The organism is Rhodopirellula sp. J20-39 (genome assembly GCF_057365095.1).
This window is the reverse complement of record NZ_CP195123.1, coordinates 1-57,671: the sequence shown is the minus strand read 5'-3', so window position 1 is coordinate 57,671 and position 57,671 is coordinate 1. Positions and strand designations below refer to the sequence as shown.

Here is a 57,671-nt window from a genome sequence, read left to right as displayed (position 1 = left end):
GGGCTATTGGGTCTATCCTTGTTTTTGGATCCTGGGAGGACTGGCGATTGCGATCGATGATTGGATTTGGCGGACCAACCTTCGTCTCAGCATGCGGAAAGCCGCCTTTGTCCTGTTTGGGTTCGTGGGAATCGTTTGCATGTTACCGGGGGCGGGGTTGCGATCGGTTTGGCTGTACACCACGCACTGGGGCGATCCGCAGTACCACGGTGCTAAGTTCATTGATGGCGTGTTAGACGAGCTGCCTAGCGAGGGACTGTTTCTGGCGGATTTGTCTTATGTCTATGACGTTCATCTGAGTGGCCGGCGTGTGTTGTTGTGCCAAGAGCGCGAACAATATTGGGGTGACGAGCCGCTGAACTACGAAGCCTTGCTGTTGGCGTGGGAAGGGGAGGACGCCGGTTGGGCGGATCAGTATGAGGGGCGTTTGATCAAGCGGTACGGTAGCCGTGAAGTTCCTCAGAAGTGTTTCGTAGATCTCTATCGTCTCGATGCTAGCAATTGACGCTCATAGAGAACGCTAGCAAATCATGGCTTGCCCGAATGCACGGGCATGACTTGTTAAGCGTCTTTTAAAAGTAGCGGTGCTTCATTGCGTTATGCCAATTTCGCTGGGGATCTGTGGAGCGGAAGGAGCGGCGAGAATTTGAGATTTCTTGTCGATTTGTCTCAAGTTCGGTTTTGAGTGTCACGGCCTTAATCACGAGAAAATGCAGGAATCGCAGCGTTTTTACTTCAGTTTGCCCGCTTGATTTTCCGGGTATCGCTGGTCACGCCGATTTACCTAGACTGCCCGCTCGACGTGTCCGGTGAACGATTCACCGATCGCCGACCTAGAGCCTAAATGGAGTCGACCGGCATGGATGCCCTGATCACAGTTTGGCAGAAATTCACGTGCGCGATGCGTATCGCATGTGGAATGATGTTGTTGGTTTGTTGTGCACAGGGTGCCGACGCCGCCAATTTTCGAACTCAGAATTTCATTATCCAAGCGTCGACGCCCGCGTTGGCGAAGTCGGTTGGCGAATCCGCCGAGAAGTACCGAGACACGTTAGCTCGCTACTGGACCGGGAAAGCTTTGCCGCCTTGGCCTCAACCGTGTCCGGTTCGTGTGGTCTCGGGCCCGAACTTGGCTGCCCAGGGTGTAACGACTTACAACCCGGCTCCGGTTCGCGACTTCCAAATGGAAGTGATCGGAACCCCCGAGCGAATTCTTGATAGCGTGCTTCCTCACGAAGTCACCCACACAGTGTTGGCGACTTACTTCGGACGTCCGCTACCTCGTTGGGCCGATGAAGGAATTTGCACCACGGTCGAGCATGTTTCGGAACGTGCCAAGCATGAAGCCAAGTTGCGAGAGTTTTTGTCGACGCGGCGTGGCATTGCTATGAATCAATTGTTCTTGTTGACGGAATACCCGCCAGACGTTTTGCCGATGTACGCTCAAGGCTACTCGGTGTGCCGATTCTTGATCCAGCAACAAGGTCCGGAGACGTTCATCGGGTTCTTGAAGGACTACATGCAGCATCCGTCATGGACCGAGAACATTCAAAAACATTACGGCTACGATTCGCTGGCTGAGCTACAGCAGTATTGGTTGTCGTGGGTTGAAGCGGGCAGCGGCCCGGTTGAACGATTTGTGAAAGCCGACGTTCGCAGCCCCAGTGAGGCTGGTTCATCACAAGCGGGACGTGACGTTGCACCAGCGACAGCGTTGGCCGCCTTGGGACCTCAGTCGCCTTCCCGTCTATCACCACCATCGAATCAAGCTCTATCGAGTCGCAACCAGTCGAGTCGCCAAGATGACCTGACCAATAGCTTGGTTTCGGCGAACGATCGAGGACGTGCGAGTGACTCATCGACGTCCGACAGTTGGTATCACCGCCGAGCTAGTGGATTGGCGATGGATAACCTCGCACCGCGTTCAGCTCCATTGGAAGAGCTTCCGCCGGCTGACCGAATAGCTGCGGTTGATCCAACCGCGGGTGATGTCGCGGCCGCGTCAGCGACCCAATCAGCGACTTGGGCACCCCCGTCGGTACTTTCAAGCGGACGGTACTCCGCCGCAACACCGCAGGGTGAATCGTCGTCGTCGCTTCCCGCCAACGGAATCCGCCTGGACGCATCGAATTATTCTCGTGGTGGCACCGCGACTCAGGGCCGATCCAACGTTTGGCGGTAGCTCGAATTTCTTCCTCTTCTTGTGGATTGGTTGAGGCGTGACAGCGGCTCCGACCAGCGAACCGTTTCTCTTTTCACCGGGCGCTGATGCCGGCGGGGCTACCGGTACGCAATCGCCCAGAGTCGAGGCCGCACATCGGAATGCATCCGGTGGAGCCGCACCCGCCGAAGCGTTGGTCAATCAAGCTCGCCAAGAAATCGCACAGATTGTTCGGGAAGTCGCGTCGGCCCAACGGAGTGCTGGCGGGCGAGACCGGTATCTGCGATTCTTGGCGGACCGAGTCATGCGGGCGATGGCAGCCCATGGTGTAGTGATCTGGCGTTCGTCGGAGGACCGGCATCGGTTTGGATCGATCGGCCGGAACCAAGCCGATCGGCGATATCGCGACACGCATTTCTATCCCGAACATCGGCTTGGCACGGTCACGGATCAGCCTTTCGATGAAACCGCAGCGGCGGTTCATGATTGTTTGCTTGTCGAGATAGCAGCCCAACTTGAGCCGGTTGTGGTTCCACCGACGCCGGGTGCTTCGGAGCGTGAAGTGCCGGCAAACCCAACGACTCATCCCGCCGCGATCGTGCCAGTCCAGGTGGATCCGAACGCGGCGATTCCCAGTTGTTTGATTGAGGTGTTCCTTGAACCGGGCGGGAGTCCGAACAGCCAACGGGGCGCACTGCGTTTCTTGGCACAGATGGGCGATCTAGCCGGTGAGTTTTTGCGAGCGGATCAACTTCGTTCGCTGACACGCCGTTTGGATTCGATGGACGATTGCATTCGAGCTGTCGATCGAATGCAGTCATTGGCAACCACCAAGGAAGTTGAGAACGCTTGGGTTGATACTGCGGCATCGATCTTGGATGTGCCACGGGTCGCGTTGTGCCGCGTCGATCGAGGACGCCCAAAGATTGTGGCGGTCAGTCATGTGGACCGGATTGATCATCACAGCGGTGCTGCGGAGCAGATTCGAACTGCGGCTGAGTTAGCGATTCCCACACAAGGTTCCGTCGCCTTTGCGGCATTGGCCGACGACGGCAGTGTTTTGATCGGAAGTTCACCAAGCAATGCACCGGATTCGGGAGATTCGCCGGGGAATGAATCTTCGCCGCAACTGGAACGGCGTGCCGGTGGTGATCGACGCAAGACTGCCGAAGTTAGTGACAAGGACGAGACCAAACCGGTTCAACCGTGTGGTGTGGCGTCGCTTTGTGAAGCGTCACGCTGGCGGATGGTGTTGTTGGACCGTGTGTCCTCGACGGGAATGGAGCTCAAACCGGAAAAGGCTGCTTTGTTAGAGCGGTTGTTGATCGGTGCAGAGCAAGCTTGGATGGCGGCCTACCGTGTCGAGGCGATTCCGGGCGGTCGATGGTGGACACGTTTGACGACCGTCCCACAGTCCACGAATTTGCGTCCAGGCACGAACGAAAATCAACAGGATGCAGCGACCGTTCGTCAGTACGAGATGGGCGTGTCCGTTTTTCGTCGCCGGATGGTGCTAGCGGCGGCGATCGCTTTGACGACCGGGTTGTTGATGTGGGTGCCTATTCCGTTGACCGTACCGGCTACGGGAGTCATTCGACCACTCGATATTGACGGGTATCATTCCGGTTTCGATGCGACGGTGCAGTCCATCGAAGTCGAGCATGGCCAACGGGTCCAGGCGGGCGATATCTTAGCAAAGCTGCATTCGCGAACTTTGACTGAGCAGCAAACCACCTTGCTTGGTCGTCGTTCGGTGCTGGTGGAACGGCGGGGGCAGTTGAATCGAGATTTGATGTCGGCTTCGGATTCAGGGAAGTTGGCTGGCATGTCCAGCGGCGATGAAGTGAACGAAGAAATCGCCTCGATTGACCAGCAGCTTGCTATCATCGCGGAAGGATTAGAACAACTCGTCTTGCGTGCCCGATGCGATGGTCGGGTGGATGCATGGCGTGTTCGGGAGCGTTTGGCACACCGGCCTTTGCGGCGTGGGGATACGGTCTTAAATGTGATCGCGGATCAAACCGCGTGGGTGGTGGACGCGACCGTGGCGCAGCCTCGCGTACGACACATCGATCTTGCGATGCAGGCCGGGACGCTGCAGGCGGACATTGCAACGCGTTGGTCTCCGGACCAGGTTCAATCGGCGGTCACCGGCCAATTTGGACCCGTGGTGACGGATCCGGTTGATGGTACGCGAGGTGTGATCTTCCGAATGCCGTTAGATGAATCGCCGGAGCTGGGAGATCAGCCGTTGGCCGAAACGCCGGCTAGGGTTGCGATTCGGTGCGGGCGAACTTCGATTGGTCAATTCCTTTTTGAAGATGTACTGACTTGGGTTCGAACTCGAGCTGGGATGTACCTATGAAAATGCGATTGCTTTGCGCCTTAGCGACAACGTTGTGGTTCGGTTGGTTTGCCAATGATGCGTCGGCTGCGGATCAATTGGTTGCCGTCGAAGATGTTGTCGTGGACTTTGCCGCAACGGTAGACGTCCCGGCGCGACAAAGTGGTCCTGTGTCGGTGCTGTCGGTTCGTCAGAACCAGTGGATTCAAGCTGGGGAAGTCGTTGCGAGTTTGGACAATAGTGCGCTCGAGATTCGTCGGCGGGCCGCTTCACTGAAGTTGGAGGCGGCGCGGTTAGTATTAAGCGACGACGTGGAAGCACGTTATGCTGAAACAGCACTCGCCGAAGCCGAGGCCGAATTGGAAGATGGGCTGAAGGCAAGCGAACGAATGAGCGGTGCAGTCGCGCGCAACCAGGTTCGGCGAATGCGGTTGGCCGTTGAGCGTGCGGAGTTGGAATTGGCACGAGTGGATAAACAACGCCGCCAGGCGGAAATTGATCTTCAGCTTCGCGCCGTCGATGTGGCCAGTCTGGACAGTGAACTGCAGCGTTTGCAATGTGTGAGTCCGACCGACGGAGTGGTCTTGAACATCCATCGCGAATTGGGTGAATGGATTCATGAGGGTGAACCGCTTGTCACCATCGCGGACACCTCGGTGTTGCACTTGCATGCTTTGGTGGACGCCAATGCGTTGGATCCCGCTCGCTGTGTTGGCTTGCCGGTTTCGGTTTTATGGGACAAGGCGTCTGTCACGGGCGAAGCAAAAACGACTCATTCCCTACGTGGAAAAGTGCTCTCGGTCGATCCAACTCGGTTGCCCGGGAATCGATTCCGCTTGCACGCGGAAGTGACTAATCGACGTAATTCGCCAGTCGGAAATACCGGACTCGCCGATGCCGATGGCTGGCAATTGGTGCCGGGGATGGATGTCACGATGAACATCCATTGTTCCGATGCGGAATTGGCGTGGCGAGAACAGCGGGTTCGATCGGGTTCGTTGCGATGACTCGCGAATCAGCATCTGCTGCTATGCCGCTGCGGAATGATTTGCATGTCATGCCGCTGGCGGGAAGTCGCGATTGTGTGGTGGTGGATGACATCAGCGGTCGGTTTTCGCGAACCAAACGAGCGATTTGGGAGCAACTGCGGTTAGCGGATCTACCAACGTCCAGCTCCAGTTCATCAGCCGGGTTGTGGCAGCAAGCGACCTCGGCGGGATGGACTCGGACGCGAAGTTCCAGCAAACAAACGGGTGCTTGGTCGCCGTTGTCTATCAAGGTTCCAATCGCGTCGATTGATCCGATCGCGAAACGGTTGGTTGGTTACAGCGACTTCGTTTTCTCACCGAAGGCGATTGTGTTGTGGTCGGTTGCCGCCGTGGTTGGCGTGTTGATGGTGTTGATGCGTTGGGAACGTTGGTCCGGTAGCGTGCCGAGTCTGACGAACTACATCACATCGATGCACCCGTTCAGCGCAGCGGCGGTGTTTGTGTTGACCAAAACGGTTCATGAACTCGGGCACGCTGTCGCTTGTCGCAGGCTTGGTTCGCGACCTGGCGTGGCAGGGATATGGTTCCTATGCTTCATGCCGTGTCCGTTTGTGGACGTGACAGAAGTGTGGCGGCAAGCCAGTGCGATGCGCCGGGCCGCTGTGATGGCGGCGGGGATGATTGCCGAAGGCGTCGTTTGCGTGATCGCGATCTGGGTTTGGGTATTGGCGGAATCGGCCGGTGTGCGACTGGCGGCGATGAACGTGATCCTGATCTGCGGGGTCAGCACGGTGTTGTTTAACGCCAATCCCCTGATGCGATACGACGGATATTTTATCCTGAGTGATTTGATCGACAGCAGCAATTTGCGAGTGGAAGCCAGTCGAGAGTGGATGCGTTGCTTGAGCCTTCCGGTGCGGTCGTGGTTTCGGATGGGCCGAAGACCGACGTTTTTGGTTGGCTACCAGGCCGCCGCGGCGGTGTATCGAATCTTTATCTTTGTTGCGATCACGACGATGATTTTGGCCGTCGCTGATCGTTTTGGCTGCTGGCGAATCGCTGCGATTGCGGTGGTGTCGTTGGCCCTGATGACGGCATCGCGGAAGGTGCGGTCTCTATCGGCGGTTTGGTTGGGAAGTGGCAAGTGGTCGGTGGTGCCGAAATGGCGTCGCCGAGGACTGGCGTTTGGGTCGGTCGCGATGTTGTTGATGATTTTGTTGGTGCCCTTTCCGCGGTATCGACACGTGATTGGCCGATTGGAAGCGCAGGATGTTAAAGCGGTTTATCTGCCGGGCGATGGGATCGTCGAGTCGGTTGAGGTGCGAGTGGGTGATCATGTATTGCAGGATCAGCGGCTCGCGACTTTGAATGATCCGGAACTCGACATTCGACTTGTCAGCGTGAGTGGTCAGGCGAAGGTGTTGAACCATCGTTCGCGTGCAGCTCGATTGGCTACGCTTTCCACCGGAAGTGATGTCGCATCGGGCCGACCGCGGCCTGAGTCTCAGTGGGATGTTTTGGAGGCAGCGTCGCTGGCGGTGTCAGTCGACCGAGACGAACTCCTTCGACGCAAAGAACGATTGCGAGTGGAGTCGCCGGTAGACGGTTGGGTGTTGCCTGGCATGGTTCACGCGTCAGGCGGGAACGCAGGCGGTGAGCGTGAATCGCAGGCCGGATCTACTGCGAACGCAGGCTCCTATGGGCAGGCGGGTGATTCGGCGACGATCGATCCGTTGGAATTGACGCCGGGACCAGGACAACTAGCGAGTGACCGTGCGGCCTGGTGCCGGATTGCAACGAGCGAACGGTTGCAGGTGACTTTCCCGTTGGACGCTGATGACCACGACAAGGTCCTGGTGGGTTCAGCGGTGCGGATCTTGATTCCAGGGCAACTGGTTGGGCGGCCGGATGGATTCCAACTCGAAACGGATCGATCAGTTGGCGGTAGCGGTGATAGCAGTAACGGCACGGTTGGGCAGTCTATTGTTCAGCAGTCCATCGTTCGGGCTGTTTCACCGCTCCGGTCGGATTCGGCGACGGACGGACCGGTGGCTGAGCATCGATATCAAGCGATCGCCGATTTATCGACCGACGAACTCGTTACGATGGGCCATCTGGTTCGCTGGGACGGTGCCGAATGCCAAGTCGTGGTGCATCTGGCGAAACAGGCTTTGTGGGAAGATCTGGTCGAGATGACTCGTGATGTAATCGGGCGGTAGGCGATGGACAATGCAGCTCAGTTGCCTGATTTCGATCAGCGTTTGGATCTGATGCGCGTGGATGCTCCTCATCCGGCCGTGATTCCGGTTGATGATTTGTTGCCGCTTTGCGAGTTCCGGACCCAGTCACGCAGCGGTCCGGGAGGCCAGCATCGCAATCGGACCGCGTCGGGTGTGTTCATCACCTATCGACCTGCCGAAATCACCGCCGAGGCGACTGAGCAGCGAAACCAGCACCGAAACCGGTCCGTTGCGGTGCAGCGGTTGCGTTTCGTTTTGGCCGTTTCCCTTCGCACTGCATCGCCGCTGGAGGTGACTGATCAAGAGGAGGCGGCCGATCCGGACGGGCAGAAAACACTGACTCGACTAAAAACACCCGGCGGACAACCAAAGCGGGGCGGGCAACCAAACCAGAACGGCCCCGCCGGCGTGACTGGTGCCGCTGAAAAGCCGCATGCACTGGAGATCGCGGTCCGGCGAGAATTTCATAAATCGTCAATGAAGTTGGCGGACACCAACGAACGTAAGCCAGGATTGCTGGCGATGTTGTTGAACGACTTGCACGTTGCCGGTGGGCAGCCGAGTTTGGTGGCTCCGCTATGGGAGGTTTCGACTAGCCGAATTGTCACCTGTTTGAGGTCGCACGGCCCGGCGTGGGCGTTGGTCAACCGAATCCGCAGCCATCACGGGCGGTTGCCGCTACGGTGAAAAGCGGGTTTCGGAGTCATTGTTGGTCGCCAGGAGCGGTCGGAATTGGGGAATTGCTGGATTTGAGGCGGGCGAAGCGAAGTCTGGACTGCGAAAATGGACTCAATTTCGCTAAGTTGTGCCGACTTAGAACTGTCCTTGTATCTTTCCTAACCCTCGCACCTGACCCTCTGGCCGATGCTCGATCGAAAATTCATTCTGCAAAACGCGGATTTAGTTGCTAAAAACTCGGCTCGTCGCGGCGTCGACGTGGACGTGGCTGCTATCTGCACGCTCGAAGCGGAGCGGCTCGAAGCGTTGCAGCAGTCCCAGGAATTCAATCGCCTGGCCAACGAAGTCAGCAAGCAGATTCCCAAGGCGGCCGACAACGACGCACGCCAGGCCTTGATCGCCGAAGGCCGCGAGCTGCGTGCAAAGAAAGACGCCGCTGCGACTCAGCAAGACGAGCTGGAAGCGAAGATTCTGGCGCTGCAAGCTGTGTTGCCGAACCTCACCCACGAGGCGGTTCCCGATGGCGGCGAAGAGGATGCCAACGAACTCGGTTTCGGTAAGACGCCCAAGCCGAAAATGGATTTCAAGGTCTTGGACCATTTGGAGTTGGGTGAAAAGCACGACATGTTCGACTTCGAAGGCGGTGCTCGCGTGGCCGGTTCGGGGTTCTACTTCTTGCGGAATGCTGCCGTTCGTTTGGACTTGGCTTTGCAACAATTCGCGATCAGCTTCCTTAGCGATCGTGGTTTCACTCCGGTCGCAACGCCCGATGTGGCGTTGACCAGCGTATTGCAAGGAACGGGGTTCAACCCACGTGGTCCTGAAACCCAGATCTACAGCATCGAGAACACTGAACTGAACCTCGTCGCGACCGCCGAGATCACTTTGGGTGGGATGCTAAGTGGTCAGGTGCTCGCTAGCGAAGAGTTGCCGCTGAAGTTGTGTGGTTTGAGCCATTGTTTCCGAACCGAAGCCGGTGCCGCCGGGCGAGCATCCCGCGGCTTGTATCGCGTTCACCAATTCACCAAAGTGGAAATGTTCGCCTTCGCGTTGCCGGAACAAAGTGACGCGTTGCATGAAGAGATGCGGGGTCTGGAGTGCGAATTGTTCGACGCCTTGGAAGTGCCTTACCGAGTGGTGGATACCGCCGCGGGCGACTTGGGCGGACCGGCCTATCGCAAGTACGACCTGGAAGCCTGGATGCCCGGTCGCGGCGAATCTGGCGAGTGGGGCGAGGTGACCAGTACCAGTAACTGCACCGACTACCAGGCTCGTCGATTGGATGTGCGATACAAGACGCCAGGCCAAAAGGGAACCCAGTACGCTCACACTTTGAACGGTACCGCAGTAGCCACCGGACGCGCGATGATCGCTGTGCTGGAAAACCATCAGCGTGCCGACGGCAGCATCAATGTGCCGAAAATTTTGCGACCTTGGGTTGGCAAAGACGTGCTCGAACCCATTGCATGATCGCGACTTTTATCAAACCCGTACTATCAACCAATGCGCTGTCAAAGCAATTTGCTAACAGCTAATCGCTAAAAGCCTCCCGCTATGAAAACTGACGAACTACGCGAAAAGTATCTCGACTTCTTTGTTTCCAAAGGTTGCACTCGTCAACCCAGTGACGTGTTGGTGCCTGCATGGGATCCATCGGTTCTGTTCACGCCCGCTGGAATGAACCAGTTCAAGGACCACTTCCTGGGCAAGGTCAAGCTGGATTACACCCGCGCGACAACCTGCCAGAAATGCTTGCGGACTGGCGACATCGACAATGTCGGACGCACGGCGTTTCACCACACGTTCTTTGAAATGCTGGGTAACTTCTCCTTCGGCGATTACTTCAAAGAAGAAGCGATCCATTGGGCGTGGGAATTCTTGACGGACAAGAAGTGGCTAGGCATACCAGGCGAGCGACTGACCGTTACGGTTTACAAAGATGACGATGAAGCGTTTGGGATTTGGAACGGAAAGATCGGGCTGCCTACATCGCGAATCACGCGGATGGACGAAGACGAAAACTTTTGGCCTGCATCGGCACCAAGCGAAGGCCCGGACGGAGTATGTGGCCCATGCAGCGAGATTTACTACCAGCTCGAAGACGGTAGCGACGTTGAAATTTGGAACTTGGTGTTCACCCAGTTCAACCGAATCGGCACGCCGCCGGATAACTTGCACCCACTTCCCAGCAAGAACATCGATACGGGCATGGGACTCGAACGGACGGCCAGTGTCTTGCAGGGTGTGCCGACGAACTTCCACATCGATAGTTTGTTGCCGATCGTGCATGCTGCCGCCGATGTCGTCGGTGTGAAGTATGAATACGAAAGTGATAACGGCCGTCGATTACGCCGGATCACCGACCATGCACGGGCAAGTGTGTTTGCGATTCATGAAAATGTTTATCCGGGACCGAAGGACGCGCGTTCGGTGATTCGTCGTTTGATCCGCCGAGCGGTTTTGGACGGTTACCAAATGAATTTGCGCGAGCCGTTCCTGTTCAAAATGGTGGAAGCGGTGGCGGATGCGTCCAAGGCTGCGTACCCGGAACTGGGCCAAACCGCACAGCGTGTTGGGGAAGCGATCGAAGCGGAAGAGAAGGCGTTTTTCTCAACGATTGACGGCGGCATGAAACGCATTCATCGCCTGTTTGAAGAGATGCAGGATGAGTCGTCCGAAATGGTTCCCGGTGCGGAAGCAGCCGACTTGCTGACCACCTACGGCGTGCCGCCAGAATTGGTGCAAACGCTAGCCGCCGAACAGAACTTCACGTTCGATTGGGATGGTTTCAAGGACGCGATGGATAAACACGCCGACGAAAGTGACGGCGGTCAACGTGTTTTGTTCCAGACCGGTCCGTTGGAAACGCTCAAGGAATCCCTTCGCGAGACGCCGTTTGTGGGCTATGACGCGATTGAAGCGACGGCAATTGTAAAGGGCATCATCACCGGTGATGGCCAAGACAAAGGTGATGAAGGACAACTTCTTAGTCACCTGGATCGACCGGGCGATGCCGTGTTGCGTTTGGTGCTAGACCATTCACCGTTTTACGGCGAGTCGGGCGGACAGGTTGGCGATACGGGCGTGATTGAAAACGAGCACTTCCGTTTTGAAGTCATCGATACGCAGCGTCACGCGTCACTGATTGTTCATCACGGACGATTGGTCAAAGGCCGAATCATCGAAGGTGAATCTTGCACGGCGAAAGTCGATGTCGAGAACCGCACCGCGTTGGCTCGCGCCCACTCGGCGACACATATCTTGCATCATGCGTTGCATACCCATGTCGGCCGGCATGCCGAGCAACAAGGCAGCAAAGTGGAAGCGGATCGGTTGCGGTTTGACTTCACCAACCCGAAAGCAATCGATGACGACACGCTGGTTAAGATCGAAAAAGATGTTTTGAAATTGGTCGAAGCGTCGGAAGAAATTCGGTGGGACACGGTGTCACTGGCTGACGCTCGTGAAGCTGGCGCGATGATGTTGTTTGGCGAGAAGTACCCGGATCCATGCCGCATGGTTTCGATGGGAACGTTCAGTCGCGAGCTTTGCGGTGGTACCCACCTAACGAATACCGCCGAAGTCGGATCTTTCGAAGTCGTTGTCGAAGAAAGCGTTTCGACGGGTACGCGGCGCATTGAGGCACTAACAGGTGACCGCGCTAAACAGCACCGTGATCAAACTAAAAACCTGCTGAGTGCGGTTGCTGAAAAGCTGGGTTGTGACCCTTCGGTGGCTGCTAGTGCGACGGATGCGTTGATCCAAGAAGTTCGGCGTTTGAAGAAGGAACTATCCGCTGGAAAGGCCGGGGAGTATGCGGCCGATTTCAAGTTGGATGCTTCCAAAGCGACCAAAATCGATGTGAAAAACTACAATGCTGTGCGAACCGCCGTGCGTGGTTTGACCCGACGGTTGAACGTTGCGATCGATGACGTATTAGGCCGGTTGGATGCTCTGTTGGCGGATCGTCGTTCGTTGGTTGAACAACTCAAAGAGGTCGGTGCGGGTGGCACGGTTTCGGTTGACGATTTGATCGCTGGCGGTTCGACCGTGGGCGACACCTTGTTGGTGGTCGCTGAAATGCCGGGCGCGAATCCGAACATGATGCGGGGCTGGATTGACCAAATTCGTAAGAAAACGAAGGGGCCTTCGGCAGTGCTTTTTGGTGCCGCAGTGGGCGATAAAGTCGTTTTGGTTGGTGGCCTGAGCCGCGAATTGGTCGATCGTGGGCTGAAAGCGGGCGAGTGGGTCGGTGCGACCGCTCGGGTCGTTGGCGGCGGGGGCGGTGGACGTCCTGACATGGCCCAAGCGGGCGGGAAGGATCCGGCTAAATTGCCTGAAGCGATTAAACAGGCGCAATCGACGATGGCTGACCAGTTGGCGACTTGAGTCTTTTTGCGGGAGCAGGGATATCTTTTGCTTTCGTCGCGTCAGGTCGGTTTGATATCGATTAAACCGCCAATCGCTTTTTGTATGAACTCCTAGGGCCACCGGCGCGGGTAGGGTTGAAAAACAACCTGGAACCCAAGCCGGAGGTCATATGAAGTTTGCCATCATCCACCGCTTTAAGCGGCACCTCGCTTCACGCTGCCACACTTCCTATCGCGTCACTCCACACCGCGACAATCTCAGTGTGGTCGCCTGTTTGACCGCGAGCGTTTTGGTCCTGTGTTGTTCCAACGCTCAAGCGTTTGATCCGAACTACGACAGCAGCCTCGACAAGTCCGCGATTCGTTTCGAATCCGAAGACAAGAGCGTGTGCATCCGTAGCGATTTTCCTGGCGGGCGCGTTAGCCAGTGCGTTCAAATGGGGCCTTCGAAGTTCGACTTGATCATTCGGCCTGAACACAAGCCGATCAACGACAGTGCGTGGTATGCGTTCCAGGTTCGCGCGACGAAAGCTTGCGATCTAACACTTCGGCTGTCCTATGAAGGCGGTACTCATCGCTACACGCCGCGGGTCAGCCGTGACGGAAAGAAGTGGTATCCGGCCGATCGGATTGTCCACAGTGTGCATCCGCTTAAGAAGCAGGTCGTGTTGAAGATTCGAGCCGACACCCAACCGCTGTGGATCTCGGCTAGGCAGTTGTTGACGAATCAAACCGTAGACGATTGGATCGATCAGATCTCGCGACATTCTTACGTCAGCGAAGACGTGATTGGTTACTCGGTGGAAGACCGGCCGATTCGGCGGCTGAAGATTGGTGCGAGCAACTCTCCAGCAACGATTTTTCTAATGGCTCGGCAGCATCCCACAGAAGTGTCCGGGATGCTGGGGCTGATGAGGTTTGTCGAGGCGGTCAGTGCAGACACGCCCCGAGCGAATCAGTTCCGCGAATTGTTCACCACGGTCGTGATTCCGACGGCCAATCCGGACGGTGTTGCTCGTGGGCACTGGCGGTGCAACGCGGCGGGCGTCGACTTGAATCGCGATTGGAAGCATTTCACCCAACCGGAAACGCGGGCTTTGAAACGCGAGCTATTGTCGCACCGTCGGGCCGGTTCGAGATCGCTGTACTTGTTCCTCGATTTTCACTCGACTTATGAAGACGTGTTCTACACGGCCGCAGATGTTGACGAGGCGTTCCCGCCCAATTTCACTTCCAACTGGCTCAATGCGGTGGACGATCGGTTTGCGTGGTACGATGTCAACCTCGACATGGATCACAATTCCAATCGGACCACCTCCAAAGCCTGGGTTCGAGAAACCTTAAATGTGGCTGCGGTGACGTACGAGTTTGGAGACACTACCAAGCCCAGCGAAATCGATACGCTCGCGTCCGGTGGTGCGGACGAGATGATGCGTCTGCTGTCAAAACGCCGCGTGGCGCATTTGCAAGAACAGCAGCTCGTCAACACTCATGACTGAAATGACTAGGGAACGCGTGGCTGTCCAAGCAAGCGGGTGACTGTCTAAGCATGATTGTGAAGTTGAAATTGCAAACGGTAGTCGCCTTCCTTTCAAGATTTTGCAGATGCCCCAGTTCCGAACCATCGCCACCGTCACCGGTGTGATCCTCGCCGTGGCGATGTTTCTGTTGTGCTCGCTCGGTTTTGGGCTTCCGCAAAACGAGTCCATGACTGCCGCGGTGATCACGCTTTGCGGCGTTTGGTGGTGCACCGAGGCAATCCCGATACCGGTCACTTCGCTGGTGCCGTTTATGGTGTTCCCATTTGCCGGTGTGCTGGACCATCAACAATTGGCGACGGCGTATGGCGATAAGTTCGTCTTGTTGTTTCTTGCGGGGTTCATGATCTCTCGGGCAGCGGAGCACTCAGGGACTCATTTACGAGTATCGCATGCGATGATGAGTTGGCTGGGGACGAGTTCGCAGCGACGCATTGTGTTGGGTTTTTTGCTCGCACCTGCTTTTTGCAGTATGTGGATCTCCAACACCGCAACGGCGCTGATCATGCTGCCCGTGGCGATCGCGGTACTGGCCGAACAGAAGGACCCTAAGCTCACCGTTCCGCTGTTGTTGGCGGTCGCTTACGGTAGCAGCATTGGTGGGATGTCAACCATCATCGGGACACCGCCCAATGGGGTGTTCGTTTCCATCTACGAACAGCAAACATCGCACACCGTTGACTTCTTTTCGTGGATGAAGATTGGTGGGCCCGTTTCATTGTTGATGCTATTGGCCGCCGGGATCTTGCTCACGCGTGGGCTCGGCAAAGCGGGCAACTTCGAGCTCCAAGAGCTGGGGGATTGGACGAGCAGTCAACGCCGCGTCTTCGGGATCATCACAATCACGGCCCTGTTGTGGATGACCCGCAACGCGCCGCTGGGCGGATGGTCGGATTGGTTGAACATGCCGATGGCTCATGACGCCACGGTCGGTTTGGCTGCGGTGATCGTGCTGTTTTTGGTTCCCAGTGGTGAAAAATTTTCCGGGGGCGAGAAGTCTTTAAGTGCCGAGAACGCTTTCAGTACCGAGCCGGCTGTGCCACGCCGGTCCGGACGATTGCTGGATTGGGAAACCGCCAAAGACATTCCCTGGGGAGTGTTGGTGTTGTTTGGTGGTGGGATCGCGATCGCGAAAGCATCGGAGGTGTCGGGTTTATCACAGAGCATTGGGAACCAGCTCACCTTGCTTGAGGGATTTCATCCTCTGATCTTGATCGCTGTGATCTGCTTTACCGTCACGTTTCTTACCGAAGTGACTTCAAACGTTGCAACGACGACGCTCTTAATGCCAATCTTGGGGGCGGCTGCGGAAGGCGGCGGCTTTGATCCGGCCTTCTTCATGGTGCCTGCTGCCCTGTCGGCAAGTTGTGCTTTCATGTTGCCGGTCGCTACACCACCCAACGCGATTATCTTTGGATCCGAACAGGTCACGATTCGCGACATGGTCCGAGCCGGCTTTTGGCTGAACATGATCGGTGCAGTCGTGATCACCACGGTTTGCTATTTCTGGGCGGGATTTTGATAGACGATTCCGGGGTCTGCATGCGAACATTCGTTGAAGATCGTTAAGTGAACCACGGTTGCTATTTGAATTCCCAGGTGTCTTTGGGCTGCAAAGTCCCATCGCTACTGGGTTGGTTTGATTGCAGCCACTGCTTTGCTTTGGCGTCGTTGTTGAGATACGCCTTCCAGAATTCGGTGCTGACCTTTTCGATGGTCGGATGATGGGCGGGATTGGTTTTGCCTCTCATGCGTCCGCCTTCGTCACCAAACGCGTTGTGGGTGCCGCCGTCTAAGACGAGCTGGAACTTGTCACCCGCCGGCATGACGCGGTAGACCGATTGTCGATCGTCGGGTGTCAGTTTTGAGTTCAGTGCACTGGCGTCTTGGGTGCCGGTCATGCACAAAAACGGATTTTCAAGCGAGCCGAAAGCCTTTTCCAGGCTGACGTTTTGCGCTGGTTGGGGACTCATGGCCAGAAACGCTTTGAGTCGAGGTTCGGCGAACGATCGCCCGAGCGGATATTGCCGTCCGGCAACCGACAGTGTGGTAGCGGCACCGAAGCTATGCCCGCTCATCCCTATGTGATCGAGGTCCAGTTTTTGGTGTAGAGGGTGGTTGCCGTCATGGTTCCACTTTTCGAGTTGGTCGATGATGAAGGACACATCCGCGATCCGAGCCATGCTGTTTTGAAGATTGGCGGCTTTCTTAAGTCCACTTAATTTCTGACCCATACGAAGCGTGCGAATGACCTCGCGGTCGCTGCCAGCGTGTTGCATGAAAACACAGTGGAAACCAGCTTCGGACCAATGTTTGCCTAGGTACGCTTTGGTTTCACGCGAACCACCCAGCCCATGCGAAACCAGGACGACCGGTTGAGGCTGGCTGCCTCGGGCAAGGTAGACCCGAATCGGGACGACCCGGTCTCGTGCCGGATCGCTTGGCTCGAAGTCCAATGGCGCCGGTGCGGTCGGCTGGTCCGCCACGCATGAACGTGTGTTAAAGCAGGTGGCGAATACGGCGAAGGCCACGACACTGGTAACCAGAGTGCCGGTAAACCGGACATTGGCGAATAGGTTTTTGTTTTTCATGATCCGCTATTCGCAGGTGTGTTTGGTTTATTGGCAATCGAATACCAAAAAAAGCGACTTTCTTTGGCCACACCAATAACTGCGGGCGGCGGATGTCTCGCCGCCACAACGCGGCGAGTCGATGATACGGCTATTGTCCTTCCAGTGGCACTGCCGTTTCAGCAACGGCGTTGACCAGATAGGTCTTGGTGCCAGCGTCGTACTGCAGAATGCGAACGGTGGTGCCTTTCGGGATTGTTTCACCTCCAGTACGAATGTCGATCAAAAGTGGGGCTGCGTTGGTGGCGTAACGAGCACGACCGAATTGCTCATTCACTTCGCTGGTTTCCACAATCGCATGGCCACCCAGCAGTGTTTGGGTGTGGTACTGGACCGGTGGGACCAGTAATCGGTGTAGCGGAGTGGTAACAAAACGAGTGCATACGACGGCGATGACCGCGTTGCGAATCGTCAACGCGATGCTGTGCATCCAATTGGGAGAGTAGCGATCAACGTCGTATTCGAACCACAGTACGTAACTGATCACCCAGAACAGCAAGCTAAATGTCGCTAGCCAGATCATCAGTGGCACCCGGTCAAGGTTCACCGCTTTCAAAGTCGCTGCAGCGATGCCGCCGAACATGTCCGCATCGGCATTGTGTCCCCCGGCATCTACCGACGTATCGGCATCTAAACTTGGGTCGACGTCGATTCCGGGATCAAGGTCGACATCGGGTGCGAGGTCCAGTCCAGGGTCGAGGTCGACATCAGGACTGTCGACACCTAAATCGATGCTGAAGAACCCCAGCAACGATATCAGTACGAATGCCCAAACGAATAGAGCCAACATCGTCGCCGGCCACATCGGACCCACGAAAAGATGTTCGACGAAGCGATCGGACCAATGTGTTTGTGCGTGAAAAATGAAGGACAACGAATCGTCTCCCAAAAAAGGTTTTGAGTGAACGCTTCCGCAATCATCCACCATCGACAGTCGAGCGAAGGTAAGTGATGTTTTGACGTTCTACCCGGAGTATAACCCTTGGCCGAAAAGCCCGTTGCAGGGGTGCTCTGATCATGCTGGATGGTTGGAAAACCTGGGCCCGGGCGAGAAGCATGGGCGTGGTCAGGAAACCCTGTCTCTACCTTGAAACACAGTCTCTACCTGGAAACCCTGTCTCTACCTGGAAACTCATTGGTGGCCAGGAAATTCAGGCCTTGTCAGAAAACGGCGGTGCCGAACGCGGCGATTCTCGATGGTCGCGACATGGCATCGGTGCAGCCGAGTAAAATGTGGAATCTTGTGTTGCCGTGATCTATCCCTGAGTGCTTTCTAGTTGCCTGCTTATGCGACCTCTCATTGCTCGCTTTTCTAAGTTGCCGGCTCATCGCCGGAGTCTGGCTTCGATTTGGAGCCTGGTTTCGACTTGGAGCTTGGCGTGTTGCCTCGTTTTATGTTTTGGGATATCCGAGCGGGCTCAAGCGGGGCTGAGTGCAGAGAACGTGATTGTGGTGGTCAACGGTCATTCGGCGGACTCGCTGACCTTGGCAAATCACTATGTCGAGCTGCGTGGTATCCCTGAAAATCATGTGGTGATTTTGGACGATGTTCCATCGGGATTGACCGTTTCGCTCGATGACTTTCGCGAACGCATCTTGCGTCCGTTGTTGGAAGAAATTGATCGTCGTGGACTAAGTCGGCAAACCCGAGTGGTCGCGTACTCAGCCAGTTTTCCAACCAGTGTCGACATCAAGGCTCACACCAGTCGGTTGACCGATGCGATGCAGAAGCAGTATCAGAAACCGACGGCTTCGTTGAACTCGATGACCTTCTTTTTTCGTTGGGTCTTGGCTGATTCGCCAAACTACTTGGGGTGGGGATCGAACTTCTATTGCCGAGGTCCGTTTAAGCGAAACTTTGCCAATCCGTTTAGTGGTAAACCGGCGGAGGCCTTCGATGCAGCGACCCAGTTTGTGGCAGATGAAGACTTCGCCGAAGCCGCGCAGGCTTGGTGTGACTTGGCTCAACAGTATCCGGACATCGCGTCTCTTCGGATTCGTGCTGCCGAAGCCTATGCCAACGAAGGGAAGTCCAATGAAGCAACTGAACAGATTCGTTTAGCGATTCAAAGTGGATGGACCGATCGGCGGTACGTTGTCGAGACTGCGCCGCTAAGCAAGCTGTTCGCTGCACCGGAAGGCGAAGCGAAGCCGTTACCTCGATCTCGGGAGCGGTTGCTGGAATTGTTGTCCGACCGTCCCAATACGATGCAGAGTCCGGTTGGTTTCGTTTCGCATCTCGGCTGGACGATCAGTGGTGATCGGCAGCCTGCTGCTCAAGGGGCGATGACCTATTTGTTGTCATGCATGTTGGGCGTCGTTCATCGACGTGGCAGTACGTTGGACCAAGCCGTGGCCGTTTTAGAGCGTGCTAAGGACGCCGACGCAACGTATCCGGATGCTACCTTCGGATTCTCCAAAACGAGCGACGTGCGAAGTACCACCCGGCAAACCGGAATGGTTGACTCACTGGCATGGTTGTTGTCCCAAGATCGGAAGGTCGACATCTTTCCTTCGCGACTTCCTCAAGAAAAAGATCAGTATGTGGGAATGATGTTGGGTGCTGCTTCACTTGCACTGGATGACCCAGCTTGGTCGTTTGCACCTGGCGCGATCGCTGACAACCTGACTAGCTTGGGCGGTGCGTTTGGTACCAGTTCGCAAACCAAATTGACCGCGTTGTTGCACGCCGGTGCCGCAATGAGCAGCGGCGCGGTCGCGGAACCCTATTCGCTGCAGCCTAAGTTCCCGCATCCGATCATGTATGCCTATTACCAAGAGGGCGTGACGGCGATTGAAGCGTTCTATCTGGCGGTGGCATCGCCGTATCAGCTTTTGATTGTGGGCGATCCGCTGTGCCAACCATACGCGAAACCGCTAACGGATTTTGTGCGGATCGAAAGCTCGGCGAATAACGCGACGGGAACTGCAACCGGGAGTGATGGGTCGGGTGGGCACAAGTTGCGGTTCCTTTGGCAGGTCATGCCGCGCAGCCCGACGAGCACCTCGACCGAATCAATCGAGTTGTTTTTGCAGGGGAAGTTGATGGGGGCGGTGCGACCGGTCGAAAAGGTGGAAATCAATTTGCCGGCCAAGCTGCGAGGCGTGATTTCATGCCGAGCGACTTTAGTGGGTAAGCACGCGACTGAACCGAGAGTCGTGTTTACCGATACACTCACACTGGGGGATGAGGCCGAATTGCCGAAGTTGGAGCGAACGAATCATTCCGATTCAGAACGTTTCCATGTTTCGGTGGCATGTCCTGGAGCCGAACGGATCGAGGTTCGTCACATGGGGCGTGTTGTGGGAACGGTCAACGGCAATTCAGGCGAGATCGAGCTGACCGAAGAGGCGATTGGACGCGGTCCCGTGATTCTTTCCAGCATCGCCTGGTTTGGAAAAGAGGCCGTTAACGGGCACGTTTTGAAGTTGAATTGGTAGTAACAAGCGATTGGATTCGTTTTCGGCAGGCGGTGATTTTTAGAATTCCCAAACAATTGCAATTGATTCAACGCTCGCAACCGATCTACAAGCAATATTGAGTTGTCGGGCAAACCGTCGATGACAAGTGCTGCGCTGTTTTCTTTACAAAACACATTGTGCTTGATTCGATTTCGCCTCGATTCTTTTGAATCTCTCACTGCTTGGTCGAAAACAGGAAGACTGATGTTTACCGTTTCTCCTATTAATTGCTTGGTGCGAAATCGTGTCGCGATTGCAACCGTCTTGCTCGTCGGTTTGTCACACACCGCTCAAGCTCAAAATAACACCCAGCGGGGGGCCACTTTCGGAGGGATCACCGGAGCGATCGCCGGAGCATTGATTGGCGACAACAATGGCGAAGCCGGCGCGGGTGCCGCGATTGGTGGAGCGATCGGAGCCGTCGCGGGTGGTGTGTTAGGCAACGCCAAAGACAAAGACATCGCGTATTACCAATCTCGCCAACAATATGGCAGCCCCGTTCAGGCCGCACCGGTCTATTCGGTACCGCAGCCAACTGGTGCAGTTTCCTATGCCGACGTGATCGCAATGAGCCGCAGCGGAGTGGGAGATGGGGTTATTTTGAACCAAATTCACACTCGTGGTGTTCAGCGACAACCTGTCGTATCGGACATCATCACTCTTCACCAACAAGGTGTCAGCGAAGTGGTGATTTCGGCGATGCAGCAGGCCCGCACAGGAAGCCAGATTGTGGCAACACCGCCGACAACGATCGTGGAAACGACGCCAGTCTACGTTCAGCCACGAATTCACACATACAGCGTGCCCAGCTACCGTCCTCCATACCGACATGGTCATCGCGGTCGTCCAAGCTACGGCATTCACATCGGCCACTGATAAAAAGCTTTGGTTTTCCGGCCCGATCAGTCTTTACCTGATCGGTGGTCGGGCGATAACCTGTGGCGTGAAACCCGATTCGATCGCCTAACCTGAACCGAATTTCAGTGTTGAGTGTCGCAAGGGTGGTCGCTGCGGCGTTGCATCATGAGGCATGCTGCCCTCGGCGATCGGTATTGCAAGGATTGTCTTTGCGGTCCCAATCAAACCAAACGCAGCAAAGGATTGTGCCATGGGTGGCGCTGTGATGCTTTTGATCGCCGCCAGTGCTGGAATTACCAGCATGGGGATCTATACCGTAGGAATCACCTATGGGTGGACGCCGGATGGTGCAAATGGTGTGAAATACATCATTCAGATCCCACCGGAAAAGGTCGATCAAGTCGCTCGAAGCGGCGAAATCTCCAGCCAAATACCGGCTGAAATTCGCGGCCACGTTAGCGAGGTCGAGATTCGCATCGGTCAGGGAACGCTGCCCCGTGTCACACCGAATCATCTGACTCAAGCTGGCTATCAAACGCCTAGCGAGTCCGCTCGTGGGAACGCCTCTACCCGGCTTGCCGCGGAAGATCGCTTCCCGATGCCGATTCCCTCGATGGGCGATTCGGGTCGGTTAACACCAATCCAAGCGAATTCCGACACTGCCACCGCGATGATGAAGCCTGCGCCGCAAGGTGGCGGTATGAATTTGCCTGGAAGCTTGGGGCCGCCGTCCTTAGGCACCGGAGCCAATACCAATGCTAGCAATCAACTACGCAGTGCCGCCGACAGTGCCTATCAGAAAGCTCAACAGAGTTTGGGGCAAACTGCGGAACGCATGGGGCAAACCGCTGGGTCGCAAATGCAGTCGATTGCCGATCAAGCACGCGAGGCGATGACGAATCGTTTCAATACAGATCCAGACGATCCGCGAACCCGTCTGTTGCAAAACGACTCCACCGCCACCCGCAACCAAACCACGGCTGCCAATCCAGGTGCGGCGACGAATCCTTACGCCCGCTCCAGTGCGACACGCCCATCGACGACGCCTGCCGCTGCGGGGGCGTCCAACCCAAATACCAGCGGACTTTTCGGTTCTCAGACTGCTGCCGACAAGGATCAAAGCGAACAAGATTGGTATGACCTGCGGAACGGTTCCCGGCGTCGACCATCGACTGACCCTGTTGATCCGCCGTCAAGTTTGGCGAGTCGATCGTCCAGCACCACCGCTAGCCGAGACGCTGGTTCTAACACGTTTGACAATTCAAACTTTGGACGTTTGCCAAGCGGCTTGGATACCAACCGCAATCAGGATTCCGCCCGGGGTCAAGATTCCAACAGCGGACTTGCCTCAAGCGATGATCGCTTTGGCAATCCACGTTCCAGCAACGCTAACCTCGACTACGATCCAAGGCTCACCGCTGTCCAGGCCCAACAATTGCCGCCTGGTGGATACAGCTTTGATGGAGATGGTTATCCGATTGACCGTCAAGGTTATCGGCTGAACCGCTACGGCGACCGAATCGATAGCTCCTCTAACGGGACGACCGGAAGCCAGATGGCTGGAAACCAGTCGTCAAATTTAGGAAATCGTGACAGCCGTGGCCTTTCGGGCGACCAACGTGACACGTCAAATCGAAGCCCTTACGGCGACAATCGCAATTCAAACCAGTACGCATCCAATCCGTACTCCAACGATCCTCGCTTAAGTCAAAGCAACACGAACGATCGGAATCAAAACGCACCGAACTACGGCAATTCCAACTCGTACGCAAACAACAACGGTTACCCCCAAACCAACGGCGGCAATCAGTCGAACGGTTATCCTCAGCCTGGGCAGGGGAATCCGCCAAACCAAGGACAGCCGAACACCAACATGGCCGGATACCCGTACGGCAACAACACACAGCTTGTCCAGCCGCCAATGGCTCCTTCGAACGGTAACTACGCACAAACAACACCTTATCCGGGTATGCCGGCGAACAACCCGTACGCTGGCCCATCGCAAATGGGATTGGGCGTCGGAGTGGGAGCTTATCCACAATTGACCGATCCGCGACTTGCGTCATTGACCGGTCAAACTCCCAACAGTTCTGCTCAAACCGGTGCCTCTGGCTCCGACACAACGCGAGGTGATTCAACTCGTCGAAGTGGTGATGAGACTTTGATCTCGGACCGACTGGACCGTTCGAGAGACCTCGCGACCAATCCTGATCAAGTCGCGGCACAGCCCATCTTCAATGGCATGTTGTTGTTGTCGATTGTGACCAACCTGTATCTGTTCTTTTGGTTGAACAACATGCGATTGCGTTTCCGTGACACCGTCGCCGCCAAACGAGCCGCAAATAACAACGGTCCCCTGGTCGCCAGCACCTAGAATTCTGGCCAGGAATGTTTTCTTGGCCGAACGCTCGACGTCTGCAAACCAATGCCGATCTGGAATCGAGGCTGAGGCTTCGAGCGGTTCCCCAACCGGAGGGTAGGCTGGTTTTCTTCCTTTTCGCGTTCATCCCACTTCTAGATCGGGGTGGTCAATCCAGCGGGGCAAAAACTTGAGCTCGGACCAGAGTCTTCGTGCGGGCTAAGGCCGTGGATTGGCATAAATAGCGGCCCGCCTACATTAGCGGGGTTGGATCCCATGATGTAGGAGTTTGATGGGGCTGGAAAGTTGTGTTGGTTTTCCAAACTTGCCAAGCCGACTATCCTCTTAGTGACACCATTTGTCGTCACCGCGAAGTCGGTTTTTCAGTCCTGGACCTTCAAAAGCCCATCACATGCCCGCTAAGACTCTGCCCTTCGATCGCGACTTGATCGAACGCATCGCTGCCGAATATCCCACTCCGTTCGTGATGTACCACGAAGAAGGAATCCGCAAACGGGCTCGCGACCTGAATCAGGCTTTCGCTTGGAACGAGGGCTTCCAGCAATATTTCGCCGTTAAAGCGACCCCGAACCCCCATATCTTGGCAATGCTTGCCGAAGAGGGCAACGGAGCGGATTGCAGCAGCGTGGCGGAATTGATCACGTGCAAGCGACTGGGTATCACCGGCCAAGACGTGATGTTCACGTCCAATAACACGACGCTGGAAGAGTTCAAGGTCGCCAACGACTTGGGCGCGATCATCAACCTCGACACACCGCACCACATCGACCAACTCCAGCAGCTTGATCGGTTGCCCGAGATGGTCTCGTTTCGTTTCAATCCGGGACCGGAACGCCAGGGTAACGTGATCATTGGCGATCCCAAGGAAGCCAAGTTCGGTTGCACTCGCGAGCAAATCTTTGAGGGATACAAGCAATGTGCCAAACTCGGAATCGAGCGTTTCGGACTGCACGCGATGGTCGTCTCAAACGAACTGAACATTGACGCGTTATTGCAAACCGCAGAAATGCTGTTCGAACTGGCCGTGCAAATTCGTCAGGAAACCGGCGTCACGGTTGAGTGCATCAACTTGGGCGGCGGCATCGGTGTTGCTTACCGGCCCGAAGAAGACGAAGTGGATCTGGATGCGTTTGGTGCCGGAGTGAAGTCGCTTTACGAAAGCATTTTGGTTGCTGCCGATTTCCCGGCCGTACGCATGATGATGGAAAACGGTCGTTCGATGACCGGGCCGTATGGCTACCTGATCTCGAAGGTCATCAACCAAAAAGGCTCTTACAAAAACTACGTCGGCGTCGATGCCTGCATGAGCAATTTGATGCGTCCAGGCATGTACGGTGCCTACCACCACATTAGCGTGCTAGACAAGCAAGATCAGCCCGAAGATCAGGTTGTCGATGTTGTTGGTTCGTTATGTGAAAACAACGACAAGTTCGCGATCGATCGTCCGATGCCGAAGATTGAGGTCGGCGATTTCGTGGTGATTCATGACGCCGGGGCTCACGGGCATTCGATGGGCTTCCAGTACAACGGTCGTTTGCGATCGGCTGAAATCATCTTCACCGACGCCGGCGAATTCCGCCAGATTCGTCGTGCCGAGACGTTCGACGATTACTTTTCGACCGTGGATTTTGACGCCGTCAAGATTGACCGCAAAGAATCAGCCGCCAGCGTCTAAGGTCGACTCCTGCACATTTTCGATGGGAGAGTCGCTTGCGATTCGCAGAGTAGAGCAGCAGAGTAGAACAATTGTCTCAATTGTTCGGCAGCCTGAATTGTTCGAGACCCTGAGTCAGCTATGTTGGCCAAACAATTGAGGACAATTGTTCTACACTGGTCGACTCCATCGCCTGAAAATGGCGACAGTCGAACTCGGGCATTTCTAGAACACAGATCGGCTGTTTCAAACAAATGCCGGAGGTGCACCGCAAAGCCTCCTGCATCTGGCCTATATGAGACATCGAAATGCTCTAAGCATCAAACTTTCAAACTTCATCCTTCACTTTCTTAGCTTCAAACTATGCCCAAACTAACGGTAGAAAACGTTGGAACCTTCGACGTTCCCGCAGGTAAACGTCTCGTCAAAGCCCTCACCGAAGAGGCAGGCACGGATCAGCTTCACGCTTGTGGCGGTGCTTCGAGATGCACGACTTGTCGAGTCGAGTTCATCGACGGCGAGCCAGAGAAAATGACTGCGGCGGAAAAGGAAACGCTGAGGGTCCGTGAGGTCACCGGCGAAGGTGTGCGATTGAGCTGCCAAATCGAATGCGATCACGACATGTCAGTGCGTGTCATCAGCCGCCTCGAAGGCAGTGGCCGCAAAGACCAAGGCGGCCCTGTCGCCGACGAAATGCAACCTGAACCGGAATGGACAACTAAGGACTGACACCTGACTCGTGTTGCCTTGTGTCTCGTTACCAGGCTCCGGCTTGGTAACGCACTGCTTCAGAGACTCCCGCCTCGACCTTCGCACCAAAGTAGGCCGAATGAAGGAGGCTTTGCGACGCACATCCGGCAATGATTTGCTTGGCAAGATAATCTGATATGCCGGAGCGGCGCCGAAGCGGCTTGATCCGGCCTACTAGAAAAGAGAAGTTGAGCATTGGCTCGAACCACGAAAAAAGCCGAAGCATTAGGGACTTCCCAACACTTCAGCTTTCGTTGTTTCAGGCATCTTCCGATGCGATCGACTGATACCGAAAGTAGGCCGAATGAAGGAGGCTTTGAGACGCACATCCGGCAATGATTTGCATGGCAAGATAATCTCATCTGCCGGAGCGGTGCCGAAGCGGCTTGATCCGGCCTACTAGAACAGAGAAGTTGAGCATAGCCTCGAACCACGAAAAAAGCCGAAGCGTTAGGGACTTCCTAATACTTCGGCTTTCGTTGTTTCAGGCATCTTCCGATGCGATTTACTTACGTGACTTTGTCATGTCAGCAAGTTCGTCATCCAATTCGGCAACGCCAACGTTGTGACGCACGACGCGGCCTTTTTCGTCGATCAACATCATGGTTGGCAACGTTTGCACGCCGAATTGACGCGATAGTGGGCTGCCTTCCAATCCACCGTCTTCGTAAAGCTGAGTCCATGGCAGCGAATTCTCTTTCAAGGATTCCATGCCCTGTTGGCGGGTGTTGTCAATGTTGACACCGACCAACTGTAGGCCTGCACGTTGATAGCGGGCTTGCAAGCTGCGAAGACGCTTCATGTCTTGTTTGCAAGGTTCACACCAACTGGCCCAGTAGTGCAGTACGACGGGGCGACCACGTAGTTGTGAGAGTCGGAATGGTTTGCCATCGATCGTGCGGCCTTCCAAATCGACTTCTTTCCCGACCGATTCCAAGCGACGAACCGCTCCAGCGGCACGTTCGGCTGCATCGGTTCCACGGAAATCGCGGGCGACTTCTTTGTAGAACCCAAGGGCTTCACGCTCTTGGTCTTCGAATTCTTTGCTCAAGGCCAACTGAAGTTTCGCTTGTGCGGTTTCCGGTGCCCGTGGGTAGCGATCGGCAAAACCGTTCAGCTCACCGAGCCACCATTCTTGGATCTTGGCAAAGTCTGCGTCGGGGCTTTGGCGAGCAATGTACTCGGTACCGATCAATTGGTATTCGGTGTAGGCCTGTAGGGCCTCGCTTTGCGATCCCTTGGCTCGTGAAAGCGTTTTAGCCAAGGTTTGCAGACGTTTCAGGCCGCCAGGGTAGGCACCGCTTTGAACAGCAACGCTAACCGTATCGACCAGTTGGCGTGTCCAGGTGTCACGTTCTTCGGCGGTGGTCGAGGCACTGACCAGTCGTTCGACTACGTCGGCACGTTGCTCGTTCAAGATCGCGATGTCTTTCGCGGCGGTTGCTTGGGCCAGCTTTGCGTCGATCGATTCAAGTGCGCCGACCAATTCTTGTGTCTTCGAATCACCAGCACTGGATCCTGTGGGCGAGACCGCACTGGAGCCACCTGGGGTGAAGAAGTTGCCGCCCGATTGAGCAATCGGCTCGCCTGGCTCAGCGAGCACGGGCAGGTCGATCAGCTTCCAGCTGTCGTCGATACGCACGATCGTGCCGACCAACAATTGCCCGGAGCCGGCCTGGTCACCGTTGTCGAACATTGCGACCGCATTTTCATAGGCGATCACGTCTTTCTCAAAGCCCATCTCCCCAGCCGGAACGACTCCGGGAGCTGCCGAAGCGAACTGGATCCACTTCGCATCTCGAGCCACTGCCTTTTGGGTGCGAGCGTAGTCTTTGAATTTGGATGCTGCCCGAGTCGCCTTGCGAACCAAGCTATCCAGCAAGTCTTCGCCGATGCCAGCGTCCTTCATTTCCCGTGGGGTCGCCAACAGAATCGCGAAACGGTCCGCATCGGCGGAAGCCAATGCCGAGATCAATTCTTTGGTGGTTTCCTCGGCGGAGATCATTTTCCATTCATCGATCTGGCCGTCTTCGTTCTTGTCCAAGCCCCAGCGAGTACCACCGGTGGCCATCCAGCGGTACTGGTCCGCCTTGCCGTTGAAGTTGGCGTCGACATCGCGGTAAACCTCGATGCCGTACTGGAAGTAGCTCCACAGGTCGACTTTCTTGTCACCGTTGGTGTCCGCGAAACGGCGCAACAGCGATCCGTCAGCGGCCACGACTTCCCAGCCCGACCAATCTTTTCGTTCGATATCTCGTACCGTGCAGCGATCTGCTGCATCTCCGGTCACGACATCATATTCGACGTCACTTTGAACTGGCTTCAGTCCTAGAGCCGCTTTGGCCGACGGCGGTGCAGCGTGGGATGTAGCGAACGGCATTGCCATTAGCCCGGTGGCAACAAGTGCGGAGAGACGGCGCACCGACTGACGGGGCCCGCGGCGGGGAAACGCTTTACTCATGGTGAAGTTTCAAATCCTTCTGATGTGGCCAAAATTCGCGCTGGGGCGGTAGCGGTCGTTGGGCAGGGACGTAACGGTCGCACCGAACTTACCGCACTGGAAGCCAGCATTTTGCATAAACCGGAACGTTCAGGGGAATGTCGATTCAAGAGTTCCCCGTCAGGAACCCGAAAAAACTTGCTCGATCCGAAAAACTGAGTGCAAAACCAGTCAAAAGAGGCTTTGACATTCACAGAAAAGTGCCTAAACTCCTTCCCTTCCTGAGGCCAGTCTTCAGGAATTCGTTGTGGGTTTCGGCTCACCACGGAAATAAGGAATAGAAGGTCGGCCGCGTAAGAAGTGGTTGGCAAACTGTTAGCACCCCAAGGGTGTTGAATGGTGATTCGGGCGTGTAGCTCAGTTGGTTAGAGCGCGTCGCTGATAACGACGAGGTCCCAGATTCGAGTTCTGGCACGCCCATAATAAGTGGAAAAGGATCTCCGATCCTCAGCAACACAGGTCTTGCCTGTTAGCCTGCGGTTCGGTAACCTTTGACGCTTCCCAGGGGGTATAGCTCAGTTGGGAGAGCATCTGCTTTGCAAGCAGAGGGTCGTCGGTTCAAGTCCGTCTACCTCCATCAAAAGCCACCTGTCGATTCAATCGACAGGCGGCTTTTTTTATGCGCCGACGCAACATCAGCGGGCTGCTGGTTGGATAAATTCGACTCTGATCGACTTTATCATCGCGCTTTAGATACCGGAAATTGACCTGCTTAATGGATTCGTATCCGCTCCTTATTAGGTGTGCGGCTTCGCGGCATTGCTGAGTCATGCTGAATGCCTCCGACCCGCCTAACGTTGTGTGCGGGGATCGCATTAGGGCGTCTGTGTCTTGAGATAGCCGATGACGGCGACTATTGCCGGATCAGATCCTCGTTTTGCAGGCGCGTTCAGATTGACTCTGCTTTGTTATGATCGGGTTTGGATCTGATTTAAGCGACCAAGTACCACAACACAGGATGTATTCGTTCATGACTCAACAGGAGAGTCAGCCACCTCATGACTCGGTGGCGGTTGTCGGAATTGGGTGCCGGTTGCCCGGCGGGATCAATGAAGTCGACGCGTTGTGGGATCTGTTGATCTCGGGCGAAGATGCGCTGCAGGATGTGCCGGCAGATCGTTGGGATTTGGACCGGTACCATCATGCCGATGCGGCGGCGAAAGGGCGGGTACTGAGTCGTCGCGGTGGCTTTGTGTCGCAACTGAAAGAGTTTGATGCTGGCTTTTGGGGGATTTCGCCTCGTGAAGCGGCACGAATGGATCCTCAACAACGCTGGTTGCTGGAGACCGCTTGGGAGGCGATTGAGGATGCGGGAATCGCACCGAGTCGTTTACGTGGCGATGAGGTTGGGGTGTATATCGGTGCATCGAGCCACGACTATGGCACGTTGCAACTGGATGCCCCGGAGCAAATCGATGTTCACACGAACACCGGGGCAACGGGCAGTATTCTGTCCAATCGGATTTCCTACCTGTTGGATTTGCGTGGTCCTAGCCTGACCGTGGACACGGCTTGCTCGTCGGCACTGGTGGCGATCGCGATGGCGGTGGAGTCGATTCGGGCGGGTCGCTGTTCGGCAGCATTGGCCGGTGGCGTGAACGCATTGTTGCTACCCAATGCGAGTATCGGATTCAGCAAAGCGTCGATGCTTTCACCGACCGGTGCGTGTTTCGCGTTTGATGATCGCGGCGACGGGTACGTTCGCAGCGAAGGCGCGGGAGTGATGTTGCTGAAGCCTTTGGCGACGGCGATGCAAGACGGTGATCCGATCTATGCGGTGATTCGTGGATGTGGTGTCAATCAAGATGGTCACACATCATCCATGACGGTTCCCTCATCGGCTGGCCAAGCCAGTATGCTTCGCGAAGCGTATCGTGACGCGGGCGTGAACCCGGCGGATGTTTCGTACGTTGAGGCTCACGGCACGGGAACCCCCGTGGGTGATCCGATTGAGACCGCTGCACTGGGCGAGGTGTTCCGCGAGGGACGATCGGACGACCAGCCGCTGTTGATCGGCTCGATCAAAACGAATTTAGGACACCTCGAATCCGCGTCCGGAATCGCCGGGATGATCAAGGCGGCTCTAGTACTGCAGCGAGGCCAGATTCCGGCCAACGCCCACTTTGAATCGATCAACACGAACATCCCGTTAGCAGAACACCGACTTCAAATTGTTGACGAGAACTCGCCCGTTCGAGTGAACCGTGCACAGGCGACCGGGGACGCGCAGCCGATTGTGGGTGTCAATTCGTTTGGTTTTGGGGGCACCAATGCGCATGTTGTGTTGCAGGCAGCTCAAAGTCCATTTGGTAAGAACGAGGCTTCGCGATCGCACAATGGTAAGGAGCTCAGCGGCGAGGTTGTCTCGCCAAAGTCTCAGCGACCGCTGTTGTTGCCGCTGTCGGCGCGCGATGCGAACACGTTGAGGATGACTGCGAAGGCATACCGCCGCGTGCTTTCTGGCGTCGCAGGCGAATTGCCTGACTTTTGCACGTCGGCGGCCGAGCGAAGAGAGCAGCATTCCGAGCGAATGGTGGTCGTCGGTCAGGACGCGGCGCAGTTAAGGTCGCGGATCACCCAATGGCTGGCGGCCAGCGAAAGTGCGTCATCGCCAGCGGTGCCGCCGGAGCAGAGTGGAATTATCATTAGTCGGTCCGGTTCGGATCCTTCGGAGTTACCAAGTACCTCACGGGAGAACCAACTTGATGGGCCTGTGATGGTGTTCACTGGTCAAGGTTCCCAGTGGTTGGGGATGGGCCGAGACCTGATCGGCACGGAAACGATCGTTCGCGAAACGATGGAAGAGATTGATGCTGTGTTCCAACCGCTAAGCGGTTGGTCGTTGATCGAGGCTCTACACGACGACACCGATGGCCGGATCGATGAAACCAGCGTAGCGCAGCCGGCGATCTTTGCCATTCAGGTTGCCTTGGTTCGACTTTGGGAGTCATGGGGTGTGGTCCCTGCATGCGTAGTGGGGCACAGTGTGGGCGAAGTCGCGGCGGCATGGGCGGCGGGCGTTTATGACTTGGCATCTGCAGTGCGTCTAGTCTATCACCGCAGCCGCTTGCAAGCGACGACCGCGGGACGAGGCCGCATGGCGGCGGTGGGTGTTGGCTTGGAAGAAGCCCAGCGGCAAATCGCTGGTTATGAAGGCCAGGTCACCGTGACGGCCGTCAACAGTCCGTCTCTGGTCACGATTGGAGGCGACACGTCGGCGATGGAAGAGATTGTTGCGGAGCTAGAAGGCGACGATCTGTTTGTCCGCTCGTTGAAGTTGGACTACGCGTTTCACACGCATCAAATGGATGTGATCGAATCCGATTTGCGATTGGCGTTAGATGATTTAACGCCGGCGAAAAGCTCGATTCCCATAATCTCCAGCGTCACGGGAACGATCCAAGATACGACGGAAATGTCAGCGGAATATTGGTGGCAAAACGTCCGGAAACCGGTGCAGTTTGCGGCTGCCATCGAAACTGCAATTGAAATGGGCGGGCGAGCGTATTTGGAAGTGGGACCGCATCCGGCGATGCGTAGTTCCCTTGAGTCGATCCTGGATTCTTCCGAATTGATCGCGGCGGAATCCACCAGCGTGCTGCACTCGATTGCTCGCGACCAAGATGCTTCGATGTCGATGGCTGTGAATCTGGGCCGGATGCATGTTGATCGTGTGATCGAGAAGTCGGGCGGTGCGAATGCTGCGGCGTCTGACGCGGGGCCGATCAAGGTCCGTACTTGCAAACTGAATTGGCGTGCGATCAATCAATCCAATGGCCAGTTTGTGCGGCAACCGGCTTACGCTTGGAATCACAAACCACACTGGCTTGACTCCGCCAAGCGACTGACCAACCAAACACGGCCTGACCATCCGTTGCTCTGGACGCGAATGGCGACCGCCAAGCCGACTTGGCAAACCACGCTTGATCCCGCCACGCTGATCTACTTGAAGGATCACCAGGTTTGGGATGGGATTCTATTCCCGGCGTCCGGATACGCGGAAATCGGATTGGCGGTGGCGGCGACGCTTTATCCTGATCAACGTTTTCGGGTGGAAGACATCGAGTTATTGGCGGCGTTGTTTGTGCCTTCCGATTTGATCACGCAGTTACAAGTTGTGGTCGAAGAAGGGCAACGCCAAGTCGAGATTTACAGCTCGACCGACAGCATCAACTGGGAACTACACGGTCGATGTCGTTTGGTTCCTAACCCGGTCAACAGCGAACCGGTGATTCAGGATCTCGATGCGCTGAAACAACAGTGCGACGGTTCGGTCGACCACGAGTCACTGTATGGAATGTTGCGGGCGAAGGGGTACGGATTTGGCGAACATTTCTCGTTGATTCAAGAATTGTGGCATGCCTCGGAGTACTCGATCGCCGAGATTCAGGTGCCAGACTCTTTACGACAAAGTGCCGATGATTCGGATGGCACACAGTTTCACCCGGCGGTGTTGGACGCTTGCTTCCAAGCAGCGCTGCGGACGACTGGCGGTGGAGGTCAAGATGCTGAAGGCGGTGGCGGTACAGACGATGGGCAGTTTTACTTGCCAGAGTCGATTGGCCGAGTTCGTTTGTGGGGGAATGTCGACGTAGCGAGATTGATCGCGATCGCCAAAAACTGGACCATTGAAGATGATTTGATCCGTTGTGACATTGATGTCACCGATGAAGTCGGCCGTCTGCTGGCGGACATTCGAGGGTTTTGCGTCAAGGCAACGCGTAGTACAGAAGAGCGAAACGGCGCGGCAGGGACAGGACTTAGTAATTCGTCGCAAACCAGCGGAACCTCAGGCGGTATCAACGAAGAGTTGTTGTTAACCGTTGGATGGAAAGAACGCCGATTGCCGGGGACTCGCGTGGAAGGTTCTTGTGGCTTTCCGAGTTCCCAACGTTGGCTTGAATCACTTGCGCCGAATCGGTCCGACGCAAGGGAGGCTCGTCGCTTGGATGAGTATCTTGGTAACACTATTCCAGCGATGCGTTTGTTGATCGTGGATTCGATTCAAACCGCCTGGATTCAGTTAGGCTGGGGTAGTCGGTTTGGTTGGGGAGTGGGCGAACAGTTCACGACATCCGATTTACTGTCGACGAATGTTTTTGTCGACGAGTACCACGAGTTGGTGGCTTCGCAGTTGCACGATCTTGCGGATGCGGGGTGTTTGCAGCGGTCTGAAGAACTCGATGCTGCGGATGTGAATCCAACTTGGACGGTGGTCCGCGAACTGCAATCCATCAATGTGCTAGAGCGACTGGCGGAATTGGCCGACGCGTTTCCAGACGCTTCACCGGACATCCAATTGTTGCATGCGACCATGCCCGCCATGGCTGACATTTTGTCTGGCCGGGTCAGTGCGATCGAACGCATGTTCCCTGGTGGATCCAATGCGATACTAACGCGGTTCTATACCGACAGCCCCGATTTGGCAGCCTATCGTGACTTGGTGGCTGCAACGGTTGATCAGTTGATTGATGGATTGCCGGAGCGGCGTGTACTTCGCATTCTTGAGGTGGGAGGCGGCACCGGTGCGATGACCGACGCGGTTTTGGAATCGATTCAACAGGCATCGGAACAGGCGGGCAGGGCAGTCCCGGTGGAATACTTGTTCACGGACGTTAGCCCTGCGTTTGTGTCGGCGGCCCGGACTCGAATTCGATCGGGTGTTGATGTTCGTTTTGCGGTTTTCGATATTGAAAAAGAACCTGCAAGCCAATCGATCCAGGCGTCCGGTTTCGACTTGGTGATCGCGGCGAACGTCTTGCACGCAACGCGAGATCTGAGGCAAACGATCGGGAATTTGCGCCGATGTTTGGTTGATGATGGAGCGTTGTTAGTACACGAGATCACTGAAAACGACGCCGCCAATGACAATGTGTTCGGCTTGTTGTCTGGATGGTGGCGATTCGATGATTATGACCTGCGGTCTCGGTCACCTATTTTAGGTCAAGGCGCGTGGAAGCAATTGTTAGAAGCGAACGGCTTCGGCGATGTGGGGGTTCTGTCTAATTCAAATGAAGCCGGGCGCTCGGACTTGTCTGTCTTGTTGGCTCACCGAACACCGGATTTGGACGCCGAGCAATCTGCCGAGCCAGATCGAGAAGTGGTCGGTGAAGTCGCCAACGACAATGCCATGATCAACGTGCTATTGGCGGATCAGGGCGGGATGCTTGAACAACTGGCCGATCGAATTCGCGACGAGGGGCGGACCGCGATTGTCTTGAAGCGGGGGAGTGAGTTTGCTCGAGTAGACGAGTTTACGTTCACGGTCGCTGAAGGAAGCCGCGAAGAGTTTCAAAACGTGTTGACGAGTCTGGCGATCGAACCGGCTTGTGAATGCGTGTTCGTGCACGGTTGGAGTCTGGACAGTGTGGCGAGCAGCGACGACAGTTCAGCAGCGTCCGGCGATCAATTTTGCTCCGTTAGGGATCTGTTGGAAATACAGCGTTGGGGCGTCGCGACTGGACGCACGATGATTCAAGCGATCGACGATTTGGACTTAACGTCTCGGTCGAGTGTTTACTTCGTGACGCGTGATGGACGGTCGGTAACACCATCGGATCGAGTGAGCGGATTGGCCGCGTCTTCGATCACGGGATTCAGTGGTGTAATTAAGAACGAGATGCCGCTTCGCGGTTTGACCACGATCGACTTGCCCGCGACAACCAATGCTGAGTCAGACCAGCAATTGCGTGAGTTAGTTGATGACTTGGTTTGCGAAATCAAACAGTCTCAAAACGAACGCGATGTCGCTTTCCGTGATGGTCGCCGTTTTGTGTCGCGTTTGCAACGACTGCCCGTGAGTCAGTTGAAACCGCGAGTTCAGGAAGTCGTGGATTCTCAACCGGCGTATCGGTTGCAGACTCGACGGCCTGGCGTGCTGGAGAACTTGTCTTGGAACGAAACGCGTCGCGGCGAGCTCGGGCCTGGTGACGTGGAAGTTCGCGTGATGGCGGGTGGGATCAACTTCCGTGACGTGATGAAGGCATTGGCGATTTATCCTGGCAATCCGCCGGACCGGCTTTGGTTCGGTGACGACATCGCTGGAGTCATCGAGAGAGTCGGATCGGAGGTTACGGATCTTGCCGCCGGCGATCGCGTCGTTGGGATCGCTCCGTGGGCTTTCCGTTCGCATGTGATCACGGATCGTCGATTGGTGATGCGATGCCCCGTTGGAGTTTCGATGACCGAGGCGGCGACACTGCCGACGGTGTTCCTGACGGCTCAGTTTGCACTGGATCACCTGGCTCGGATGCGAGCGGGTGAAAGCGTGTTGATTCACGCGGCTGCCGGAGGCGTTGGCCAAGCCGCGATCCAGGTGGCGTCTCATTTGGGATTAAACGTCTTTGCAACTGCTGGATCGCCTGCGAAGCGAGACTTGTTGCGTGAACTGGGCGTGCAGCATGTGATGGATTCGCGGACGTACGAGTTTGCCGATGAGCTGATGGAATTGACCGACGGGCAAGGCGTCGACGCAGTGCTGAATTCGCTGGCTGGTGAATTCATTCCTAAAAGCCTTTCTGTGTTGGCTCCGTTTGGACGGTTCCTGGAAATCGGCAAGGCAGATATCTATGGAAACAGCCCGTTAGGGTTGGCGGCGCTTCGAAACAATGTTTCGTTCCACGTCATCGATTTGTCGCAGTGCATTGTCGATCGTCCGGATTCGGTTGCCGGATTGTTGACTGACTTGAACGCTCGGTTGGATGCCGGTCATTACCGGCCGCTCACTCACCAAGTGTTTCCCGCCGCGGAGGTCGTCGATGCGTTCCGCATGATGGCGAAAGGCGAACACATTGGAAAGAATGTGCTTGTCATTAATGATGAGTTCACCAAGGTATGCGCCGAAGGTGCGGGCGAAGGTTCTGGTGCCGGATCGACTGTTCCACTTCAGGTGGGGCGATGTACCGAAGACGGGCATCTGTTTGATGGCAACGGCACGTTCCTCGTTACCGGTGGAGCGGGTGGTTTCGGGTTCGAAACTGCGAAATGGTTGGCCCGCCAAGGCGTGCGTTCGTTGGTGCTGATGAGCCGCAGTGGGCCTGATGAAAGCACGACTGCGGAAATTGATCGATTGCGGAACGACGGCGTTAACGTGGTGGATGCACGTGGCGATGTGACGAACCGCCGGGATGTGGCGGCGGTGGTCGAATCGATTCAGGCTTCTTCGCGGCCACTGCGCGGCGTGGTGCATGCCGCGATGGTGATTGACGATGATTTTGTGACGGAGATGGATGCGGAGCGTTTTGATCGCGTTTTGCATCCTAAGTTGATTGGTGCTTGGAACTTGCATGAATTGACGCAAGGTATCCCGCTAGAACATTTCATGTTGTTCTCGTCGGTCTCTACCTTGATGGGGGCGGTTCGCCAGTCGCATTACAACGCTGGCAATGAGTTTCTGAACACGCTTGCTCAGCATCGTCGGGCCGCAGGACTACCGGCCTTGTCGGTCAACTGGAGTGCCATCGACGGGGCGGGGTTTGTTCACCGCAATCAGGCGACAGCGGAGTTCCTGAAGAACACCGGATTCCCCACGCTAAACCTGAACGATGCATTTAATGCGTTAGGTGAATTGGTACTGCACCAAACCGACGTGGTTGGGGTTGCTGGAATCGATTGGAGTCAGGTCGGACGGTCGGGGCAGATCAAAGTATCGGGGCCGTATTTTGAGGATGTCCGGCGAGGGGATCGTGATGCACGTGGTAGCGGGAACTTACAAAAGCGATTGCTGAAAGCATCGTCGGAACAACGACCGGAGATCATGCGGCAGTTCTTGCTGGAACAAGTTGCGGGTGTCTTTGGGATCGCATCGGGGGAAATCGACACGGACGTTTCGCTGATTCGATTAGGACTGGATTCCCTGATGGCGGTGGAGTTGGTCAATCGGATTGAATCGGAGTTTGCATCAAAGGTTCCGATGAGCCGTTTGTTGTCGGGGCCCAGTATCAATCAGTTGACGGAGTTGTTTTTGGCTTCGATGACCGGTGTTGATCCAGATGGAAGCGAGACATCGGCGGCTGATTCATCGAGCGAATCAACCTTATCGACGTCGGACTTCGTATCGGATGCTCAACTGGACGCGGACATCGAATTCGGAGTTCCATGGGACGAGGCCCGTCTGGAGTCGCTATTCCCATCGAACGCTTTTTTGACGGGGGCGACGGGATTCCTGGGGGCTCACTTGTTGAACGACTTGTTGCATCAGACGACGGGGCGAGTGACTTGTCTGGTCCGCGCAGATGATGTGGATTTGGCCCGGCAGCGAATTGTGTCGAACCTGGATCGTTACGGTCTTTCCGGTTCGTCAAATTTGGATCGGGTCGACATCGTGTTGGGGGACTTGGCGTCACCGTTGTTTGGGCTCTCGCGGGATCACTTTAATGAGTTAACCAGCCGCGTCGACGTCGTTTATCACAATGGCGCGGACGTGAACCTGTTGCAGCCTTATGAGGCATTGCGAGCGACCAATGTTGGGGGAACCCAAGAGGTGCTGCGATTGGCTTGCCAGGGTCACATCAAGCCGGTTCACTTCGTTTCCACTTACACCGTGCATGCCACGGCGGAACGTCGGGAACGAGTGATATCAGAATCCGAACCGCTGCCGGCGTGCGAGGACCTGTTCTATGGGTACTCGCAAACCAAGTGGGTTGGCGAGTCGTTAATGCTGGAAGCTCGCCGTCGCGGTGTTCCGGTGACGATCTATCGGCCTGGGCACATTACTGGCGATAGCCGGACGGGGATTGGCAATGAGGATGACTTGTTCCACGCTGCGATTTTGATGTGTGTTCAGTTGGGTGCGGCCCCAATGAACGATGTCGTGCTGGATGCGACGCCAGTTGATTTTGTCAGTCGAGCGATCGTGAGTTTGTCACAACGACGCGAGAGTTTGGGCGGCACGTATCACTTGACCAATCCGGTTCCGTTCCAAACGAGTGTTCTACGGGATTGGTTGTTGCAATCGGAACTGGCCGTCGAAATTGTGACTCCGGCAGATTGGCACGGCCGGTTGGTACAGTGGGGCGAATCGCTAGGTGCTGACGATACCGGTGCGGGTTTGATGGCAGAGATGCTGAAGTTTGGCAGCGAGCTGAGCGGACAATCGGAAGTCGCAGATTCAGATCGAGTGGCGAGCCCAGAGCAAGCCGGCGGTCTGGTGCAACGACTTGATTGCGTCCAGACGACGGCAGAACTTTCGTCGTTGGGAATCGTTTGCCCGCCGGCAGATCTCGATCTGTTGAAGCTCGGAGCTTCGCGGCTGCAGGGTCTGGGGCTGATTCAGCGAACCGACGGCGTTGCGAAGTCGGTGGGTAGGCCGAGCTTAAAACGATCGATGTCATCGTCGGAGAGCGTTTAGTGCTGCTATCGGGATGGGCGTGGTCGCTACTGGGTCTCTTGTTGGCCGTAGCGGTAATGCAGATCGTGATCGCACTGAACCAAGTTTGGGCGATCTTTCGTCGTTCGTCCGATGCGGATTGCAGCCAAGACCAATGCTCTAACGAAGCTGATTATGACGCGAACAACGCGCACGTCATGGTGGTGCTGTGTTTGCGAGGATCCGATCCCTTTTTGGCGGAGTGCCTCACGGCTTTGATGAATCTGGATTATCCGGATTACGAAATTCGAATCGTCGTTGACAGTGAAACGGATACGGCGTGGCAGGGAATTAGAGAATCCGGGATTGAGAACTTTGATGGTTGCAAAATTGAGGTCTTGGGTGCCACGCCTCGGCAGTGTGGGCTAAAGAATGCAGCCTTGTTGCAAGTCCTTGAGCGATTGGATGACCCGGTCGAGGCCATCGCGTTGATTGATGCTGACACGATTGCACATCCGGGTTGGTTGAAGGAATTGGTGGTTCCGTTGGGACGTGACGACGTTGAATTAACGACGGGGATTCGTTGGTATTTGCCTGCAAGACCTTCGTTGGGTTCGTGCTTGCGGTTGGTTTGGAATGCGGCTGCGACGGGGCAGATGGTTGCCGCGAATATCCCCTGGGGCGGTTCACTGGCGATGTCTCGACGGGCGGTCGATACGCTGGATTTAGAGACTCACTGGGGCGCGGGGTTGTCGGAGGACACGATGCTGACCCGGTTGCTGCGACAACAGGGAATGCGTCAACGGTTTGTGCCGTCGGTGATTATGGTCAATCGAGAGGACTGCTCGGTTAGCGAGCTGATGGGCTGGGTCAAACGTCAGCTTTTGGTTGCGAGGCTCTATCATCCGAGTTGGCGGTTCACGGTTGTTCATGGTTTCTTGTCCGCGTTGGTACCGCTGAGTTGTTTGATCGCTGCGGGGTGGTTTGCGGTGTCGGGACAGTGGTTCAGTGCCGCTTGTTTCGGGGGCGGCTGGCTAATTTATCAATTGACGATGTGGCTAATGGTTTGCATCGGGCTTGGGCTGGTGGACCACAAGTTGGCCACGATTCGAAACGAGCCCAAACGTGTTTCACGGCAACTGATTCTGGCGTTGGCTCCGGCGGTGGTGATCGTGCAGTTGCTGTATCCGTTCGCATTGGTCTCGGCGATGTTCGCCAAGCGAGTACGGTGGCGAGGCATGGTGTATCAGATCGAGAGTGATGGCTCGATCGTTCACCAAGGTTATCAACCCTACCAGTCACGCGAAGAGGCGAGTGGATTGGTTTCGCTTTAGACGCGTCGGGATTGCGGAGCGTGAAACTGAGTAGATGTCATGTGTGAGACCCTGGGTGTGAAGTTTTACATGTGAAAGTCTACGGATACTGTGGAATATCAGGGTTTGTCTCATTGCCTCGTTTAGGCAGACCGATCTAGGGAAAGAAGTGTGTTCCTTATCCCCAGTTCGTTATGAAATGACCTGTCCCATTCGTACTCGATCGATCTCTGCCGCGATTATTCGCCGAGCAGCGAGTGCAGTCGTGGGGAGTGTGTGCGCGGTCGTGATTTTGAATATGGGTGGTTGCCGCGTTGCTGAGCCAAGCAAACCAGCATCGACGTTCTTGAACCAGGACCATGGCCGGACCATTGCAGAAATAGCGGAATTGGATGAAGCGGCAAACGCAGATATCCTTGCGGACGACGTTGACACTGAAGAGGTCCAGCCAGTTTCGTTCGAGCAACCTGTGCATGGTGCGATTGCCAATGCCGTAGTCGGACCGGTCGCTGGCTCAGTGATGCCCGGTGTGGAGTACGCACCGCCACGTCGGGATCAGTTCGAGCAACTTCCCCGTGTTCCGATGTCGTTGGATGCGGCAGTCAGGATCGCGTTGGAAAACAGTGTGGTTTTAGGCGACCTGGGTGGTCGTGTGTTATCCATGCCCGAGACTCTATCGAGCACATTGGACCCGGCAATCGTCGCGTCGAATCCGATGGTTGGCTTCGACGCCGCGTTGGCAGCTTTTGATACTCAAATCGAAGCGGGGCTGACCTACAACGGGAGTGGCAATATCGTCAACTCCGCGTTTTCAGGCGGGCAGTTCGGTGTTTTCGCTCAGCCGGAAACGCTGGCAAAACTTGGAGTTGGCAAAGTGCTTTCCAGCGGCACGAAGGTCTCGCTCGGCGGGGTCGCTGGCTATGACGAAGAGCTAGCCGGAGGACCGTTTGCGGCGTTTGGCGGTGAGTTTCGGCATCCATTGATGCGAGGTGCCGGCAAACGATTCAACCAAATTGCAGGACCTTTGGGTGGACCGGGGCGGTACGGCGGTATTCTGATCGCCCAAACCAAACACATGCAATCGCAACTTGCGGTGGAAAAGGCAGTTGGTGATTTGGTGCGTGACGTTGCAACGACCTATTGGGAATTGCAGTACGCCTACCTGGACGTGGCGACCAAGCAAAACGCTCTGGCAACCGCTCATGAGACCTGGAGTCGTCAGCAACAACGCGTGGCAGCTTCATCCGCCCCAAGCGACTTAGCAGCTTTGGCTCACCAACAGGTGTGTATGGCGGAAGCCGCGCTGACGTCGGCGATCGCTGGCACGCGATACGGCGGAGCGGGCGTGTACGGTTGCGAATTGCGGTTGCGAACGCTGCTTGGATTGCCATCGGCCGATGGGCATCTGATTGTGCCTGACGCGGTTCCGTTGCGAGCGGAGTTTCGGTTTGATTGGCAGGACACCCAGGGCGTGGCCCATGCCAGTCGTGTTGAGTTGCGTCGCCAGCGGGAAGTCATCGCGCAGAAAGAGCTTGAAATTGAAGCGGCCTGCAACCTGCAGCGAACCCAGCTTGATGTGCTAGGTGCGTTTCGAAAGTTGGGTGATGACACAGACAATGAGTCCGATCTTTTTGGGGAAGCACTCGATGGTTGGCAGTTAGGAATCGAGATGCGACGCTCGGTTACCAATCGTAGAGAAAACGCCGCAATTCGCAGTGCGAGATTGCAACTGAGCCGCGAAACAGCGGTCTTGCAGGCTCAGCAAAAACAGGTCAATGCGGAACTGCAAGCCGCATTCACCCAGCTCGACCGAGCTTGGAACATGATCGCATCATTGACGACGGCCGAATCGGCTGCACGAATGCGATTGGATGCACAAAACCAGCGTTATCAGGCGGGCGACGACCAAGTCGAAGACGTCTTGAAGGCTCAAGTGCGTCTGACGGAAACGTCCACTCAACTGCACCGGGCGGTGATTGATTACAACCTGGCATTCGTGCAACTTCAACACGCACGTGGAACCTTGCTGCCCACCGTCGGCGTCGGTCTCGCCACCGCCACACCGGACGAATGCCGGTTTGCTCAAGAGACTCCATCGGTCTACATGCGATAGATCCGGCAGCCGGATCAGAGACCTTGGGGGATGCTATTGTTGCAAGAAGTCGAGTCAACCAAAGTGAGCGTTACAAAGACTCGTTGCATGCCTTCGCTGGGTTAGCCGACGGGACATCGGTTTCGTTAAGCAACTTGATTTGCCAAGGGCCACGGATCTCGTAGGTGACTCCACGCCAAACAATTCGGCGTGCGAAGGTGGCGTAGAATGACGCGATCAGACCGAGCAAATTCGCGAGGCCAACGATCAACGGCAACGCAATCAAGCCACGTAGGCCGAGCGTATCGTTGGTTTGATTTTGCGAGATCGATTCGCCTTGCGACTGGATCACCTTACGGGCTGCCATGTCAATCGACGCGGCATGGATGTTCGCTGATATCACGGTGACTGTGGCGGCAATGAGGCTCATGATGGCCACCGATGTGTTGCCGACCAACCAACCGATCAGGGCGGTTGCGAAGATGGCAACGGAAGCTACTAACGCAACCAAGTGATAGGTCATCATAAGGGGCCATAGGCCACTGACGTAGGTTCGTGTCCAGGTGAGTTGACGGAGGATGAAGTTGAACGCAAACGGTATGTCGCACACTTCGCGGTTAGCCATGATCAAGGATGGCACGAATTTCAGGGACAGGTTTTGTGCTTTGGCGGCGACACGGACCGGACCGTCGTCGACAATTGCATGGCACCATTTGTCGCGGATTTCACCAGAGTCAAATAGCGATCGGCGAATCGCCATCGATCCAGCCCAAGGGATTTTGAACGCCGACATCACGATCAAGCCAGGAGCGTTCCAGACCTGCCGAATCATCGATCCGCAATTCGGCTCGGTAGGCAGAAACCAACGATTGCCAAACGTGACTCCGACGGATGGGTCGGCTAGCGGTGCAACAAGTTCACGCAACCAAGTTGAGTGACTTTGTAAATCCGCGTCGGCTAATACGACCACACCGACCGATGGATCCACTCGATCATATAGTTCCACCAGCGAACTGTTTTTCAGTCCACAGGTCTTGCGACGGTTCGATAGCGACCATGCGTGCAGTCGCTGATCACCGAATTTATCGATTGCGTTTTGGACAACGGGCCAGGCCGGATCCGATGGTGAGTCAATCGCCACCAGCACTTCGTAATCGGGATGGTCTTGCGACATCAACCGTTCCAAACAATCGCTCAACATGGGATCGGCACCACGCAAACACAGCAAAATCGCTGCCTTTTCGCATGATTCGGGAGGCCCGATTTGGCGTGGTTGTCGGAGCTGGGAGGTGAGATACCAAACCCATCCGGTGTTGACCAATATGATGACGCCTAGCGTTGCTACGATGCCTTGGGTTAGTAGCAGCAAGGTCATGTTGAGAGTTCAGTTCGCTGAATTCTATTCATAGCGTAAGGCATCAATTGGATTGAGCTGGGAAGCTTTTCGAGCGGGGTAATAGCCGAACAGAATACCGACTCCGGCGGCGACGGTAACCGCCACGATCGGTGCCCACAGAGACCAGACGGTAGGCCAGCCGATGATCTTCGCAATCAGCACGGACCAGAAGTGTCCGGCTGCGATGCCGATCAATCCACCGATCAAGCAAAGGACGGTCGCTTCGATCAGGAATTGCCGCAAGATCGCGTTTCGATCTGCACCCACGGCCATCCGTAGGCCAATTTCTCGGGTTCGTTCGGTCACCGAGACAAGCATGATGTTCATAATTCCAACACCGCCGACCATCAGAGAAACCCCAGCGATAATCAGCCCTAGCAGCGACAGTCCAGCGACGACTTGATTAACAACTTTGGAAACCTCCGTGATGTCGTTCATGCGATAGGCGCCAACCGGTTCAACATTGTGGCGGCGAGAGAGGACCCGAGTGATTTGCTCGCGGGCTTGATCGACTGCGGCAGGTGATTTGGCTTGAACGTAGATCTGATGAACCTCTTCGCGATGGACATTTTGCCGATGGGCGGTCAATTGCATTTTTGGTTTGAGGTTGGCAAAGGTCGCCAGGCGTCCGGATGTATTTGTTTGGTCGTTGACGCGAAATTTCAGGGTCGTCCACGGTCCGATCATGATGTCGTCTTGATCGTTGCCAATCACGTCGCCGCCTTTTTCCGATAGCACGCCCACAATTTGCATCGGCACTCCGTTAACTCGGACTTCTTCACCGATAGGGTAGGCGTCGTCAAACAAGGCATTGATGACGGTTTGACCCAGCACGCAAACCTTGGCGGAGTCAAGGACATGGTCTTGAGTGAAAGATTTTCCTAAGGCAAGCTGATCCCAGTTTCTAGCGGTCAGGTATTCCGGTGTCGTCCCGAGACAAAGGGTCGGACGCCAGCGACGGTTGCCTCGCACAACTTGAACGTGTGAATAGATTAGCGGAGCGGCGACCTGGACTGCAGAACATTGTTCGGTCACCGCAGTGACGTCGCCGGGAACGATATGGATCGGTCGTTGGTGGGCGCCGTTGGAGGCTGCTTTGCTGGGGCTGACCGTCAGCATACTCGCTCCCATACTGGCGACGGTGTCTTTAATCGCCGCCGAGGCGCCGGTGCTAAGTTCCATTACTGAGATGACCGATGCGACACCAATGATTACACCGAGCATCGTCAACGACGTGCGCAGCAGATTTCGCCGCAATGCCGCCGTTGCGACCGTCACGGCATTGAGTGTCGCGGCAACGGAGCCCGTTCGCGGGCGGGCGGGAGTCACGTAATGTTCAGGTTCGGTACCATCGGTGTCGTCGGAGTATTGAGAGGCTGCCACTTCACCGGAGTTTGGATGCGTATGGATCGCGGCCTGAAGTCCTCGTGCCAACGAACCCTCGTGGTCTTCGACAACAACGCCATCTTTCATCCGAATCACTCGGTCGGCTTGTTCGGCGACCTCAGCATCGTGAGTCACGACGACTAGTGTGATGCCATGTTCTTCGTTGAGTTTGCGGAAGACCGCGAGGATTTCTTGTTCGGTTTTGGAATCCAGGTTGCCAGTCGGTTCATCGGCCAACAGTAGGCGTGGTCGGTTCACCAAAGCGCGGGCAATCGCGACTCGCTGACGTTCGCCGCCGGAAAGTTGGTTGGGGAAGTGGTCTGCTCGACCGGACAGCCCGACGGAATCCAGTAATCGTCGAGCGTATTGGATTCGTTCCTGTTGAGTGCGACCGTCGTTGCAATACAACGTTGGCAGCAACACGTTGTCCAACGCTGTTGTACGAGCCAACAGATTGAAGTTCTGGAAGACAAATCCAATCTGTTTGCTTCGGAAGGCAGCCAGTTCGGTAGAAGACAGGTCGTCGAGGTCGATACCAGCCAACCGGTAACTTCCCGACGTGGGTGAGTCGAGGCTGCCCAACAGGTTCATCAGCGTGGTTTTGCCGGAACCGGACGTGCCCATCAGAGCGACATAGCCGCCAGTTTCGATGTCCAGCGTGATGCCTTTCAGGACACTCAAATCGACATCGCCGACACGATAATCCTTTCGCAATTCACGTAATTCGATCATTGCGACTGCCTTGGCTATCGAAGGGTTTTGACACTGGGGATGATGCGTGCCAACGTGGTTTCACGAATGGTTCCAACCACGACCGGCATCGATTCCGCGATTCCGTCTGCCATGATCTCCGTCCGCACTCCGTCATCGACACCGACCTTGACCGAGACAGGCTTCACGCCGCCATCGGCATTGGCGATCCAAATAACGCGGTCGGCCGAATCGGCTGTTGGCGGAACATTGGCTTGCGCATCCGCGTCCTTACCGGAATGGTGAGCCAGTTCGTCAGTTGGGCTCCAGTCCAGCGATTCGCTTGGTACCAGCCAAGCATTCTTGCGATGGACGGTTTCCAGTTGAACGTCAGCGGTCATGTGAGGAAGCAACTTCACATCGTGCGAATCCATTTCAACTAAGACGTCATAGGTGACAAAGTTGCCTTGCACGCGAGCGTTCATCAAGATCTGTTCCACTCGTCCGGTCATGGTTTGATCGCGGTGACCGTCGACGGTGAAGGAAACAGGTTGTCCGGGGAAAATCTTGCCGATGTCGGTTTCGCTTACCGAGGTCCGAATTCGCATGTTGTTTAAGCTGCGAGTGATCAAAAATAGCCCGGGGCTACTTGGCCCCGCGTTTTGTCCCAGGTTGACGCGATGATCGATGATGACGCCATCAATGGGAGAGCGGATGATCGTGCGAGACAAATTGATCTCAGCTTGCTCGACTTGACCGGCGGCTTGTTCACGTCGTGCGTTAGCGATTTCAAGTTCGGCCAAAGCGATTGCGTGAGTGGTGGCGATCGCGTCGTACTGGCTCTCAGAGTTCGTGTCACGGAGTCTCTGTGCACGTTGAAGTTCACGTTCGGAACGTTCAAGTTGCGTCTGCAGTCGGCTGATTTCCGCTTCGGCTAATCGCAAAGCAGAGCGAGATTGATCGACCGCGAGTTGATAGAGAGCGGGGTCGAGCCGTGCGAGGATGCCGCCTTGCACCACGGACGTTCCAACCCGCAGTGGAGATTCCAACGCCGAAGATTGAGCGGCGATTCGAGTTGGCGATTTTTGTCCGTTTCCAAAACCAATTACTGAACCGGACACCAAGGCACCCACTTCGACGACTTCGTGCGGTTCAACGGTTCCCGTTGCTGCAATGAAAGTACGCAGGTCGCCTCGCTGGATTTCAACGGTGCGTAGCTTAGGTGCTTTGGCCAGGCTTTTTTGGACATGCCAGATGCCTGCCGTGGCAATCAGAGCGATCACAACACTGGCCATCCACCAACGCGAACGTTCGCCCCGGCCGTCGGTTCGGGATCCTGTCACGCTGCTCTCCGGCTGGTTTCGGGTTCGAATAACAACGGACCGGACGCCTGTTTTGAGTTGGTTTCGTGCAGTTTGCCGTCAACGAGTTTGACGACTTGGTCCGCGAGATCAAAAAAGCGATCGTCGTGCGTAATGGCAAGCACGGTCTTCCCGCAACGTTTCAATTCAGGAACGATCTCGTGGTAAAACGTTTGCTTGAAGCCAGGGTCTTGCTCAGCGGCCCATTCGTCGAACACGAAAATAGGCCGGTCATCTAGCGCCGCGACCAACAGTGCTAAACGCTTGTGTTGGCCACGGGACAACTTGTCCTGATGCAACCGGCCAGTGGCCAGATCGACTTTGTCTTCAATACCCAGCAACTTTGTCCAGTGCTGCAACTTTTCTTGTTCGATCTCGATGCCGAGTAGACGATCGAAAAGATGCCCTTCGACGAAAACGGTGGAAAATAGCTGTCGAAAATCGGTGCGGTTGTGGTCGCCGATGGTACGACCGTCCCAGTGGATGCTGCCTTCGGATGGTAGATACAGCCCTGTCAAGACTTTGGCGAGTGTGGTTTTTCCCGAGCCGTTGCCGCCGGCGATAAAAGTGATTTCGCCAGTCTTCAGTTGGAAATCAATCGGGCCAAGTTCGAAGTTCAGTTCACCATGCGATGCATGCTGATAGGTGATGCCACGCAATTGAATGCTGTCGAAACGATTGGGCAGCGTGTTGCTACCCTGACGTTCGGGTTGGTCGATCATCAGACCGAGAGCTTCAATTTTATTGATCGAAATCGAAGCGGTGTGGTACGCCGGTAGCCAGCCCAGAATCCCATCCAAGGGATAAGTTAGGTAGAGAATTGTCAGTGTGTAGCCGGTCAGCGTTGCCGTGGTGACCGTCGCCATACGAGGCCAGGCGAACAGCAGCAGACCGATACCAATGAACAAAAATAGACGTCCCCAGCTATGTGAGAACCCTTGAATGCTTTGACCAAGAATCAGCGAGTGACGCATTCGAGAATCCGCGGGTAGCAGAACCTCGTAGACAAAATCCAAGCATCGAGTCTTGTTGCCCTTGAGCTCTTTGATGCCGTGGACCATCGCACGGAGTTGTTTCGCGACCTCGTCCTGGTCTTCACGGGCCTGACGAAGTGGCTTATCAGCGATCCGCAGCCCACCCAAGAACATGGCAACACCGATGCCTGCCATCAGGATGGTTCCCACCGCCAGTGGCAGCGAAAGCGTACCGAGATATATCAATCCACAAACCAGTACCATCGCATTGGCGCAAACGGACGGGAAAGATGCCAACGCGGAGGTAATGGCACCTACGTCGTTGTTAAGCGTTGCAATTAGCCGGTGCTGGCCAACCGATTCCAGCGTCGGAAGCGGTGCGGTAATGATTTTGGAACACAGTTCATACCGAAGTCTTGCAGCGGTCGCTTGCGATAAGCGGACTAGAACAACGTTCGAGGTAACTTGGGTAAGTAACACAAAGAAGCAAGCACCTGCAAATGCTGCTGGTAACCAACCTTGTTCGCCGGGTGATTCCGCTGATCGAGTCAGCGCATTGTGGATCAGTGTGATGAGCGTCAAGCTCGCAACACCACTGAGCGCTCCCAGGACTGCGGACGTGAGGCCAGCAAGCCAGGAAGAGCGGGCAAGGATATAGAATAACTTCATGCTCGCGTGGATAGCAAAACGATGCCCCCTGTCGCAATCTCGACTGCGCTCCTTTCCCACTTAAATGGAGTTAGGGCAAACTGCGGGCTTCATCGCATCGCCAGCGAAGCTCGTTATTGGGCGAGTTGGGCTCGGCTTGGGGTCTAAGATTTTCCGGTCACCTGCGCATAGTCGGGCCGGAAAATGGTCGCAGCAATGCCCTCATTTCGCACTTTTTGTCTCAAAAAGTACCACCGCCGCCATCCCGCATCGGACGTGAGCAAACGTTTCGTTCGACGTGCGAGATAGGGAACATAACGCAACCACCCCACTGGTTTGCCGGCAAGCTGTTGATGGCAAAGGAAGTCTGCTCGCAACAGATCTTTTAGTTCCAAAATCGAGTGTTTTTCGTGATTGGACGTCCAACGAAAAAACGGGATCACGTCCGATCGAGTCAGTGGAATGGTTTTGAGTTCGTCTAAGCACGCATCTGGGATTGCCGCGTCAAATTCGGCTTTCACATATCCAAGGGCTTCACGCACGGGGAACACAAACGCGAATCGTTTTGAGTCAGCCACTAACCGTGACCAATCAATTTCCTCGCCGGAATGACGTAGGATTTGCAAGGTGTCGGCGACCCACAGGAACGGTTTCGGAATTTCGCCCCAATGCATTCGTCCATGCACGAGGCAGTGCAAAAGCAAGTTGGTGGGGTCTGGGATGCGGATCGATCTTCCCAGGAATGGCACACTGCGAGAATCTTTTAGCAAGTGATCGAAGTCGATCGCATGATAGGGAGGAGGCAGCAATTTGCGGTGCAGGTCTAGTTTGATGCCCTGTTCGTCCTGCCACTCACAAGCATGGTGTTCCGCGTGGGGCCCCGTTCCAATTCTCGTCCAGTTCATCTTTCGCAATGCGTCACTGGCGGCCACTTCATCTTGCGGGCAAATCAAAACGTCTAAATCATTCAGCGGTCGCTCGCCGGCATCGCTGTAGTAACCACTTGCGATCAGGGCATGACCCTTCAGTACCAACGTTGGGATACCAGCCGCCTCAAAGCGATCGATGACTTTTACCAAGACCTGCTGTTTGGTTTTGACCTTAGCCCAATGATACCGGTGCAGCGCATGCAACTTCGGCATCCAAGGATCATCGATGTTAGCTCGTCGCATCTGCTTGTAGACGAGTGGTAAGATGCGGCAACTCAGGTAATCGATCTGATCGTATTGAGCGTAGCCCGCTAGTTTCCGCCATTGGTAAAAAGCACTCGCTGACAGTTCCCCTTCAGAGAACGCGGCGTGAAGCAACGATTTTCGGACAGGGCTCGGCCATAGATCGTCGTACTCTGGCGACCAGTCATGCGTTGGAGCTGATGACATTAACATTTAATAGAGCTGTGGGTTGGCAGATGCACACGCGGTCCATAACTTAACAATCCGTTTGGATCACTGATACTTCGAGGCGAATCTTGTATTGGTGAAAATCACTTTAAGTACTCCCCGTAGAGTTAATAATTCAACGATGACGGATGCCACGTGTTACCGGTTGAATGAACCACAAGTGCTGGGAGAACTGCTCGATGGCGAGTATGTGATCATCCATTTCGATTCGGGGTGTTATTACAGTGTCCGCGACACCGCAGCCGATGTTTGTCGCTTGCTGTTTTCTGGAGTGAGCTCCGCCAAGGTCATCGAACTGCTTGTTGATCACTACCCTGACGAGCCCGCGGTGATTACTGAAGCGGTACTGACGTTCATCGGTGCCATGGAAGAACAGCGATTGATCGTTGTCGCGGATGTCGGTGCTGAGTCGGAAGACGCAGCTGATCTCGATCCAGCGAAATTATCTGAAAAGTTCGTGCCGCCGATGTTCGAGCAATATGACGACATGGCTGATCAATTATTGCTTGACCCCATTCATGAAATCGATGAACGAGGTTGGCCGCAACGAACCGACGCATAATTTCAAACGACGGTCAAAAAGTAAACGGCATAGAATCCACCACAAATCGGATCGACAATGGGGCAACCGGACTTCGATGTTCAGGTGGGTGAGTACTTTCAGAGCATGATAGCCCTTTGGTCGCAATGCGCTGATCGGTTGGGTGAGAAGTCGATGGATCTTCGCATCGGCGGGAAACGGGTTCGATTGCGATTCGCCGGTGAAAACTTATTGGCGTTTGCTAGGCCATTGGCTCATTTAGTCATTTCAAGCAATGATGCAGGTTTGGCGACAGGGTTAGTGGATCCGAATGATGCAAGCGATCCCGTGGAGCTTGAAATTCGAATTGGCGAAGGGAAATCTTCGGGGCTTCAACTGCCCGCGGCTTCGTGGATTGCGGACCGCAAAGACCTCGCGTCCGACATTCATGAATTCGAATCGTGGCGATGTGAGCGGGGTGGTGTGAAGATCAATCACATGCCGGGCAGTTCGTCGATCAGTCTATTCAATCACGATCAACAGACGGCCTGCTATTGGATCGATGATCCTGCGGAGGTTCCGTTTTACGAGATCGCCTCGCCTTTGCGTACGATTCTAAGTTGGTGGGCGGACACAATAGATGCCCAGATTGCGCATGCTGCCGCGGTCGGGCTCGATGGCCAAGGTGTTTTATTGGTGGGGCGAGGTGGAAGTGGCAAATCGACCACGGCCATGTCGTGCGTTGATGCGGGCATGCAATATGTCAGCGACGATTATGTTTGGTTGCAATGGGATCCTCTGCCCACGGCCTATTGTCTCTACAATTCGGCCAAGTTGCACACCAAATTGCTGCCCGAACATTTCCCGCAATGGCAGCAGCATGTTGCGTTGGAGGTGGGCCCGTTAGCCAAGTCAGTCTTCTTCTTGCAGGAGTCGGCGCCTGAGCTAGTGACGAATCATCTGGAGATTTGCGGGGTTTTGAGCCCCAAAATCACCACGCGAGAGCAGGCCGTTTGTTTGCCAACGTCCCGAGCAGAGGTGTTGATGGGGTTGGGGCCATCCACTCTTTTGCCACGCCGTAGCGGTGAGAGCAACGGTTTTGCGTTCCTCGCTCAATGGGTGCGCAAGCTTCCCGCCTATCGTCTTGAGCTGGGGGCCATTTCAACTTCACCAGCCGCCTTAAGTTCGGTTTTGCAAAACGGTGGTGTTCATGCTGGTTGACTCAAAACCTCTCGTTTCTGTGATTATTCCTGCGTTTAACGCAGAACGTTATCTGCGGGAGGCACTCGATAGTGTGCTCGCAGAGGCATACCGGCCGATGGAAATTATCGTGATTGACGATGGTTCTATCGATGACACCTGCTCTATCGCGAAGTCCTATGCCGAGGTCACGTACCTTGCTCAGTCAAATCAAGGGGTGCCTAATGCTCGTAATGCAGGTTTGCGAGCAGCGACTGCTGACTGGATCACGTTTTTAGACGCTGACGACTACTGGCTGCCGGGGCATCTTGAAGCTTTATTTCAAATCTTTAAGCGCGATCCCAAGTTGATGTACGCGTGGGGTGCCTCGCGCGTGATTGAAATGAACGGGGACGCCGAAGGGCAAATGCCCGTCGTGATCAATGAAGCGTGGCCCATGTTTCTGTTGGGAGCGGCTCTTTTTCGGCGAGAGGTTTTCGATATCGTCGGTCCCTTCGATGGTCAATTGAAACGGGCAAATGATCTCGATTGGATCGCCAGGGCGAGGCAATTGTCATTGCCGTCGAGTCAGATTCCCGAGCCAGTTCTGGTGTACCGAAAGCATCAAGGGACGCTGATGAATGACCAGGAAGCCGCCAAAAAAGCTGCGTTTGCGATGCTGCGTAAGTCGATCGCTCGTCAACGCACATCTTGATTTCTAGGTCGTTTCAATGCAAAGGGGATCATCGGGATGGTGATTGACGGAACTGAATTAGTCAGCGTGGTGATACCTGCCTTTAACGCGTCTCGTTTTCTCGCTGAGGCGGTGGCGAGCGTGAGGGCCCAGCGGCATTCGCGTATTGAGGTGATCGTTGTTGACGATGGCTCAACGGATGACACTTGGGAAATCGCCAACCGTTTGAAAGATGTCAAATGTGTTCAGCAGGCTAATGGCGGCATTGGCAGTGCTCGCAATACCGGGATACGAAATAGCACTGGAACGCTATTGGCTTTCTTGGATGCCGATGACCTCTGGTCGCCCGATCGTCTCGAAAAACAGTTTGAAGCTGCTGCAAGTTTTCCGGATGCCGACTTCTTCACCGGCCAAGTTCACCAGTTTGTCGATCCAGCTTGTCACTCCAGCGTCGCACCGCCCGAGGAATTGAGTGATGGACCGGTTGCCGGGACGCTGTTGATTCCCACCGAGCGTTTTCATGATGTCGGGTGGTTTAACACCAAATTGAGGGTTGCTGAGTTCATCGATTGGAACTCCCGCTGTGCCGAATTGGGGCTGCGGGGACATTCCGTTGACTCGATTTTGCTTCAGCGACGTATCCACGACACCAATACGGGCAAACTTCGACGGCATGACCGCCGCGACTATTTGCTCGCGATGAAATCGCATTTGGATCGAAAGCGTAAGCAAAACCACGATGCGAATAGCGGGAAGCTCAGTTAGCGGAAGCTGCTTCGGCTGATGTCTCGCGGCAATAAACACGCGAGTAGGGCATTGTTCAGAGCTCAATGAGTAGGCCAAAGATGCGATCCAAGCATTCTCCGCATGGGAAGTCGGCCATCAGTTGCCGGAAGGTCAAGAACTGACTGAACTCGAGACTGGCGGAGTCCAGCAGAGCAAACCGCCGTCACGCCAATTGTGTATGGACGCAAGCCATGGCGTCGATGAAACTCTCCCGAGATCCGCGATTCTGATAAGCGGTGCGGCTTGCATCGAATGTTCGGGGGTAGGCGAGTTGCAATTGGATACTTTGGTCCAACATGGGTCGCGTAAGACCGCATATGCGTCGATAGCTTGCCTTGTGCCCCACGAAGAACCTTTCGTCGGGCTAGTAATGGCGCTGAAAGTCAGTCCCATGGAGCGCCCAACAGAGCAATTGCTTGCAAAATTGGTGCTCAAATACCGGTTTGCTTAACTGTCGAGCTGGGGTCCCACGTTTTGTCGATGTAAACGATGTCGTCCAACGCTGGGAAAACATGGGGATTTCACGGCTTCAAAACAAAATACGAAAAACAATGCCTGTTGAGGTTGACGCATACGAGTGACTCGCTATCTTTCCCCTCTCGCCGCTGAGCAAGCCTCTGCGACACCTTCTGAAAAGGCGTCCAAGAGATCTTCGAAGTGGTGAGAGAGTCGAAGTTGACTTTGAAAACTTTTTTAAGAATTCACTGCTTCTTCCACTTGCCCCGAAGTTGACGGATCGTTAGCTTCCTCGCTCGCTCAAAAGCGACCGGTTGTTCTCCCTTTTTGCGGGGAGGTTAACCGGCTGTTTTTGACAGCGTCTTCTGGGTCCCCGCTTCGGTGGGCATTCCGGAAAACTGATTTTTTACAATATGGTTGTTTGGTAGATAAGATTTATAGATCACCTTGCTTTGGTGTTTAGTCAGTCCGTTTCGGGCTGGTTTAGACGGTCATCGCAAGGAGTGAAATAAGTTCTTTTGGAAGCGTTGCCAAGACGAAGTGAAGCTTGTCGTAAGACGGGTTGATCGGAGTGTTGGCATAGAATTCGATTAAGATTCTTGAATGTGATATCGTTAATAGATTCAAATTGAAATCTACGATTTCGAGCGGCTCTTCAGTTTATCTGGAGGTTGTCTTGAGTTCGGGATTTCGGTGGCCAATCTAATAAGGGCACATGGGGGATGTCTTGGCGTTAGAAGGAGAAGGGCGTGGAAGTCTGCGAAAAGCCTGGGGAAATTGACACACAAGTGATGATCCCGGGATTCCCGACCGCAGCATACTGAATACATAGGTATGTCTGTAACAACCTAGTGAACTGAAACATCTAAGTAACTAGAGGAATAGAAAGAAAAATCGATACCGTCAGTAGCGGCGAGCGAAATCGGTATAGCCCAAACCGTGGGGGTTTCCCTCGCGGGGTTGTAGGACTTCAATATGGGATTGCAATTGGTTAGTAGAACGACTTGGAACGGTCGGCCACAGAGGGTGACAGCCCCGTACATAAAAACTTCATTGCACCTTAGAAGCACCTGAGTAGGTCTAGTCACGTGAAACCTAGACTGAATCCACGGGGACCATCCCGTAAGGCTAAATACTCTCTAACGACCGATAGCGAACCAGTAGCGTGAGTGAATGGTGAGAAGAACCCCTGCTAGGGGAGGAATGTGAACCTGAAACCATGTGCCTACAAGCGGTCGGAGCACTATTTTAATGTGTGACGGCGTGCCTTTTGCATAATGATCCGGCGAGTTGTGGTAAACGGCTTGGTTAAGTTCTGACGGAACGAAGCCCAAGGGAAACCGAGTCTGAATAGGGCGAAATATGTCGTTTGCTGCAGACGCGAAACCTGTGTGATCTACCCATGAGCAGGTTGAAGCGCGGGTTAAACTGCGTGGAGGACCGAACCCACTTAGGTTGAAAACTGAGGGGATGACTTGTGGGGAGGACTGAAAGTGTAATCAAACCAGGAGATAGCTCGTTCTCTCCGAAATATCTTGAGGGATAGCGTCGAGTAAATTAGTGACCGGGGGTAGAGATACTGAATCGGATGGGGGCCCTTCCAAGGGTACCCCACCGAACCAAACTCCGAATACCGGTTCACCTTACCTCGGCAGTCAGTCCCTGGGGGATAAGCTCCAGGGTCGAGAGGGAAACAACCCAGATCGCCTGCTAAGGTCCCGAAGTAATACTTAGTCACTAAGGAAGTTGAAGTGCCGTGACAGCTGGGATGTTGGCTTAGAAGCAGCCACCATTTAAAAAGTGCGTAACAGCTTACCAGTCGAGCATTTCTGCGCCGATAATGAACGGGAGTAAGTATTACACCGAAGCAGCGGATTCTAGATTTATCTAGAGTGGTAGGAGAGCGCCGATGAAGAGATACGAGCCATACGGTAACGAGTGGTGTCGGCTTCATCGGGTGATTATGCCGGAATGAGTAACGATAAAATAGGTGAGAATCCTATTCGCCGAAAGCGTAAGGTTTCCTGGGGAAGGTAAATCCGCCCAGGGTTAGCCGGTACCTTAGTCGAGGCCGAAAGGCGTAGACGATGGATAGAAGGTCAATATTCCTTCGCCGGTTGTGTATTCGATGCAGGGACGGCGTCCAGAAAGTGAGCGGTACGAATAGAAATGTCCGTAGCGAAGGCTGAGAGATTCGGGATTAAATCACCGATGTTTATCAAGGCATAGCTCGAGAGCATCCAAGTTCTCGAAGTCATTGGAAGGACGTCCAAGAAAAGCTGCTAGGTTAAGCAACTGACCGTACTAAAACTGACACAGGTACGCGAGATGAGAATTCTAAGGCGCTCGGGAGAACTGTGGTTAAGGAACTCTGCAAAATGGCCCCGTAAGTTCGCGATAAGGGGCGCCTGGTCCGGTTCACGCTGGAACAGGCCACAGAAAATCGGCTCTAACGACTGTTTATCAAAAACACAGGTCTCTGCTAACACGCAAGTGGATGTATAGAGACTGACGCCTGCCCGGTGTTGGTAGGTTAAGGAAGACGGTTAGCCTCACGGCGAAGCTGGCGACCGAAGCCCCAATAAACGGCGGCCCTAACTATGAGGGTCCTAAGGTAGCGAAGTTCCTTGTCGGGTAAGTTCCGACCTGCATGAAAGGCGTAACGATTGGAGCACTGTCTCAACCACAGACCCGGTGAAATTGTAGTTGTGGTGAAGATGCCACATACCCGCGGTTAGACGGAAAGACCCCGTGAACCTTTACTGTAGGCTGCTATTGGGTTGAGATATAATTTGTGTAGGATAGCTGGGAGGCTTCGAAGTTTGCACGCTAGTGCATTCTGAGCCGTTGTTGAAATACCAGCCTGGTTATATTTTAATTCTAACTTTGATCCCCTGAAACGGGGCAAAGGACAGTGTCAGTCGGGCAGTTTGACTGGGGCGGTCTCCTCCCAAAGAGTAACGGAGGAGTGCAAAGGTACACTCAGTCTGGTCGGCAATCAGACGTAGAGCGTAAAGGTAAAAGTGTGCTTGACTGCGAGACCCATAAGTCGAGCAGGTACGAAAGTAGGCCTTAGTGATCCGGTAATCCCGAATGGAAGGGTTATCGCTCATCAGATAAAAGGTACTCCGGGGATAACAGGCTTATCGCATCCGAGCGTCCACAGCGGCGATGCGGTTTGGCACCTCGATGTCGGCTCATCACATCCTGGGGGTGTAGAAGCTCCCAAGGGTTTGGCTGTTCGCCAATGAAAGTGGTACGTGAGCTGGGTTCAGACCGTCGTGAGACAGGTCGGTCCCTATCTGCCGTGGGCGTTCGAATCTTGATGGGATTCAACTTTAGTACGAGAGGATTTAGTTGGACGAAGCTCTGGTGTACCAGTTGTCGCGCTAGCGGCACGGCTGGATAGCTAACTTCGGAACGGATAAACGCTGAAAGCATCTAAGCGTGAAGCCCGCCCAGAGATAAGGATTCGTAGACATTAGTCGAAAGCCCCCTGGAAGACGACCAGGTTGATAGGTTGGAAGTGTAAGTGCGGTAACGCATTCAGCAAACCAATACTAACGGGCGAAGGTTTGGCCACCGATATCCCGCACTCAAGTGTGATCGGATGGCTTCCGAAGAAACAAGAATTGGATCTACCAAACAATCTGGCTTGCCGGAGGCGAAATACCCTTCGGCAAGTCTTTCTGGCGACGATATCGCAAAGGTTATACCTGTTCCCATCCCGAACACAGAAGTCAAGCTTTGTGAGCCGATGATAGTGCATACCAGTGTGAAAGTAGGTATTGCCAGATTTTTAAAACCCTTCGACTTCGGTCGGAGGGTTTTTTTATGCGCCCAACCAATTCCGCAATTCGGGTGAAGCCGAAGTGTTGAGCATGGTATTGCGTTGTTCCTTGACCTGTTCTGGTGG

General features: G+C 55.1%; 30 protein-coding genes, 2 tRNA genes and 2 rRNA genes (1 of these 34 running past the window's edge). 26 read left to right on the top strand and 8 right to left on the bottom strand.

All coding sequences use genetic code 11. From position 1 onward, the window contains the following. The 10 genes from ACR3ZL_RS00170 to ACR3ZL_RS00125 form a co-directional block, all read left to right on the top strand. Positions 1-505 carry the end of an ArnT family glycosyltransferase gene (locus ACR3ZL_RS00170; RefSeq protein WP_473649894.1) on the top strand. Its footprint begins 1,151 nt before the window's first position, so the window shows 505 of its 1,656 coding nt (coding positions 1,152-1,656); its start codon lies off the left edge, out of view; its stop codon occupies positions 503-505. A gap of 396 nt (positions 506-901) precedes the next feature. Then, a complete protein-coding gene (locus ACR3ZL_RS00165; protein ID WP_486173129.1) occupies positions 902-2,182 on the top strand; it encodes a hypothetical protein in 1,281 nt (426 codons plus the stop codon). 37 nt (positions 2,183-2,219) lie between these two features. After that, positions 2,220-4,526: an efflux RND transporter periplasmic adaptor subunit gene (locus ACR3ZL_RS00160; protein ID WP_486173128.1), complete on the top strand. Its 2,307-nt coding sequence runs from the start codon at positions 2,220-2,222 to the stop codon at positions 4,524-4,526. Then, a complete protein-coding gene (locus ACR3ZL_RS00155) occupies positions 4,523-5,512 on the top strand; it encodes an HlyD family secretion protein (protein ID WP_473649898.1) in 990 nt (329 codons plus the stop codon). The genes ACR3ZL_RS00160 and ACR3ZL_RS00155 overlap by 4 nt, the downstream gene beginning before the upstream one ends. Beyond that, positions 5,509-7,713 carry an efflux RND transporter periplasmic adaptor subunit gene (locus tag ACR3ZL_RS00150; RefSeq protein ID WP_473649899.1) on the top strand — a complete coding sequence of 735 codons (2,205 nt, stop codon included), beginning with the start codon at positions 5,509-5,511 and terminating at the stop codon, positions 7,711-7,713. The genes ACR3ZL_RS00155 and ACR3ZL_RS00150 overlap by 4 nt, the downstream gene beginning before the upstream one ends. A gap of 3 nt (positions 7,714-7,716) precedes the next feature. Continuing rightward, entirely contained in the window at positions 7,717-8,421 is a 705-nt protein-coding gene (locus ACR3ZL_RS00145; protein WP_473649900.1) for a peptide chain release factor family protein, read from the top strand. Positions 8,422-8,598: 177 nt separating this feature from the next. Continuing rightward, positions 8,599-9,882: a serine--tRNA ligase gene (gene serS / locus ACR3ZL_RS00140; RefSeq protein WP_473649901.1), complete on the top strand. Its 1,284-nt coding sequence runs from the start codon at positions 8,599-8,601 to the stop codon at positions 9,880-9,882. Between the two features lie 84 nt (positions 9,883-9,966). Then, on the top strand, positions 9,967-12,801 hold the full coding sequence (gene alaS, locus ACR3ZL_RS00135; protein WP_473649902.1) for an alanine--tRNA ligase: 2,835 nt from the start codon (positions 9,967-9,969) through the stop codon (positions 12,799-12,801). A 151-nt stretch (positions 12,802-12,952) separates the two neighbouring features. After that, a complete protein-coding gene (locus ACR3ZL_RS00130) occupies positions 12,953-14,281 on the top strand; it encodes a M14 family metallopeptidase (protein WP_473649903.1) in 1,329 nt (442 codons plus the stop codon). A 106-nt stretch (positions 14,282-14,387) separates the two neighbouring features. Beyond that, positions 14,388-15,842 carry an SLC13 family permease gene (locus tag ACR3ZL_RS00125; protein ID WP_473649904.1) on the top strand — a complete coding sequence of 485 codons (1,455 nt, stop codon included), beginning with the start codon at positions 14,388-14,390 and terminating at the stop codon, positions 15,840-15,842. Positions 15,843-15,903: 61 nt separating this feature from the next. Here the strand turns inward: ACR3ZL_RS00125 and ACR3ZL_RS00120 are convergent, their stop codons facing one another. Next, positions 15,904-16,911, bottom strand: a complete 1,008-nt coding sequence (locus ACR3ZL_RS00120; protein ID WP_473649905.1) for an alpha/beta hydrolase family protein — start codon at positions 16,909-16,911, stop codon at positions 15,904-15,906. A gap of 130 nt (positions 16,912-17,041) precedes the next feature. Beyond that, entirely contained in the window at positions 17,042-17,824 is a 783-nt protein-coding gene (locus ACR3ZL_RS00115; RefSeq protein WP_473649906.1) for a DUF1449 domain-containing protein, read from the bottom strand. Positions 17,825-18,237: 413 nt separating this feature from the next. On the opposite strand from ACR3ZL_RS00115, the gene ACR3ZL_RS00110 reads away from it, so the two are divergent. The 5 genes from ACR3ZL_RS00110 to ACR3ZL_RS00090 all read left to right on the top strand — a co-directional run bounded on the left by ACR3ZL_RS00110 (position 18,238) and on the right by ACR3ZL_RS00090 (position 26,033). Continuing rightward, positions 18,238-20,391 (top strand): hypothetical protein, encoded by a 2,154-nt coding sequence (locus ACR3ZL_RS00110; protein WP_473649908.1) that lies wholly within the window; start codon positions 18,238-18,240, stop codon positions 20,389-20,391. 225 nt (positions 20,392-20,616) lie between these two features. After that, entirely contained in the window at positions 20,617-21,288 is a 672-nt protein-coding gene (locus ACR3ZL_RS00105; RefSeq protein WP_473649909.1) for a glycine zipper domain-containing protein, read from the top strand. 232 nt (positions 21,289-21,520) lie between these two features. Continuing rightward, on the top strand, positions 21,521-23,644 hold the full coding sequence (locus ACR3ZL_RS00100) for a mu-protocadherin (protein ID WP_473649910.1): 2,124 nt from the start codon (positions 21,521-21,523) through the stop codon (positions 23,642-23,644). Positions 23,645-24,041: 397 nt separating this feature from the next. Continuing rightward, entirely contained in the window at positions 24,042-25,325 is a 1,284-nt protein-coding gene (locus ACR3ZL_RS00095) for a diaminopimelate decarboxylase (protein WP_473649911.1), read from the top strand. Positions 25,326-25,667: 342 nt separating this feature from the next. After that, positions 25,668-26,033: a 2Fe-2S iron-sulfur cluster-binding protein gene (locus ACR3ZL_RS00090; protein WP_473649912.1), complete on the top strand. Its 366-nt coding sequence runs from the start codon at positions 25,668-25,670 to the stop codon at positions 26,031-26,033. Positions 26,034-26,559: 526 nt separating this feature from the next. Here the strand turns inward: ACR3ZL_RS00090 and ACR3ZL_RS00085 are convergent. Further along, positions 26,560-28,515: a redoxin family protein gene (locus ACR3ZL_RS00085; protein ID WP_473649913.1), complete on the bottom strand. Its 1,956-nt coding sequence runs from the start codon at positions 28,513-28,515 to the stop codon at positions 26,560-26,562. A gap of 385 nt (positions 28,516-28,900) precedes the next feature. Here ACR3ZL_RS00085 and ACR3ZL_RS00080 point away from each other — a divergent pair. From ACR3ZL_RS00080 to ACR3ZL_RS00060, 5 genes are all read left to right on the top strand, one after another. Then, positions 28,901-28,974: transfer RNA gene (locus ACR3ZL_RS00080), tRNA-Ile, on the top strand. An 84-nt stretch (positions 28,975-29,058) separates the two neighbouring features. Then, positions 29,059-29,131 (top strand) — tRNA-Ala (locus tag ACR3ZL_RS00075). Positions 29,132-29,524: 393 nt separating this feature from the next. Continuing rightward, the gene (locus ACR3ZL_RS00070) at positions 29,525-38,902 is read left to right on the top strand and encodes a thioester reductase domain-containing protein (protein ID WP_486173127.1); all 9,378 of its coding nucleotides are present in this window, start codon (positions 29,525-29,527) and stop codon (positions 38,900-38,902) included. Next, positions 38,902-40,194, top strand: a complete 1,293-nt coding sequence (locus ACR3ZL_RS00065) for a glycosyltransferase family 2 protein (protein WP_486173126.1) — start codon at positions 38,902-38,904, stop codon at positions 40,192-40,194. The genes ACR3ZL_RS00070 and ACR3ZL_RS00065 overlap by 1 nt, the downstream gene beginning before the upstream one ends. A gap of 178 nt (positions 40,195-40,372) precedes the next feature. Continuing rightward, positions 40,373-42,286: a TolC family protein gene (locus ACR3ZL_RS00060; RefSeq protein WP_473649918.1), complete on the top strand. Its 1,914-nt coding sequence runs from the start codon at positions 40,373-40,375 to the stop codon at positions 42,284-42,286. A 70-nt stretch (positions 42,287-42,356) separates the two neighbouring features. On the opposite strand, the gene ACR3ZL_RS00055 is transcribed toward ACR3ZL_RS00060, so the two are convergent. From ACR3ZL_RS00055 to ACR3ZL_RS00035, 5 genes are all read right to left on the bottom strand, one after another. Continuing rightward, entirely contained in the window at positions 42,357-43,640 is a 1,284-nt protein-coding gene (locus ACR3ZL_RS00055) for a glycosyltransferase (RefSeq protein WP_473649919.1), read from the bottom strand. Positions 43,641-43,664: 24 nt separating this feature from the next. After that, complete coding sequence (locus tag ACR3ZL_RS00050; RefSeq protein ID WP_473649920.1) at positions 43,665-45,779, bottom strand: ABC transporter permease; 2,115 nt, start codon at positions 45,777-45,779, stop codon at positions 43,665-43,667. 14 nt (positions 45,780-45,793) lie between these two features. Continuing rightward, positions 45,794-47,080, bottom strand: coding sequence for an efflux RND transporter periplasmic adaptor subunit (locus ACR3ZL_RS00045; protein ID WP_473649921.1), 1,287 nt, complete (start codon positions 47,078-47,080; stop codon positions 45,794-45,796). After that, positions 47,077-48,741: a cyclic peptide export ABC transporter gene (locus ACR3ZL_RS00040; RefSeq protein WP_473649922.1), complete on the bottom strand. Its 1,665-nt coding sequence runs from the start codon at positions 48,739-48,741 to the stop codon at positions 47,077-47,079. Before ACR3ZL_RS00040 ends, ACR3ZL_RS00045 begins: the two co-directional genes overlap by 4 nt. A gap of 143 nt (positions 48,742-48,884) precedes the next feature. Next, a complete protein-coding gene (locus ACR3ZL_RS00035; RefSeq protein ID WP_473649923.1) occupies positions 48,885-50,105 on the bottom strand; it encodes a nucleotidyltransferase family protein in 1,221 nt (406 codons plus the stop codon). A 136-nt stretch (positions 50,106-50,241) separates the two neighbouring features. Between ACR3ZL_RS00035 and ACR3ZL_RS00030 the strand changes: the two genes are divergently transcribed. The 6 genes from ACR3ZL_RS00030 to rrf all read left to right on the top strand — a co-directional run bounded on the left by ACR3ZL_RS00030 (position 50,242) and on the right by rrf (position 57,552). Beyond that, positions 50,242-50,682 (top strand): PqqD family protein, encoded by a 441-nt coding sequence (locus ACR3ZL_RS00030; protein WP_473649924.1) that lies wholly within the window; start codon positions 50,242-50,244, stop codon positions 50,680-50,682. Positions 50,683-50,835: 153 nt separating this feature from the next. Continuing rightward, a complete protein-coding gene (locus ACR3ZL_RS00025; protein ID WP_473649925.1) occupies positions 50,836-51,861 on the top strand; it encodes a hypothetical protein in 1,026 nt (341 codons plus the stop codon). Between the two features lie 19 nt (positions 51,862-51,880). Continuing rightward, on the top strand, positions 51,881-52,534 hold the full coding sequence (locus ACR3ZL_RS00020; protein WP_486173125.1) for a glycosyltransferase family 2 protein: 654 nt from the start codon (positions 51,881-51,883) through the stop codon (positions 52,532-52,534). Between the two features lie 36 nt (positions 52,535-52,570). Beyond that, complete coding sequence (locus tag ACR3ZL_RS00015) at positions 52,571-53,278, top strand: glycosyltransferase family 2 protein (RefSeq protein WP_473649927.1); 708 nt, start codon at positions 52,571-52,573, stop codon at positions 53,276-53,278. A 1,172-nt stretch (positions 53,279-54,450) separates the two neighbouring features. After that, a 23S ribosomal RNA gene (locus ACR3ZL_RS00010) occupies positions 54,451-57,338 on the top strand. A gap of 105 nt (positions 57,339-57,443) precedes the next feature. Then, positions 57,444-57,552: ribosomal RNA gene (gene rrf / locus ACR3ZL_RS00005) — 5S ribosomal RNA — on the top strand. Positions 57,553-57,671 lie beyond the last annotated feature (119 nt).

What these genes read in the sequence shown, in the direction of transcription:
- ACR3ZL_RS00040 (WP_473649922.1), bottom strand. Translation starts at nt 48,741, where the DNA reads ATGAAGTTATTCTATATCCTTGCCCGCTCTTCCTGGCTTGCTGGCCTC.
- ACR3ZL_RS00095 (WP_473649911.1), top strand. Translation starts at nt 24,042, where the DNA reads ATGCCCGCTAAGACTCTGCCCTTCGATCGCGACTTGATCGAACGCATC.
- ACR3ZL_RS00165 (WP_486173129.1), top strand. Translation starts at nt 902, where the DNA reads ATGCGTATCGCATGTGGAATGATGTTGTTGGTTTGTTGTGCACAGGGT.
- ACR3ZL_RS00125 (WP_473649904.1), top strand. Translation starts at nt 14,388, where the DNA reads ATGCCCCAGTTCCGAACCATCGCCACCGTCACCGGTGTGATCCTCGCC.
- ACR3ZL_RS00055 (WP_473649919.1), bottom strand. Translation starts at nt 43,640, where the DNA reads ATGACCTTGCTGCTACTAACCCAAGGCATCGTAGCAACGCTAGGCGTC.
- ACR3ZL_RS00030 (WP_473649924.1), top strand. Translation starts at nt 50,242, where the DNA reads ATGACGGATGCCACGTGTTACCGGTTGAATGAACCACAAGTGCTGGGA.
- ACR3ZL_RS00105 (WP_473649909.1), top strand. Translation starts at nt 20,617, where the DNA reads ATGTTTACCGTTTCTCCTATTAATTGCTTGGTGCGAAATCGTGTCGCG.
- ACR3ZL_RS00155 (WP_473649898.1), top strand. Translation starts at nt 4,523, where the DNA reads ATGAAAATGCGATTGCTTTGCGCCTTAGCGACAACGTTGTGGTTCGGT.
- ACR3ZL_RS00145 (WP_473649900.1), top strand. Translation starts at nt 7,717, where the DNA reads ATGGACAATGCAGCTCAGTTGCCTGATTTCGATCAGCGTTTGGATCTG.
- ACR3ZL_RS00050 (WP_473649920.1), bottom strand. Translation starts at nt 45,779, where the DNA reads ATGATCGAATTACGTGAATTGCGAAAGGATTATCGTGTCGGCGATGTC.
- alaS (WP_473649902.1), top strand. Translation starts at nt 9,967, where the DNA reads ATGAAAACTGACGAACTACGCGAAAAGTATCTCGACTTCTTTGTTTCC.
- ACR3ZL_RS00110 (WP_473649908.1), top strand. Translation starts at nt 18,238, where the DNA reads ATGCGACCTCTCATTGCTCGCTTTTCTAAGTTGCCGGCTCATCGCCGG.
- ACR3ZL_RS00120 (WP_473649905.1), bottom strand. Translation starts at nt 16,911, where the DNA reads ATGAAAAACAAAAACCTATTCGCCAATGTCCGGTTTACCGGCACTCTG.
- ACR3ZL_RS00060 (WP_473649918.1), top strand. Translation starts at nt 40,373, where the DNA reads ATGACCTGTCCCATTCGTACTCGATCGATCTCTGCCGCGATTATTCGC.
- ACR3ZL_RS00025 (WP_473649925.1), top strand. Translation starts at nt 50,836, where the DNA reads ATGGATCTTCGCATCGGCGGGAAACGGGTTCGATTGCGATTCGCCGGT.
- serS (WP_473649901.1), top strand. Translation starts at nt 8,599, where the DNA reads ATGCTCGATCGAAAATTCATTCTGCAAAACGCGGATTTAGTTGCTAAA.
- ACR3ZL_RS00070 (WP_486173127.1), top strand. Translation starts at nt 29,525, where the DNA reads ATGACTCAACAGGAGAGTCAGCCACCTCATGACTCGGTGGCGGTTGTC.
- ACR3ZL_RS00100 (WP_473649910.1), top strand. Translation starts at nt 21,521, where the DNA reads ATGGGTGGCGCTGTGATGCTTTTGATCGCCGCCAGTGCTGGAATTACC.
- ACR3ZL_RS00015 (WP_473649927.1), top strand. Translation starts at nt 52,571, where the DNA reads ATGGTGATTGACGGAACTGAATTAGTCAGCGTGGTGATACCTGCCTTT.
- ACR3ZL_RS00150 (WP_473649899.1), top strand. Translation starts at nt 5,509, where the DNA reads ATGACTCGCGAATCAGCATCTGCTGCTATGCCGCTGCGGAATGATTTG.
- ACR3ZL_RS00090 (WP_473649912.1), top strand. Translation starts at nt 25,668, where the DNA reads ATGCCCAAACTAACGGTAGAAAACGTTGGAACCTTCGACGTTCCCGCA.
- ACR3ZL_RS00035 (WP_473649923.1), bottom strand. Translation starts at nt 50,105, where the DNA reads ATGTTAATGTCATCAGCTCCAACGCATGACTGGTCGCCAGAGTACGAC.
- ACR3ZL_RS00130 (WP_473649903.1), top strand. Translation starts at nt 12,953, where the DNA reads ATGAAGTTTGCCATCATCCACCGCTTTAAGCGGCACCTCGCTTCACGC.
- ACR3ZL_RS00085 (WP_473649913.1), bottom strand. Translation starts at nt 28,515, where the DNA reads ATGAGTAAAGCGTTTCCCCGCCGCGGGCCCCGTCAGTCGGTGCGCCGT.